44 protein-coding genes and 1 pseudogene (1 of these 45 running past the window's edge) are annotated in these 57,671 nt (G+C 58.0%); 24 read left to right on the top strand and 21 right to left on the bottom strand.

Annotated elements, in window-relative coordinates; genetic code table 11:
• Positions 1-626, top strand: the final stretch of a protein-coding gene (locus J5J10_RS00225; RefSeq protein ID WP_211931091.1) for an efflux RND transporter permease subunit. The gene continues 2,572 nt to the left of window position 1, outside the view; only the last 626 of its 3,198 coding nucleotides appear in the window; its start codon lies off the left edge, out of view; it ends in the stop codon at positions 624-626.
• 42 nt (positions 627-668) lie between these two features.
• On the opposite strand, the gene J5J10_RS00220 is transcribed toward J5J10_RS00225, so the two are convergent.
• The 5 genes from J5J10_RS00220 to J5J10_RS00200 form a co-directional block, all read right to left on the bottom strand.
• A complete protein-coding gene (locus J5J10_RS00220; RefSeq protein ID WP_249116635.1) occupies positions 669-1,832 on the bottom strand; it encodes a M20 aminoacylase family protein in 1,164 nt (387 codons plus the stop codon).
• Positions 1,833-2,648 carry an ABC transporter permease gene (locus J5J10_RS00215; protein ID WP_211928335.1) on the bottom strand — a complete coding sequence of 272 codons (816 nt, stop codon included), beginning with the start codon at positions 2,646-2,648 and terminating at the stop codon, positions 1,833-1,835. It lies immediately after the preceding gene.
• A 1-nt stretch (position 2,649) separates the two neighbouring features.
• The gene (locus J5J10_RS00210; RefSeq protein ID WP_211928334.1) at positions 2,650-3,378 is read right to left on the bottom strand and encodes an ABC transporter permease; all 729 of its coding nucleotides are present in this window, start codon (positions 3,376-3,378) and stop codon (positions 2,650-2,652) included.
• Positions 3,379-3,452: 74 nt separating this feature from the next.
• Positions 3,453-4,232, bottom strand: coding sequence for a transporter substrate-binding domain-containing protein (locus tag J5J10_RS00205; RefSeq protein ID WP_211928333.1), 780 nt, complete (start codon positions 4,230-4,232; stop codon positions 3,453-3,455).
• Positions 4,233-4,274: 42 nt separating this feature from the next.
• Positions 4,275-5,048 (bottom strand): ABC transporter ATP-binding protein, encoded by a 774-nt coding sequence (locus tag J5J10_RS00200; protein ID WP_211928332.1) that lies wholly within the window; start codon positions 5,046-5,048, stop codon positions 4,275-4,277.
• A 227-nt stretch (positions 5,049-5,275) separates the two neighbouring features.
• Between J5J10_RS00200 and J5J10_RS00195 the strand changes: the two genes are divergently transcribed.
• The 6 genes from J5J10_RS00195 (at position 5,276) to J5J10_RS00170 (ending at position 19,067) form a co-directional block, all read left to right on the top strand.
• Entirely contained in the window at positions 5,276-6,130 is an 855-nt protein-coding gene (locus J5J10_RS00195) for an arginine deiminase family protein (RefSeq protein ID WP_211931089.1), read from the top strand.
• Positions 6,127-6,762 carry a TetR family transcriptional regulator C-terminal domain-containing protein gene (locus tag J5J10_RS00190; protein ID WP_211928331.1) on the top strand — a complete coding sequence of 212 codons (636 nt, stop codon included), beginning with the start codon at positions 6,127-6,129 and terminating at the stop codon, positions 6,760-6,762. Before J5J10_RS00195 ends, J5J10_RS00190 begins: the two co-directional genes overlap by 4 nt.
• A 12-nt stretch (positions 6,763-6,774) precedes the next feature.
• Positions 6,775-7,974, top strand: a complete 1,200-nt coding sequence (locus tag J5J10_RS00185; RefSeq protein ID WP_211928330.1) for a pyridoxal phosphate-dependent aminotransferase — start codon at positions 6,775-6,777, stop codon at positions 7,972-7,974.
• Positions 7,962-9,572 (top strand): 5-guanidino-2-oxopentanoate decarboxylase, encoded by a 1,611-nt coding sequence (locus tag J5J10_RS00180; RefSeq protein WP_211928329.1) that lies wholly within the window; start codon positions 7,962-7,964, stop codon positions 9,570-9,572. The genes J5J10_RS00185 and J5J10_RS00180 overlap by 13 nt, the downstream gene beginning before the upstream one ends.
• Before the next feature lie 113 nt (positions 9,573-9,685).
• Complete coding sequence (locus tag J5J10_RS00175; protein ID WP_211928328.1) at positions 9,686-10,369, top strand: XRE family transcriptional regulator; 684 nt, start codon at positions 9,686-9,688, stop codon at positions 10,367-10,369.
• Positions 10,370-10,586: 217 nt separating this feature from the next.
• Positions 10,587-19,067 carry a glucoamylase family protein gene (locus J5J10_RS00170; protein WP_211928327.1) on the top strand — a complete coding sequence of 2,827 codons (8,481 nt, stop codon included), beginning with the start codon at positions 10,587-10,589 and terminating at the stop codon, positions 19,065-19,067.
• Positions 19,068-19,139: 72 nt separating this feature from the next.
• Here the strand turns inward: J5J10_RS00170 and pyc are convergent, their stop codons facing one another.
• On the bottom strand, positions 19,140-22,601 hold the full coding sequence (pyc, locus tag J5J10_RS00165) for a pyruvate carboxylase (RefSeq protein ID WP_211928326.1): 3,462 nt from the start codon (positions 22,599-22,601) through the stop codon (positions 19,140-19,142).
• Positions 22,602-22,760: 159 nt separating this feature from the next.
• Entirely contained in the window at positions 22,761-23,501 is a 741-nt protein-coding gene (locus tag J5J10_RS00160) for a LuxR family transcriptional regulator (RefSeq protein ID WP_208552258.1), read from the bottom strand.
• Between the two features lie 295 nt (positions 23,502-23,796).
• Between J5J10_RS00160 and J5J10_RS00155 the strand changes: the two genes are divergently transcribed.
• Complete coding sequence (locus J5J10_RS00155) at positions 23,797-25,545, top strand: glucan ABC transporter ATP-binding protein/ permease (protein WP_211928325.1); 1,749 nt, start codon at positions 23,797-23,799, stop codon at positions 25,543-25,545.
• A gap of 22 nt (positions 25,546-25,567) precedes the next feature.
• On the opposite strand, the gene J5J10_RS00150 is transcribed toward J5J10_RS00155, so the two are convergent.
• Positions 25,568-26,332: an IclR family transcriptional regulator gene (locus tag J5J10_RS00150; RefSeq protein ID WP_211928324.1), complete on the bottom strand. Its 765-nt coding sequence runs from the start codon at positions 26,330-26,332 to the stop codon at positions 25,568-25,570.
• Between the two features lie 245 nt (positions 26,333-26,577).
• On the opposite strand from J5J10_RS00150, the gene J5J10_RS00145 reads away from it, so the two are divergent.
• Positions 26,578-28,095, top strand: coding sequence for an altronate dehydratase family protein (locus J5J10_RS00145; protein ID WP_211928323.1), 1,518 nt, complete (start codon positions 26,578-26,580; stop codon positions 28,093-28,095).
• 9 nt (positions 28,096-28,104) lie between these two features.
• Here the strand turns inward: J5J10_RS00145 and J5J10_RS00140 are convergent, their stop codons facing one another.
• The gene (locus J5J10_RS00140; RefSeq protein WP_211928322.1) at positions 28,105-29,046 is read right to left on the bottom strand and encodes a LysR family transcriptional regulator; all 942 of its coding nucleotides are present in this window, start codon (positions 29,044-29,046) and stop codon (positions 28,105-28,107) included.
• A gap of 173 nt (positions 29,047-29,219) precedes the next feature.
• On the opposite strand from J5J10_RS00140, the gene chvE reads away from it, so the two are divergent.
• The 8 genes from chvE to J5J10_RS00100 all read left to right on the top strand — a co-directional run bounded on the left by chvE (position 29,220) and on the right by J5J10_RS00100 (position 38,434).
• Positions 29,220-30,290 (top strand): multiple monosaccharide ABC transporter substrate-binding protein, encoded by a 1,071-nt coding sequence (gene chvE / locus J5J10_RS00135; RefSeq protein WP_211928321.1) that lies wholly within the window; start codon positions 29,220-29,222, stop codon positions 30,288-30,290.
• Positions 30,291-30,408: 118 nt separating this feature from the next.
• Positions 30,409-31,944: a multiple monosaccharide ABC transporter ATP-binding protein gene (mmsA, locus tag J5J10_RS00130; protein ID WP_211931088.1), complete on the top strand. Its 1,536-nt coding sequence runs from the start codon at positions 30,409-30,411 to the stop codon at positions 31,942-31,944.
• Positions 31,944-33,155 carry a multiple monosaccharide ABC transporter permease gene (mmsB, locus tag J5J10_RS00125; RefSeq protein ID WP_208552273.1) on the top strand — a complete coding sequence of 404 codons (1,212 nt, stop codon included), beginning with the start codon at positions 31,944-31,946 and terminating at the stop codon, positions 33,153-33,155. Before mmsA ends, mmsB begins: the two co-directional genes overlap by 1 nt.
• A gap of 10 nt (positions 33,156-33,165) precedes the next feature.
• The gene (gene araD1 / locus J5J10_RS00120) at positions 33,166-34,131 is read left to right on the top strand and encodes an AraD1 family protein (RefSeq protein WP_211928320.1); all 966 of its coding nucleotides are present in this window, start codon (positions 33,166-33,168) and stop codon (positions 34,129-34,131) included.
• A 47-nt stretch (positions 34,132-34,178) separates the two neighbouring features.
• Entirely contained in the window at positions 34,179-35,924 is a 1,746-nt protein-coding gene (gene araD / locus J5J10_RS00115) for an L-arabinonate dehydratase (protein ID WP_208552275.1), read from the top strand.
• 11 nt (positions 35,925-35,935) lie between these two features.
• Complete coding sequence (locus J5J10_RS00110; RefSeq protein ID WP_211928319.1) at positions 35,936-36,862, top strand: Gfo/Idh/MocA family oxidoreductase; 927 nt, start codon at positions 35,936-35,938, stop codon at positions 36,860-36,862.
• Positions 36,863-36,874: 12 nt separating this feature from the next.
• The gene (locus J5J10_RS00105) at positions 36,875-37,789 is read left to right on the top strand and encodes a 2-dehydro-3-deoxygalactonokinase (protein ID WP_211928318.1); all 915 of its coding nucleotides are present in this window, start codon (positions 36,875-36,877) and stop codon (positions 37,787-37,789) included.
• 12 nt (positions 37,790-37,801) lie between these two features.
• Positions 37,802-38,434: a 2-dehydro-3-deoxy-6-phosphogalactonate aldolase gene (locus tag J5J10_RS00100; protein WP_211928317.1), complete on the top strand. Its 633-nt coding sequence runs from the start codon at positions 37,802-37,804 to the stop codon at positions 38,432-38,434.
• Positions 38,435-38,490: 56 nt separating this feature from the next.
• On the opposite strand, the gene J5J10_RS00095 is transcribed toward J5J10_RS00100, so the two are convergent.
• From J5J10_RS00095 to speB, 5 genes are all read right to left on the bottom strand, one after another.
• On the bottom strand, positions 38,491-39,291 hold the full coding sequence (locus J5J10_RS00095) for an ABC transporter permease (RefSeq protein WP_211928316.1): 801 nt from the start codon (positions 39,289-39,291) through the stop codon (positions 38,491-38,493).
• A complete protein-coding gene (locus J5J10_RS00090) occupies positions 39,288-40,142 on the bottom strand; it encodes an ABC transporter permease (protein WP_211928315.1) in 855 nt (284 codons plus the stop codon). The genes J5J10_RS00095 and J5J10_RS00090 overlap by 4 nt, the downstream gene beginning before the upstream one ends.
• Positions 40,139-41,173: an ABC transporter ATP-binding protein gene (locus tag J5J10_RS00085; RefSeq protein WP_211928314.1), complete on the bottom strand. Its 1,035-nt coding sequence runs from the start codon at positions 41,171-41,173 to the stop codon at positions 40,139-40,141. The genes J5J10_RS00090 and J5J10_RS00085 overlap by 4 nt, the downstream gene beginning before the upstream one ends.
• A 186-nt stretch (positions 41,174-41,359) precedes the next feature.
• Complete coding sequence (locus J5J10_RS00080; protein ID WP_249116779.1) at positions 41,360-42,370, bottom strand: ABC transporter substrate-binding protein; 1,011 nt, start codon at positions 42,368-42,370, stop codon at positions 41,360-41,362.
• A 159-nt stretch (positions 42,371-42,529) separates the two neighbouring features.
• Positions 42,530-43,582: an agmatinase gene (speB, locus tag J5J10_RS00075; RefSeq protein WP_211928312.1), complete on the bottom strand. Its 1,053-nt coding sequence runs from the start codon at positions 43,580-43,582 to the stop codon at positions 42,530-42,532.
• A gap of 161 nt (positions 43,583-43,743) precedes the next feature.
• On the opposite strand from speB, the gene J5J10_RS00070 reads away from it, so the two are divergent.
• Genes J5J10_RS00070 through fhuF form a run of 3 tightly spaced genes read left to right on the top strand, consistent with a single transcriptional unit; the run spans position 43,744 to position 46,817 of the window.
• A complete protein-coding gene (locus J5J10_RS00070; RefSeq protein WP_211928311.1) occupies positions 43,744-44,721 on the top strand; it encodes a LysR substrate-binding domain-containing protein in 978 nt (325 codons plus the stop codon).
• Between the two features lie 26 nt (positions 44,722-44,747).
• On the top strand, positions 44,748-45,923 hold the full coding sequence (locus J5J10_RS00065; RefSeq protein ID WP_211928310.1) for an aminotransferase: 1,176 nt from the start codon (positions 44,748-44,750) through the stop codon (positions 45,921-45,923).
• Between the two features lie 36 nt (positions 45,924-45,959).
• A complete protein-coding gene (gene fhuF / locus J5J10_RS00060) occupies positions 45,960-46,817 on the top strand; it encodes a siderophore-iron reductase FhuF (RefSeq protein ID WP_211928309.1) in 858 nt (285 codons plus the stop codon).
• A gap of 12 nt (positions 46,818-46,829) precedes the next feature.
• On the opposite strand, the gene fhuB is transcribed toward fhuF, so the two are convergent.
• The 6 genes from fhuB to J5J10_RS00030 all read right to left on the bottom strand — a co-directional run bounded on the left by fhuB (position 46,830) and on the right by J5J10_RS00030 (position 53,543).
• Complete coding sequence (gene fhuB, locus J5J10_RS00055; RefSeq protein ID WP_211928308.1) at positions 46,830-48,824, bottom strand: Fe(3+)-hydroxamate ABC transporter permease FhuB; 1,995 nt, start codon at positions 48,822-48,824, stop codon at positions 46,830-46,832.
• Positions 48,821-49,732, bottom strand: a complete 912-nt coding sequence (locus J5J10_RS00050; protein WP_211928307.1) for an ABC transporter substrate-binding protein — start codon at positions 49,730-49,732, stop codon at positions 48,821-48,823. Before J5J10_RS00050 ends, fhuB begins: the two co-directional genes overlap by 4 nt.
• Positions 49,722-50,537 carry an ATP-binding cassette domain-containing protein gene (locus J5J10_RS00045; RefSeq protein ID WP_211928306.1) on the bottom strand — a complete coding sequence of 272 codons (816 nt, stop codon included), beginning with the start codon at positions 50,535-50,537 and terminating at the stop codon, positions 49,722-49,724. Before J5J10_RS00045 ends, J5J10_RS00050 begins: the two co-directional genes overlap by 11 nt.
• Before the next feature lie 318 nt (positions 50,538-50,855).
• On the bottom strand, positions 50,856-50,999 hold the full coding sequence (locus J5J10_RS00040; protein ID WP_211928305.1) for a hypothetical protein: 144 nt from the start codon (positions 50,997-50,999) through the stop codon (positions 50,856-50,858).
• Positions 51,000-51,076: 77 nt separating this feature from the next.
• The gene (locus J5J10_RS00035) at positions 51,077-51,688 is read right to left on the bottom strand and encodes a response regulator (protein ID WP_208552307.1); all 612 of its coding nucleotides are present in this window, start codon (positions 51,686-51,688) and stop codon (positions 51,077-51,079) included.
• 1 nt (position 51,689) lies between these two features.
• Positions 51,690-53,543, bottom strand: coding sequence for an ATP-binding protein (locus J5J10_RS00030; protein WP_211928304.1), 1,854 nt, complete (start codon positions 53,541-53,543; stop codon positions 51,690-51,692).
• 290 nt (positions 53,544-53,833) lie between these two features.
• Between J5J10_RS00030 and J5J10_RS00025 the strand changes: the two genes are divergently transcribed.
• The 4 genes and pseudogenes from J5J10_RS00025 to J5J10_RS00010 form a co-directional block, all read left to right on the top strand.
• The gene (locus J5J10_RS00025; RefSeq protein WP_211928303.1) at positions 53,834-54,838 is read left to right on the top strand and encodes a TRAP transporter substrate-binding protein; all 1,005 of its coding nucleotides are present in this window, start codon (positions 53,834-53,836) and stop codon (positions 54,836-54,838) included.
• Between the two features lie 50 nt (positions 54,839-54,888).
• A complete protein-coding gene (locus J5J10_RS00020; RefSeq protein ID WP_211928302.1) occupies positions 54,889-55,521 on the top strand; it encodes a TRAP transporter small permease subunit in 633 nt (210 codons plus the stop codon).
• The gene (locus tag J5J10_RS00015) at positions 55,518-56,843 is read left to right on the top strand and encodes a TRAP transporter large permease subunit (RefSeq protein ID WP_211928301.1); all 1,326 of its coding nucleotides are present in this window, start codon (positions 55,518-55,520) and stop codon (positions 56,841-56,843) included. The genes J5J10_RS00020 and J5J10_RS00015 overlap by 4 nt, the downstream gene beginning before the upstream one ends.
• Before the next feature lie 310 nt (positions 56,844-57,153).
• A pseudogene (locus J5J10_RS00010) lies at positions 57,154-57,494 on the top strand (integrase core domain-containing protein); the annotation flags it as partial.
• On the opposite strand, the gene J5J10_RS00005 reads toward J5J10_RS00010, so the two are convergent.
• On the bottom strand, positions 57,410-57,671 hold a 262-nt coding region (locus J5J10_RS00005; protein ID WP_211931304.1), incomplete at its 5' end, for a hypothetical protein. The pseudogene J5J10_RS00010 and the gene J5J10_RS00005 sit on opposite strands and share 85 nt — an antisense overlap.

Raw genomic sequence — 57,671 nt, 5'->3', positions numbered from 1 at the left:
CGCCGCTTTACGGTATGCTTGCCGTCCAGAAGGCCATCGAGACGACGGACTGGAACGGCATTCAAAAACCCGAGATATCCCTTCACGGCCAACCGGATGACGAAAGCGCTCCCGTCCTACTCTGGGATGGCGAGTGGGAAGTCACTTGGGTAACCTTCCGGGACATGGGTGCCGCGTTCATGGTTGCCATGCTGGGAATCTACATACTGGTCGTCGCACAGTTCGGATCGTTCAAGGTTCCGCTCGTGATCCTGACACCGATCCCGCTGACCTTCATCGGCATCATGATAGGACACTGGATACTTGGCGCACCTTTCACCGCAACCTCGATGATCGGCTTCATAGCCTTGGCGGGCATCATTGTGCGCAACTCGATTCTGCTCGTCGACTTCATCCGTCATGCACCTACCGGCGATCGGCAGCTGGCGGATGTTCTTCTTGAAGCGGGAGCAATCCGCTTCAAGCCCATCCTGCTGACGGCACTTGCGGCCATGATTGGAGCGGCGGTGATACTCGCCGACCCCATATTCCAGGGACTGGCTATCTCTCTCCTGTTCGGACTTGCCTCATCTACGCTTCTCACAGTTCTCGTGATCCCGGCAATTTACCGAGTTCTGCGAACCTGAAGCATCTTCCGGCTCCGTCAAATCGATAGGCGGGGCCGGCCGTCACTTGGACGACAGGTAATCTTCTACCAATTCAACCCAAAACGCCGTGCCTGTTGGCAGAATGTCGTCGTTGAAATCGAACTTCGGATGATGCAGCGGTGGATCGTTTTCCGTCTTCGCGGTCCCGAGAAAAAAGTAAGTGCCCGGCCGCTCCTGCAGCATGAAAGCGAAATCCTCACTCCCCATGATCGGCTGCGGCATGTCGACTACATTCTCCCCGCCTGCAAACCGCATCGCCAGTTGACGGACGTAATCGGTCTCCGACTTGTGATTGATCGTCGGCGGATATCCGCGTTCGTAGTCGATTTCCACGGACACGCCGTAGCTCGCGGCTTGCGCTTCTGCAATCAGGCGGATTCGCCGTTCGAGTTCGTCTCGAACGTTATCGTCCAGCGCACGAATGGTGAGTTTCATCTCTGCCCGCTCGGGAATCACGTTGCTGGCGATACCGCTGTTAAAGGCTCCGACCGTGATGACAGCCGACTGAAGCGGATGAATATTCCGAGAGATCACAGTCTGTAGCGCCATGATAATGCTGGCGCCGGCCACGATCGGGTCGGCAGCTTCCTGCGGCTCGGCTCCGTGTCCGCCACGACCAACAACGGTGATTTTGCATTCATCGGCGGACGCCATGATTGGCCCCTCGCGAAATGCGAACTGACCGAACGGCATGCTGGGATCGTTGTGAAGCGCAAAGATCGCGTCGCAGGGAAATTTGTTGAAGAGACCGTCATCCATCATGATTCTGGCGCCGCCGAAGTTTTCCTCAGCCGGCTGAAAAATCAGATGTACAGTGCCATCGAAACTTTTGCGCTCAGCAAGAATTCGTGCAGCACCCAGCAACATTGCGGTGTGACCATCATGTCCGCAAGCATGCATCACGCCCGGATGCGTGCTGGTGTACTCTGCCCCCGTTTCCTCGAGGATCGGTAGCGCATCGAAGTCCGCCCGGATGCCGACGCTGCGGCGACTCGTGCCGTTTCTCAAGGTTGCAACGACCCCCGTCTTGCCAAGCCCGCGCGCGACCTCGTATCCCATAGCAGCGAGCTGCTCAGCCACAAAATCGGAAGTCTTGAACTCGGACAATCCAATCTCCGGTATCTGGTGAAGATAACGTCGATTTGCGACGATTTCCGGCATATGATTGGAAAACTGGATAGTCATTTACACACCACGCGTTGGAATTCGGTTTTCGAAATAGCGGAAAAATGCGACGAGTGCACCCGTAAGGCAGAGATAGATGAGCGCCAGAAGAAGAAGCGGTTCGTAGGTTAGAAACGTCTCCTGCCGCACCTTGGAAATGACAGCATAGACGTCAACAACGGTAATCGTCGCAACCAGGGGCGTCGACTTGAGTTGGAGGACTGTCTCTCCGTTGAGGGTCGGAAGGGCTCGATTGATCGCACGCGGCAGCCATATTCGCCGAAACATCGTAAACCTATTCATCCCGAAGGCTCGGGCTGCCTCCAGTTCCCCCCTCGGCACTCCGGCGAAGGCACCGCGCATGACCTCTCCTTCATACGCCGCGAAGGAGAGCATTAGCGCCGCAAAACCATAAGGCCAGGCCTGCCGCAGATAGGGCCAGAGGAACGACTGCCTGATCTCGGGATATTGTGCAAAAATGGAGCCGAGACCGTAGTAGAACAACCACAGCTGCAGCAGCAGCGGGGTGCCCCTGATCAGTGTGCAGAAACCTCTTGCTAGCCAGGCCAGCGGCCTTGGTCCAGCCACTTGGACCAATCCGATCGGCACCGCAAGAAGAAAGCCTACAAACGCGGTGGAGAAAAGCAGAACGAGCGTTTCCCAAATGCCGTAAAGGAGGCGCGTCTGGTAACGAGGCAGCCAATCCCACCTCATGAACCATATCGCGCAGAATACGACCAGGGCGAAGAAGGCCATTAATAGGATGCGATGTGGCTCGAGGAGGCGACGCGCGGGAGGCGAAACATAGGCCGGTGATGTCGTGTTCACATCCGGCATCTCAGATCGGCTCCGCAATGCCGCGGCGGGCGCGGCGTTCTATGATCGAGATCACAACGTTGGAGACAAGCGTGAGCGATAGGTAAAGCACGCCGGCCGCGCAGAAAAACAACATGTACGCCTTCGTACTGCCGGCGGCCTGACGCGTAACAAGCGTCAACTCACTAAACCCGACGACCGCCAGAAGGGCCGTGTCCTTCGTTGCGATCAGCCATAGGTTCGCCAGACCCGGAAGAGCAAATGGCAGCATTGCCGGAAGCGTGATGCGCCGCATGATCTTCCAGGGAGACATACCATAGGCCCGGGCCGCTTCGATTTGTCCGGGTGGAACAGCTTTAATGGCACCTCTCAGCACCTCTGTGGAATACGCGCCCTGGACGACGCCAATGACAAAAATCCCCGCAGCCAGGCCGCTGATATCGACCATCGGCAATCCGAAGAGGGTCAATAACGCGTTCACCGCGTCCGTTCCTGCATAATACAGGAGGAGGATCAGCACGAGCTCTGGTACGGCCCTGATCAAGGTTGTGTAAACTTCCAGGAGGTCGCGCAGGATCGGCCCACCATAGAGCTTGCCGGACGCCCCCCCGATCCCGATGACGAGACCAAGCCCATACCCACCAATTGCGAGCTGAAGTGAACTTGCAAAACCGCTCAGAAGGACGCCGCCCCAGCCAGGAGGCGACAAGGCAAGCAGATCGAGATTGAGAAAGCCGGTCTCTGCGGCCATGGGCACGGATCCACGTTGGCGGGCGAGGCCGGCCCGCATCGCGCTAGGATACGGGCCGAAGCGAGGTCGAAGGCTCAGCCGCCGTAGATATCGAAGTCAAAGTACTTCTTCGAGAATGTGTCGTATGTGCCGTTTGCGCGGATCGCCTTGATGGCCGCGTTGATCTTGTCTTTCAACTCCGCGTCGCCCTTGCGCACTCCCACGCCAACGCCTGCGCCAAGGATGGCCGGATCATCCTTCACATTCCCTTTGTGCTCGCAGCAGGTGCCCGCATCCGACTTGAGGAACGCATCGAGTGCGATGGCATCAGCCTGTACCGCATCGATGCGGCCTGCGGCCAAATCCTGGTTCGCCTCATCCTGCGTCTGATATTCCTTGATCTCGGCAGCAGTCGGACCGAAATATTTCTGGGCATAGTCGGCGTGTACGGTCGATACTTGGACGCCAATGATCTTCCCGGCAAGCCCTTCCGGCGTCGCTTCGAACGCCTCTTCCTTGGGTCCGATAATCCCCGTCGGGGTGTTGTAGTACTTGTCTGAAAAATCGATCGTCTTCAGTCGCTCCTCGGTAATCGACATCGAACCGACGATCATGTCGATTTTGTTGGACGTCAGCGCCGGGATGATGCCGTCCCAAGCTACGGGTGTGATGACGCACTCGAGTTTTGCCTCGGCGCAGATCGCTTCCATGAACTCGACCTCCCAGCCGACCCACTTGCCCGCGGCGTCTGGCGACGTGAACGGCGGGTAGGGTTCGGCAGCGAAGCCTACTTTTACCTCAGCGGCAGAGGCCTGTCCGGTCATGGACACGCCGACCATCAACGAGAAGATCGCGATCTTGAGAATGTTTTTCATGTCTTTCCCCTGTTTTTCGTTGTTTATGCCGGGCTTTGCCGGCTAGTGAATCGAACGGATGAACTTTTTCAAACGCTCGGATTGCGGATCGCCGAACACCTTTGCAGGCGGTCCCTGTTCTTCGATGATGCCGTTGTGCAAAAAGACGATATGGGTCGCGACCTCGCGGGCGAATTTCATTTCGTGTGTTACCAGGATCATAGTCCGCTTCTCGCGCGCGAGATCTCCTATGACACTTAGAACCTCTCCGACGAGTTCAGGGTCGAGTGCGGATGTTGGCTCATCGAAAAGCATGACAAGAGGTTGAACGGCGAGCGCCCGAGCAATGGCGGCACGCTGCTGCTGCCCTCCGGAAAGAAATGCCGGGTAAGCGTCACGCTTGTCGTACAGCCCGACGCGCCGCAGCAAAGTTTCGGCGATCGTCACCGCCTCGTCTCGTTTCATTCCCAAGACATGGATCGGGACTTCTATGACGTTCTGCAAAACGGTCATGTGCTGCCAGAGATTGAAGCTCTGGAAAACCATGCCAAGACGACTGCGGATTTTCTGCACTTGGCGCCGGTCGGCAGGCATCAGACCACCTCGGCCGTCCTTCTTCAGCAAAATCGTCTCGCCGTGCACCGTTACTGAACCGGCCGTAGGCAGTTCCAGCATGTTGATGCAGCGAAGAAACGTCGACTTTCCGGACCCGGAGCCTCCGATCACCGCGATGACATCGCCTTGACTGGCGGAAAGTGAAACCCCCTTCAGAACCTCTAGAGGGCCAAAACGCTTACAGAGGTCGCGCACCTCAATGGCCTGCGCCGTCGTGTCCATTCACACCGCCAATGCCCCGCAACAACGGGGAAGCTGTTGCAACTGTCCCACCGGCAGTGTCTTCCTGGACTGATGCGGCGCCGGCCGTTCGCTCGATCCTTGAAGGCAGTTTTGCACTTGTGCGGTAATTATTCAACCGTATAATAACCGAAGTTCATTGGCGCCTTGAAATCATGACGGCTTGAATTCTGGAGGGGGATAACATCATGGCGCACGGTTCCCAGGAAATGTCCGGTAGACTGAGGCGCGTCCTGATGCGGCGTCCCGGACCGAGCCTCCTGACCGCAGACCCTAAAAAGTGGCACTACGGCCCCACCTTCGACGGAGGCAAGGCAGTAGAGCAGTATCGCGCATTCGTAGCGCTCGTCGAACGTAGCGGCACGGAGATCGTGTGGCTGGAGGATAGCGGCGATGGCCTTGCGGATGCAATGTTCACACATGATCCTTCGCTTGTGACACGACATGGAGCCGTAATCCTGCGAATGGGAAAGCTGCTGCGCTCGGACGAACCCGGCCTGCACGAAAATGCCTATCGCACAGCTGGTATCCCGGTTCTGGGACGGATTGAAGCGCCGGGCACGGTTGAAGGCGGCGACTGCGTCTGGATCGATGAAGAGACACTGGCGATCGGCCGTGGTGTGCGAAGCAACCAGGCTGGAATTGAACAACTCGCGGCAATTCTTGCTCCGCACGGAATAAGCGTTGTCGGATTCGATCTGCCGCTTTGGCAGGGCGAGGAAGCATGCCTTCATCTCATGTCGGTGATAAGTCCGCTGAAGCGGGATCTTGCTCTCGTCCATGCCCCACTTCTGCCCGCAGCCTTCTACTTTCTCTTGAAGGAGCGCGGAATCGGTTTGGTTGTTGCACCGGAAGACGAGTTTGCGGCTAGCAGCGGCCTTAACCTCAATGTTCTGCCAACAGCACCGGGGGAATTGATCATGATCGACGGGTTCCCGGGAACCAAGACCGCTTTGGAAGCCGCTGGCTGCTCTGTCTCGACCTTTCCCGCCGACGCGCTGTGCGTTGCATGCGAGGGCGGCCCCACTTGCCTGACGCGGCCAATCCTCCGGGATCGGTCATGAGCAGGCGAAGCTTCCATCGAGCCGGCGAGGGAGAACGGAGACAGGAACTGATTACCGCAACGCTTGACTGCGTCGCGGAGTTAGGCCTTCAGGGAGCGACCGTACGCCAGATAGCGGCAAAGGCCGGAGTGACCGGAGGGCTCATCAGGCACTACTTTGCCGGCAAGGATGAGATGATGCAGGCCGCCTATGAAGAGCTTATGGCCGGCATGACAGGCGCGGCCATCGCTGCTGCGGACCGGGGCGGCGCAACCGCCCGCGAGCGCCTTCGAGACTTTATTGTGGCCAATCTGACGCCACCCGTAACGGATGGGCGCACCCTGTCTCTTTGGGCGTCCTTTATAAGCCATGTTCGTACTGATCCGACATTCGCCAGAATTCACCGCGAGAGCTACTTGGCTTTCCTGTCGGCGCTGGAACAATTGATTGCCGCATTTCTTCGCGAATGCGACCAGCCCGCCGATCCCGTGCACTGCCGGCAACTAGCCATTGCAATCAACGGCCTGATCGACGGGCTTTGGCTTGAGGGAACGATAGCGGGAGACTTGTTCATGGAAACACCCCTCCCCGCCATCGCCCTGAATTCCGTGGAGGCTCTCCTCGGCGGCTTGAGACTGAGCGACCTGGAGTAAAGTTGAGAAAAGATGCGCTACGCCTCAATCACTGATCGTCTTGCACATCTGGGCTCAGGTAAATGGGCGGTGCATATCAAGGCTCGCCAGATGGCGGCATCTGGACAACCGGTTATCGAGTTGACGATCGGAGAACCGGACATAGCACCCGACCCGGCGCTTCTGGGCGAGGCGAGCAGGGCAATGCACGCCGGCCGTACGCGATATTCGAATGGCCGCGGTGAACCCGCCGTTGTCGCCGCACTCACCGAGAAATATCGAAAGCGGCGACCGGATGTCAGTGAGCGGAATATTCTCTGCTTCCCCGGCACTCAAACGGCTTTGTTCGCAGTTATGCTGGGGCTGGTAGAAACCGGAGACGACGTAATTGTCGGTGATCCACTCTACGCGACGTATGAAGGCGTCATCGCTGCGACCGGAGCGAGGATGGTACCGGTACCTCTGCGGCCGGAGAACCGCTTCCATATGAAAGCCGACGATCTGAAAAAAGCAGCAACGGCAAGATCGAGAGCCGTGCTTCTCAACTCCCCTCACAACCCGACGGGAGCGGTTCTCATACGCGCTGAGATCAAGGCAATCGGCAAGGTCTGCATTGAGCACGATCTGTGGATCGTCTGCGACGAGGTTTACGAGGAGCTGATCTTCGACGCACCCTTCGCCTCACCTTTCGATGATCCCGACCTGGCGTCCCGGACGATTGTCGTCTCCTCGATTTCCAAATCACATGCTGCACCTGGTTTCCGGTCTGGCTGGGCCGCCGGTCCGGTCGAGTTTTGCGACCGCCTTCTACCGGTATCGGAAACCATGCTTTTTGGTGTGCAACCCTTCATAGCCGACATGACTGCCATGGCGGTTTCGGGCTCCTTCGACACTGCCGGCCGGATGCGGGACAACTACCAGCGGAGAGCTAAGCTGGTGGAGCATCGATTGAAGGAGCACGGAAGTCTCGTACCTTTGATGCCGGAAGGCGGAATGTTTCTTCTGATTGATGTTTCCGGGACAGGATTGACCGGTGAGGAGTTCGCTGCGCGCCTTCTCGATGAAAAGCATGTGGCTGTTATGCCGGGTGGCTCGTTTGGAGACCAAGCGCGATCGTTTATCCGAGTATCGCTGACTGTCTCGGACGATCTTCTTGAGAAGGCGTCGGCACGAATAGCGGAACTGGGCGATGAATTGGTGGGGCGGGTGCGGACGAAGACATGGGCATCGTAACAAAGACGGTAGGCGAAGCGCTCATCGATATTCTTGAGGCGAACGGGGTCGACGTCGTATTTGGCATCCCCGGCGTCCACACCGTGGAACTCTATCGCGGCCTTGCAAATTCCAGAATCCGCCATGTCACACCGCGACACGAACAGGGCGCGGGTTTCATGGCGGACGGATATGCGCGCGTCAGCCGAAAGCCGGGGGTTTGTCTCGTGATTACCGGCCCCGGCCTGACCAACACGATTACGGCAATGGCGCAGGCCTACCAGGACTCCGTACCGATGCTCGTGATTTCCGGCGTCAATCCGCGTGCATCTCTCGGCCACGGGCGTGGCCGGTTACACGAACTACCCGACCAACGTGCGATGATTGCCACACTGGCACTGATGTCGCACACCCTGCTCGAACCCGAAGATTTGCCTATCGTCATGGAGCGTGCATTCGCAATATTGCGCTCGGGGAGGCCGGGGCCCGTTCATATCGAGATTCCCACCGATGTCATGGCGAAAAAAATTTCGATTGGCAAAATCGTATCGCCGGTCGTAGCAGGACCGCGAGCAGAACTTTCCCATCTGCTTGATCTCGCGGAGCGCTGCAAGAGCGCGCGCGCCCCGGTAATTCTGTGCGGCGGAGGCGCGGTATCCGCAGCACCCGGAATCGAACTGCTTGCGCAGCGACTTGACGCTCCTGTAGTCACGACTGTCAATGCGCGCGGGATGTTCTCCGGTCATGACTTGTCGGTGCCAGCCAGCCCCAGTCTGAAAGCGGTGCGAAAGCTGATCGCAGCTTCTGATCTGGTGATCGCTCTCGGAACCCAGATGGGTCAAACAGACTATGACATGTATGATGACGCAGGCTTTCCAGTCATATCCCAACTAGTGAGGGTTGATATCGATCTTCAGCAATTGGCGAGGGGACCCGCCGCCTCGCTGTCGCTCCACTCGACCGTCAACAATCTGGTCGATGACCTTCTCTCGTTACTTGAAGGCAATCCCGTCCAGCGCGACGGACGGCGGCGTGCCGGAGAGGTTACGATCGAGGCGCGCGCTGAAATCGGCGAAAAGCTGGAGCGGCAGGTCACCATTCTGGAAACCATTCGCGACACGCTTTCCAATTGCATCATCGTCGGCGACTCTACACAGCCGGTTTATGCCGGCAACCTCTTTTACGAGGCGGGACGCATACACGGGTGGTTCAATGCCGCCACCGGGTATGGTGCACTTGGATACGGGCCTCCAGCCGCCATAGGCGCCAGCTTGGCGGAGCCCACAACGCCGATTGTCTGTCTTGTCGGCGACGGGGGATTGCAGTTTTCTCTAGCAGAGATCGGTTCGGCCAAGGACTGCGGCGCGAACGTCATCTTCCTCGTCTGGAACAATGACGGTTACGGTGAGATCAAAAACTACATGCTTGACTGCGGCATCACACCGGAAGGCGTCACGCCATCCGCACCGGATTTCCAATTGATCGCGTCCGCTTATGGTCTGGCTGCCGAAAAGTTGAGTCACATCTCGGAACTACCCGCCGCACTCTTGAGGGCCGAATCCGCCGCCGGGCCATCGCTAATAGAGATCCACGAAATTCTCACTGCCGGAGTGTCGTGACGCGATGCGGCTTACCTGCCGATCGATGGCCAAGCGCTTGCAATTACGATAAGACCGCTGACAAGTCGGTGACGTGTTCCGGCGGAGTGGGATCAGTTGGCGGGAGAGGGTGAATGGCGGACACACGCCACGGGCGTAAAGCTTCGGCGGCAAAGCCAGAGACAAAGCGCGCCCCGCTGCAGCAGGACCCGCATGCAATTCGCGATCCCAAGGAAAACAATCTCGAACTCGCGATCGGCCACGAGGTGCGCTTCTTTCGCAAGAAGCTAGGTATAACAGGTGCCGACCTCGCGAATGCCACCGGCATCTCGCTAGGGATGCTGTCCAAGATTGAAAACGGCAACACATCCCCTTCGCTGACGACACTGCAATCCCTGGCCAAGGCTCTGGGTGTGCCGCTTAGCGCCTTCTTCAGGCGCTTCGAGGAGGTAAGAAACGCGGTGTATGTGCGGTCAGGCGAAGGGCTCGAATTAGAACGTCGGGGCACCCGGGCTGGACATCAGTATAACCTTCTGGGTCATCTCGATGGTGGTCCTAGCGGGCTTCAAATGGAACCATACCTGATCACATTGACCGCCAAATCAGACGTCTTTCCCACATTTCAGCACGAAGGCATGGAGTTTCTCTACATGCTCGAAGGCGAAGTGAAATACCGTCACGCTGACCGGCTATATACCATGCGACCGGGGGATAGCCTTATGTTCGACGCCGACGCCCCGCATGGACCGGAGGTTCTGGTGAAGTTGCCGATACGTTTCCTCTCCGTGATCTGCTACCAAAGCAGACTGGAAAGCTAGGCATCGCCAAATGAGCCTCTCCGCGGACATGGCACAAAAAAGCCACTATGATAGAAAAGGCACGGACGCCACAAAAGGCGGCTCTCCGACCACTGCATCCGGTCAAGGGACTACCACAGTGTGAGTGCTTACTAGACGATAAAATGGACCGCAGGAACAACAGAACGCACGACGCGTTTCCTGCCGAATGACCAACCCTCAGGAATACTCCGCTAACATGCCCCACGACGTCATGCAGCCGGCTCCCGTGCGCGAAATCGAAACCAAACAGATCGATCACAACGACTCGATCCGCGCCACCTATCTTTCAGTTGAGGAGCTGCAAGAAAAGGCCGCTGAATTGGCAGCGGAAAGCGGAACCGAACTCCCCGGATTCTTTGCCTTCGATTTCTTCGCAAGACACAAGGAAAGCGAGCAAGAAATCCTTCGGGTTTACCGGACAACGGCGGTCGATGTGGAGTCCGGAGCGACGATCACGCCAGCTGCTGAATGGCTCCTGGACAATCACTACATTATCGAAGAAGCCATTCAGGAGGTCCGGCGGGACTTTCCGCGCCGGTTCTATCGTCAACTGCCAACAATGCGCGTCGGCACGACCGAAATTCCCCGAACGTTGGCGCTTGCCTGGCTGTATGTTGCCCACACCCATAGCACGACGTCACAGGAAAGCCTGACGGCGCTCGTCGAAGGCTTTCAATCGCGACAGGTCCTGGAAATCGGTGAACTCTGGGCGCTGCCTTCGATGGTCCGGTATGTCCTGATCGAGAATCTGCGACGGATTTCTACCCGTGTGGAGCGCTCTCGTCGTATGCGGCGCCGAGCAAACGAAGTTGCCGACGAAATCATCCGTCTGGGTGACCCAGATGCGAGTGATGAGCTACTGAAGCGAATTGAGGATCTGGCAGAAGACAACACGTTCGCCACGCAATTCGTATACCGGCTCCGAAACGGCTCGCAGAACACAAGCTTTGCGGTGACATGGCTCGAGAAGAGGCTTGAGCGAGCAGGCCGGTCCGTCGAGGAAGCCCTAACAGCGGAGCAGAACCGTCTCTCGTCCGGCAATGTAACGATGGGAAACATCGTCCGGAGCCTTCGCGAGATTGACGACACAGAGTGGTCGGTGTGGGTCGAACAGGTGTGTCACGTTGACCGTGTTCTGGGAATGCACACCGACTATCGCGAACTGGATTTTGGTTCACGCAACGCCTACCGCAACACGATCGAGAAGATGGCCCGGCGTTCGGCCCTCACCGAGGTGGAAATCGCGCAAGCGGCAATCGATTTGGCGAATGAAGCAACAGAATCGCGCGAGAGCGAAAGCCTGGCGGACGTAGGAGCATTTCTTGTCGGCAGACAGCGCCGGCAACTGGAGTCGGCAATCGGCTACCGGCCTTCCCTATTGCAACTGCTTGTCCGGCTGATCACCCGCCTGAACTGGCTCGCCATTGCGCTCCCGGTGGTGGGTATCACGCTCGGGGCCCTAGCAATCGTGGCCTGGTTCCTGTTCCAAACGGAGCTCTCAACACCGGTCATCGTACTAATGCTGATGATGATCGCGCTTCCCGCTTCTGAAGGCGCGACCGGCCTTTTCAATACCCTTGTGACGTTTGTCGTGAAGCCGGCGCGTCTCGTCGGCTTCGAATTCAAGGAAGGAATCCCGGAAGCAGCACGAACACTTGTAGCGGTTCCCTGCCTGATTGCAAACAGGGACGAAGTGGACGAACTCGTTCGCAATCTGGAGGTCCACTACCTGACGAACCCGCGCGGGGAGATATACTTCGCCCTGTTGAGCGACTGGCGTGACAGTCAGGTAGAAGAAACCCAAGCAGATATCGAGGTGCTGGAATACGCAAAGCGAGAGATCGCTGAGCTAAATCTCCGATATAACGAAGATGGTAAGACTCGGTTTTACCTTCTTCATCGCCGTCGGCAGTACAATCCCGTCGAGAATTGCTGGATGGGCTGGGAGCGGAAGCGAGGCAAACTCCACGAACTGAATCTGCTGCTACGCGGCGACCGCGACACTTCCTACATCCCGGGCGCTAATGTTGCGCCAGAAAACATACAGTATGTGATGACCCTGGATGCGGATACGCGACTGATGCGCGAAGCCGTCACCAAATTGGTCGGCAAGCTCTACCACCCGATCAACCGGCCGATTGCTGATCCCAAAACCGGCAGAGTGGTCAGCGGATACGGTATTCTACAGCCGCGTGTCACCCCTTCCCTAACGACTGGCAAGGATGCCTCCGTATTCCAGCGCGTGTTTTCAATCAACCGTGGTCTGGATCCCTATGTTTTCACAGTATCTGACGTCTATCAGGACATCACGGGTGAAGGAACGTTCACCGGCAAGGGTCTTTATCATGTCGATGCGTTCGAGGCGGCAATCAAGGGACGTGTCGATGAGAACACCGTGCTTAGCCACGATCTGCTTGAAGGGTCTTTTGCGCGGTGCGCCCTCGTTACTGACGTGGAGCTGGTTGAAGACTTTCCTACCCGCTACGAGGTGGAAATCTCCCGGCAACATCGTTGGGCACGAGGCGATTGGCAGCTACTGCCTTACATTCTCGATCCACTGCGCGGCATAACCGCGCTTGGCCGATGGAAAATGGTCGACAATCTAAGACGGTCGCTCACACCGATTGCGTGGTTTCTCGCCTCCGTGCTCGGCTGGACGACAATGACACCGCTGGCGGCCGTTCTTTGGCAGATGCTTCTCATCTTCTGCCTGTTTGTCGCACCAACGCTATCGCTTCTTTCCGGACTGATACCGCGGTCCAGCGATTTTGTGCCACGCGCGCATTTTCAGTCTGTCTGGACTGAGGCTCGTGCCGCCAATGCCCAGGTGGCGCTTCGCATTGTCTTCATCGCCGACAACGCATGGATGATGGCGGATGCGATACTTCGTTCGCTCTATCGGCTCTTCTATAGCCGAAAATTTCTGCTGGAATGGAAAACGGCTGCCAGCGTTCAATCCGTCGCACAAGGTGATATCGGGTCTTATTACCATTCGATGCGCCATGCGCCTGCGCTCGCAGTGCTGGCACTGACAATCGCGAGCGTCAACGGAACGTTCGGCGTGGTGGTGAGCCTACCATTCGTAGTGCTTTGGGTGCTCTCCCCACTGGTCGCGTGGTATGTGAGCCAATCCGCGGAGACAGAGGATCGACTCGAAGTTCCACCGCAGACACTTTTCGAGCTTAGAAAGATCGCACGTCGGACTTGGCGTTTCTACGAAACCTTCGTGACAGCGGGCGACAACTACCTGCCGCCGGACAACTTCCAGGAAAAGCCAGAACCTATCGTCGCGCACCGAACGTCGCCGACAAATATCGGCGTCTATCTGTTGTCTGTCGTGTCAGCCCGGTACTTTGGCTGGATCAGCTTCGAACAAACCGTCGAGAAGCTTGAGCAGACCCTGTCGACAGTTGACAGGATGGAGAAGCATCGCGGCCACCTATTCAATTGGTATCACACGGATACGCTCAAGACCCTTGGTCCCAGATATATATCCGCCGTCGATAGCGGTAACCTCGCAGGCCACCTCATCGCAATATCTTCGGCGTGCCGAGAATGGGCTGAAGCGCCATCCGCACATCTCCAAGGCAACCTGGACGGCATTGGTGATGTAGGCAGTATACTGGAGGAAGCTCTGAAAGACCTGCCGGACGATCGAAAGATCGTTCGCCCTCTACGACGGCGCCTTGAAGAGAGAATTTCTGGCTTCAGCTCAGCTTTGGCGGCCGTCAAGCGCGAACACGAATTCGCATCCATCCGTATAGCGAATCTTGCGGTTTTGGCACGAGACATCCAGAAGCTCGCCGCCAATCTTCACCATGAGGTACGATCCGAGCAGAGTGCCGAGGTAACGCGGTGGACGGAAGCCTTGGTCTCGACGTGTGAAGCCCATATCGCAGACTCGGCTTCCGACCTCTCCAACATAGAACCCATCCGTCAGAGATTGGTCACGCTTCGCGACAAAAGTCGTGATTTGGCGTTTTCGATGAACTTCACCTTCCTGTTTCGTCCGGAACGGCGCCTGCTGTCCATCGGATACCGTGCAGACAGCCGGGAACTGGACGAGGCTTGCTACGACCTGCTCGCATCGGAATGCCGTCTGACGAGTCTCTTCGCGATCGCCAAGGGAGACTTGCCGACGGAGCACTGGTATCGCCTCGGTCGTCAAGTCGTCCCGATCGGCGCACGCGCGGCGTTGATCTCGTGGTCGGGCTCCATGTTCGAATACTTGATGCCGCCGCTCGTGATGCAGGAAAGGCAGGGCGGAATCCTTAACCAGACGAACAACCTTGTCGTCCAGGAACAGATGAATCATGGCCGTCGGCTGAATGTTCCATGGGGCATCTCCGAGGCCGCATTCAATGCGCGCGATCACGAATTGACCTATCAGTACACCAATTTCGGCGTACCGACCTTAGGCCTCAAGCGCGGCTTGGGCCAAAACGCCGTGATTGCGCCCTACGCATCTATTCTGGCCAGCCAGTACTATCCCGAAGCAGCGCTTGAAAATCTTCAACGACTGAGAAAGCTCGGAGCTTTAGGCGCCTATGGCTTTCATGACGCTGTCGATTTCACACCCACACGCGTACCGGATGGCAAGAGGTGCGCAGTTGTCTACAATTACTACGCCCATCATCACGGCATGTCGATTGCGGCGATCGCCAACGTGGCCTTCAACGGACGTCTGCGCGAACTCTTCCATGCAGATCCGGTAATTGAGGCCGCCGAACTCCTCTTGCAGGAAAAAGCACCGCGCGAAATACCCGTAATGAGCGCGAAACACGAGTCGAGTGTGCCTGGGAAGGGCCAGGCTGATCTATTGCGTCCGGAGATCAGGACGGTCACGGATCCGGCATCGAAGGACCGGGAACTGGTCTTCCTGTCGAACGGCCACTATTCGGTTGTTCTGTCGGCAACGGGATCAGGATTCTCTCGGTGGAATGGCCAAGCCGTCACCAGATGGAAAGCAGATCCAACCGAAGACCGTTCCGGTACCTTCATCTTCTTGCGGGACACGGCAAGTGGCGACTGGTGGTCTGCGACGGCCACACCCCGCCGCGCAGAGGATGAAAAAACCAAGGTCATATTTGGCGACGACAAGGCCGAATTCTTCAAGACTGTCGGTGACATATCGAGCAGCGTCGAGTGCATCGTGGCTACAGAGCACGACGCCGAAGGTCGCCGCGTGACGCTTCTGAATACGGGGCCCGAGGATCGTTACATCGAGGTCACGTCGTACTTGGAACCGGTCCTCGCAATGGATGAAGCCGACAACGCGCATCCACTATTCTCGAAGATGTTCCTTCGCACCGAGTTCGGGAAGCGAAAGGACGTGATCCGGGTTGAGCGCAACAAGCGAAGCCCTGGCGACCCGGATATGTGTCTCGCGCACTTGGTGGTCGACAATGCGGGACCCGGTCGCCCCACGGAATTTGGAACCGACCGAATGGCGTTTATCGGACGAGGCAGGACCCTGTCCGACGCCGCTGCCTTCGATCGGGACGCCACGCTCTCCGGCACCGAAGGCTTCACGCTGGATCCGATTCTCAGCCTCCGCCGTATTGTACGAGTGCCTTCGGGCAAGAAGGTCAATGTGATTTTCTGGACCATCGCGGCGCCCAACCGCGAGGAAATCGACCAGGCTATCGACCGGTACCGTCATCCGGACGCCTTCAGCCATGAACTCATCCACGCATGGACCCGAGTTCAGGTCGAAATGCGGCACATCGGCATCACATCCCAGCAGGCTGCGGCTTTCCAGCACCTTGGGCGTTACCTGGTGTATCCGGAAACGCACCTGCGCGCCGACCCGGAAACGGTACGCAATGGCCTGGCGTCTCAACGAAGCCTTTGGCCGTTGGCCATATCCGGCGACTATCCCATCTTCGCCCTGCGCATCAACGATGACATGGACATCGACATTGCACGCGAAGCATTAAGTGCACAGGAATATCTCCGGCGTCGCGGTATCGTCGCCGATCTCGTGATCGTAAACGAGCGGGCATCGTCCTACGCGCAGGATATGCAACATGCGCTGGACGCGCTGTGCGAGAACCTTCGACACACACAAGGAGACGGCGTAAAGCCGCACGTTTTCGCGGTTCGACAGGACCTGATGGAAGAGAGCACTTGGAATGCGCTTCTGGCAGCTGCGCGTGTCGTCCTCCATGCACGGAACGGCAAGATCGTCGATCAGATAAACCGCGCGGTATCGCTCTATTCTTCGCCGCGCGGCGGAGAAGGGCGTGATGCGGAATGGTACGGCCGAATACCCGCGTCTTTGCTGCCAAAATCAGACAGGGAGCTGACTACAGCCGATCTCGATCTCTGGAACGGGTTTGGCGGATTTAGCAAGGATGGAAGCGAATATATCGTTCGTCTGCAGGCCGGTGAGACAACGCCTCACCCATGGATCAATGTCATCGCCAACGAACAGTTCGGCTTTCATGTGTCGGCTGAGGGATCGGGTTTCACCTGGAGCGAGAATTCTCGCGACTACCAACTGACCCAATGGTCAAACGATCCGGTGGTCGATCGCTCCGGTGAAGCTTTCTACATCACGGACCTGGACAGCGGCGAGGTTTATTCTCCGACAGCCTCCGCCAACCTTCGTCCTGACAGTACGTTCGAGACGCGTCATGGTCTAGGCTATTCCGTTTTTGAGGCCATTCACAAGGATGTCACAACAACGCTAACCCAAACCGTAGCAAGGACGCTCCCTGTCAAGCTGAGCCGCTTGACGATCCGAAACACATCGCTCGAAAAACGACGTCTGCGTTGCTATGCGCTGGTAGAGTGGGTTCTGGGTAATAATTCGCAGAAGACGGCGCCATTCGTGTTGTCCAACTTCGACGAGGAAACTGGCAGCCTTTTCGCCACAAATCCGTACAGCATAGACTATGCTAGCCGCCATGCCTTCTTCGGAGCGTCAGTACGACCGGACAGCTTCACCACGAGCCGGCGGGAATTCGTCGGGCGAAACGGCTGCATCAAGCTTCCGCAGGCGGTAGCGCGATCCTCTGCGCTTCAAAATACCACGGAAAGCGAAGGCGACCCCTGCGCCGCCCTGGCTTTCGATATCGAGCTAGCCCCTGGCGAGACGCGGGATTTGGTCTTCAGCCTGGGAGACGGTGGTTCGAGAGACGAGGCAGGGGACGTTTTAGACAAGGTTTCCGCGATATCCTTTGACGATGTCCTCGACAAGCAGAAGAACTTCTGGCTCGACTTCACCGGCAGAGTAAAGGTGCACACGCCGGATATCGCTCTCAACAACCTGGTGAATTTTTGGCTCCCTTACCAAACCTATGGATGCCGTATGATGGCGAGAGCAGCCTTCTACCAGGCAAGCGGTGCGTATGGTTTCCGTGACCAGTTGCAGGACTCGTTGAGTCTTCTCCTTCACGATTCGGGGATTGCGAGACGGCAGATCATCGCCGCCGCTGGGCGTCAGTTTCGCGAGGGTGATGTACAACACTGGTGGCTGCCGCAGACCGGCGCAGGCGTTCGCTCATCGATATCGGACGACGTCGTTTGGCTTTCGTATGCCATCGACCGTTACATCAAGGCGACGGGCGACGCCGGTATCCTTGACGAGCGTATACCCTTCCTTGTGGGACCGGAGCTGAAGCCCGGTATCCACGATGCATTCTTTCAGCCTGAGACTTCGGAACACGATGCCGATCTCTATGAACACGCAGCATGCGCGTTGGATCTCGCCATACAAAGAACCGGTGAACATGGCCTGCCACTGATACTGGGGGGCGACTGGAACGACGGAATGAACCGGGTCGGGGAAGCCGGGCGTGGAGAAAGCGTCTGGCTTGGCTGGTTCTTGGGTCAAGCGCTACGAGACTTCATCCCTTACGCGGAGAGCCGTGGCGATCTCGTCAGAATGACGAGATGGAGGAAGCATCTGACCGAACTTACACAGTCATTGGACGTGCAGGCGTGGGACGGAAGCTACTACAGGCGCGGCTACTTTGATGACGGATCTGCGCTCGGCGCATCGGAGTCGCTTGAGTGCCGGATCGATTCGATCGCGCAGTCCTGGAGCGCGCTTTCGGACCTCGGAACACCCGACAAACAAGCGTTGGCACTCCAGGCCGCCTACGACGAACTCGTTGATCAGGAGACCGGGATCATCCGTCTCTTCACCCCACCCTTTGTGCGGAGTGAGAAAGATCCGGGCTACATTAAGGCCTATCCGCCCGGAGTCCGGGAGAACGGGGGGCAATATACGCATGCAGCCATCTGGCTCGGAATGGCTTTTGCGCGTCACGGCGACACCGGTAAGGCGTGGCAGAGTTTCTCAATACTGAACCCGGCGAACCGCACCACCACCAGGAGTGACGCGGAGACCTATCGCGTCGAGCCCTATGTCATAGCCGCTGATGTTTACGGGGCTGAACATTATGGCGGCCGCGGCGGCTGGAGCTGGTATACCGGATCGGCCGGATGGCTCCATCACTTCGCACTTAGCGGATTGCTGGGCATCGAGCGTCGTGGCGATCGATTGCATGTCTCGCCGCTTCTGCCGGACCATTGGCAGAACTTCTCCGCGGAGCTGGCGCTGGCAGGAAAGACTTTTTCAATCACAGTGGATCGCTCAGGTCAGGGATACACTGTAAGCGTAAACGGCGAAGAGCTTCCGGAACCCAGTCGGGGCATAGATATCTGATAAGAATTCAAAATGGAAAGGGCGGCAACAGCGCCGCCCTTTCTTTGTCAGCCAACATTACGCGCGCTCAGACTAGTCCGCAAAGACAACCAGAAGATCTTTGGCATCAATCTGGTCGCCGGTACGGACGAGGATTTCGGACACGATCCCGTCGCGATCGGCATGAAGCGCCGTTTCCATCTTCATCGCTTCGATCGAAAGCAACACGTCCCCGCTCTTTACGGCTTGACCGGCCACAACTGCTACTGTCGATATCACCCCCGGCATCGGCGCGCCGATATGGGCACTATTGCCCGGCTCCATCTTGCGTCGAACTGCCGAACCGGAAGCGCCGTGCGCACGATCGGGAACTTTGACGCGACGCGGCTGACCATTGAGTTCGAAGAAGACGGTAATCATGCCCTTGTCATCGGTCGCACCCATGGCCTGATTGACGATGACAAGCGTCTTGCCCTTCTCCAAATCGACGAAAAGTTCCTCGCCGACTGGCAGACCGTAGAAATACGAAGGCGTGGGCAAGACCGAGACCGGACCGTACAAATCCGCGGCCAGCGCAAAGTCGGTAAAAACCTTCGGATACATCAGGTATGACGCGAGCTCGAAGTCATTGATCTGACGGCCTAGTTTCTCCTCAAGCGCCGTTCGCTCACGCTCAAGATCTGTCTCAGGAATGAGTGACCCGGGACGAACGACGTAAGGCTCCTCACCCTTCAACGCCTTACGCTGCAGAGCCTCCGGCCAGCCCATAGGTGGCTGACCAAGATCACCCCGCAGCATGGACACCACCGATTCAGGGAAGGACACGTCCCGCGAAGGATCAACCACGTCGTCGACGGAAAGGTCCTGGCTCACCATCATAAGGGCCATGTCACCAACCACTTTCGACGATGGTGTCACCTTGACGATGTCACCGAACATCTGGTTCGCGTCGGCATATGCCTGCGCCACCTCATGCCACCGTGTCTCCAGCCCAAGCGAGCGAGCCTGCTCCTTGAGATTGGTGAACTGTCCACCCGGCATCTCATGCAGATAAACCTCCGACGCTGGGCCCTTAAGATCGCTTTCAAAGGCGGCATACTGATTTCGAACGGCCTCCCAGTAGAAGGAGAGCTTTCGGATCCATTGAGGATCAAGACCCGGATCACGCTCGGAACCCCGAAGAGCCTCGACGATGGAACCAAGGCAAGGTTGCGACGTGTTCCCGGAAAGGGCATCCATGGCAGCGTCGACAGCGTCAACGCCGGCATCCACCGCTGCGAGCACCGTTGCCGCTGCAATCCCCGACGTGTCATGCGTATGAAAGTGGATCGGAAGATCCGTCGCCTCACGAAGTGCCTTGAAAAGGATTTTGGCAGCGGCAGGCTTCAACAGCCCCGCCATATCTTTCACGGCGATGATATGAGCACCGGCCTTCTGCAACTCCTCGGCCAGGGACACGTAGTATTTCAGGTCATACTGCGGACGAGCGGAATTGAGGATGTCACCTGTGTAGCAGATGGCAGCCTCGCACAGCTTGTTCTCCTCTGCCACCGCGTCCATCGAGACGCGCATGTTCTCCACCCAGTTAAGGCAATCGAAGACACGGAAGAGATCCACCCCACCAGCCGCCGCCTGCCGCACAAAGAATTTGACGACATTGTCGGAATAGTTCTTGTACCCGACGCCATTGGCCCCGCGCAGCAACATCTGCAGGAGGAGGTTCGGAGCACCTTCCCGAACAAGAGCAAGACGCTCCCAAGGATCCTCCGTCAGAAAACGCATGGAAACGTCGAACGTCGCGCCACCCCAGCACTCCAGGGAAAGAAGTTGCGGCAACGCTCGCGCGTAAGTCGCTGCGGCACGGGCAATGTCGTATGTTCGCATGCGCGTTGCCAGCAGTGATTGGTGACCGTCGCGCATGGTCGTGTCGGTGATCAGTACACGCGTTTCGTTGCGCATCCATTCCGCAAACTTCGCCGGCCCAAGCGTATCGAGAAGTTGCTTGGTGCCATCGGGGACAGCTACGTCGATGAAGGGGACAACCGGTTCAGCAGCATCTTCGAGAGGACGGGGACGCCCCTTTGCTTCCGGATGGCCATTCACCGTCACGTCCGCAAGATAGGTCAGCAGTTTGGTGGCACGGTCCTGTCGTTTGACCTGAGCGAACAGTTCCGGCGTCGAATCGATAAACCGTGTTGTATAGCTGTTGTCGCGGAACTTTGGATGCCCGATGATCGCTTCAAGGAATGTAAGGTTGGTTGCCACGCCCCGGATACGGAACTCGCGCAAAGCCCGGTCCATGCGTTGGATTGCTTCGTGCGGCGTCGGCGCCCACGCGGTCACTTTTTCCAGCAGCGGATCGTAGTAGCGGGTTATGACCGCGCCGGAATAGGCGGTTCCTCCATCCAGACGAATGCCGAAGCCGGTTGCACCGCGATAGGCGGTTATCCTGCCATAGTCAGGGATAAAATTGTGTTCGGGATCCTCCGTAGTGATGCGGCACTGGAGGGCGTGTCCATTGAGCCGAATGTCCTGTTGCCTCGGCACGCCGGACTCCTCGTTGCCGATAGCATGCCCGTCCAGGATATGGATCTGCGCCTTGACGATATCGATTCCGGTGACGACCTCGGTGACGGTATGCTCGACCTGAATACGCGGATTGACCTCTATGAAGTAGAACTTCCCGGTATCCGAATCCATAAGGTACTCGACCGTGCCTGCGCCGACGTAGTTGGTGGCCTGCGCAATCTTGAGCGAATAGCCTGCGAGCTCCTGGCGCTGGGCATCGGTGAGATACGGCGCAGGCGCCCGTTCCACCACTTTCTGGTTCCTCCGCTGGATGGAGCAATCGCGCTCGAAGAGATGGACGACGTTTCCGTGCGTGTCTCCGAGTATTTGGCTCTCGACGTGACGAGCGCGCTCCACCAGCTTCTCTAGATAGACTTCGTCCTTGCCAAACGCAGCTTTTGCCTCTCGCTTGGCCTCGGTCACCTCCCGGATGAGGTCTTTGGGGTCACGGATCGCACGCATCCCTCGCCCGCCACCGCCCCACGATGCTTTTAACATCACCGGGTATCCAACCTCTTCGGCCAGCCGGTGAATTTCCGTCTCGTCATCGGGCAAGGGATCAGTGGCCGGCACGACGGGCACGCCAACCGAAATCGCCAGATTGCGCGCGGCGACCTTGTTGCCCAGTTGCCGCATCGTATCCGAGCGCGGACCGATGAATGTCAGCCCTGCCGCGTTGCAAGCCTCCACGAACTCCGGGCTTTCGGAAAGAAGGCCATAGCCGGGATGAATCGCATCAGCTCCTGAGAGCTTCGCAACCCGGATCACTTCGTCGATCGACAGATAGCTCTCGATAGGTCCGAGATCTCTCGAAAGATGAGGTCCTCGTCCGACCTGATAACTCTCGTCGGCCTTGAAGCGATGCAGGGACAGCTTGTCTTCCTCGGCCCAGATGGCAACCGTTTTAAGCCCCAGTTCGTTAGCCGCCCGGAACACGCGGATCGCTATTTCAGATCGATTGGCTACGAGAATCTTGGAAATTGGCAAAACGAACTCCTCCTAAGTCGGCCGCACACAATGTTGCAGTGCGAAATTCATAACCTGTTGCAGAAGGAAGTTCAATTTCCCGTCATATTGGAATCGTCACAGGCGGCGGTCTGCGGACCACGGACATTTGCCGTAGCGATTGCAGCCGCTGAAGGTCGCTCAGGTGATCAAACCGCGACGAAAGGCGAGGGCGACGACATGTTGACGGTTCTTGGCGTTGAGCTTGTCCTGGATCCCGTTCATGTACCAATCGACAGTATGGTTCGAGATTGCCAACACCTTGCTGATCTCGTTTGAGGTCATCCCATCCGCGAGGTAACTCAAGACCTCCATCTCGCGCCTCGTGAGTTTAGCCTCGACATTGCGAACGTTTTCCAGCTCAGCGGCTTTTTTCGTGACCTCAAGATATCGCCAGAATACCCGCTTCGCGACGGCATCGAACAAGGCCATTTCCATGGGAGAGAGGTCAGCGCCCTTTCCGCCAATGGACATGTTTCCGAGCAGGCCATTGCGGCTATGAATCGGAAAGATATAGCCATCTTCCAGGCCGAAACGTGCCGCATCACTCATCATCCGTTCCATCCGCGTCCGATGGGGATCCGAACGAAATGCCGATAGCGCCTCCCTCCACCGGAACCCTCGTTGGGCAACACCCAGATATCGGACCGTGGGATCGCTGACGATGTATTTCTTTGCGACATAAGTTTCGAGCCAACGTTCAGGCCAACGGCCGGCAAGAACCAGCTGCATCTGGTCGTCGAGTGGTCTCTGTTGCCGCGTCACACCGTAGTAATCGAAGCGGTAGGCCGCTAGCAGCGTCTCTAGCGCCGATGTGATATCGCTAGCAGTCCGGCATTCAGTAACCGTGGTCAAAAATTGAGTGATCTTATCAACGTTCACGATATTCCCCGACCGGCGCTGCCGAAGAATCGCACAGGGCCTCAATAGCGTCTAAAAGCGAGCACAGTACGTTAGAGACCATTTAACGTAGAGTGCCAAATCTTGCCTTCCAACATAAAATTGCGTGTGTGAGAGACCCTGTGGAAACTGGTGGAACAAGTGCTCGCGTTCAAATTGGTCGGAAATCGCAGCAGAACCTCGGGCAGGGGATTTTCGCCTCTGCCCGTGGCATATTGACTATCGTTTGGAATATGCGACATCCCGGGTGAGATCGCAAACAGTCAGGACGCATCGATTGTCTCTACTCCAGGTCTATGTTCGAGCATTGAGTTACCTGGCCGCGTACAAGGCGAAAACGACCGTGATCGTGATCGCCAATATTGTGCTGGCGGTTATCACCATTGCAGAGCCGATCTTGTTCGGTCGCATAATTGATGCGATCTCTGAAGGCGCGGACGCAAGTGGTGTTTTGTTGATTTGGGCCGGGTTTGGTGTCTTCAACACGATCGCGTACGTGCTCGTGGCCCGTGAGGCTGACCGCTTGGCGCATGGCCGAAGGGCATCGCTGTTGACCGAAGCCTTCAGTCGCATCATTTCGATGCCGCTGGCATGGCATCACATGCGCGGAACGTCGAATGCACTGCACACCCTGTTACGGGCTAGCGAGACATTGTTTGGTCTTTGGCTGGAATTCATGCGGACACACCTGGCGACGTTTGTCGCTCTGGCCTTGCTCATTCCAACCGCATTTTCGATGGATGCCCGCCTGAGCGCTGTACTGCTGGTCCTCTCGTTTCTTTATCTGATGATAGGTAAGACCGTGATGGTCAAGACGAAGGAGGGACAAGCCTCCGTCGAGGGGCACTATCACACGGTCTTTTCGCACGTGAGCGACTCCATTTCCAATGTGTCGGTTCTGCACAGCTACAATCGCGTGGAAGCGGAAACGCGCGCATTGAAAAAATACACCGACGACCTGCTGGCGGCCCAGTATCCGGTGCTGGACTGGTGGGCAATCGCGAGTGCTCTTAATCGCGTAGCCTCAACCTTGTCGATGCTGATCATACTGGTGATTGGTACGATGCTGGTTCAGGCGGGCGAATTGAAAGTTGGAGACGTCATCGCTTTTACAGGGTTTGCGGGCCTCCTGATTGGCCGACTAGACCAGATGCGCGCCTTTGCTACTCAGATTTTTGAAGCCCGGGCGAAGCTGGAAGAGTTCTACAGACTTGAAGAGTCAGTGCAAGAGCGAGAGGAGCCGGCTGGCGTTTCCGAGTTGAAAGAGGTCATGGGAGCAGTGGAATTCCAAAACGTTTCTTTCGACTTTGCCAATACAACGCAGGGCGTCCACGATCTGAGTTTTTCCGTCGGCGCGGGACAGACGATAGCGATCGTCGGTCCGACAGGAGCAGGAAAGACGACGCTGATCAATCTGCTTCAGAGGGTTTACGATCCCCATCAGGGCAGGATTCTGATCGACGGCATAGATATTTCGACCGTTAGCCGCCGGTCGCTGCGCCACGCCATCGCGACCGTGTTCCAGGATGCTGGACTCCTCAACCGCTCGATCGTCGAGAACATCCGGCTCGGCCGAGAAGATGCAACCGAACCCGAGATCATCAGCGCCGCCGAAGCCGCCGCCGCTACCGAGTTTATCGAAAGCCGCCTCAATGGTTATGACACGCTCGTCGGTGAGCGCGGAAACCGACTATCGGGCGGGGAGCGTCAAAGGATAGCGATCGCGCGGGCGATCCTCAAGAACGCACCGATCCTTGTTCTGGATGAGGCGACCAGTGCGCTCGACGTGGAAACCGAGGGCCGCGTGAAGGAGGCCATCGATCGCCTGCGGAAGGATCGCACGACGTTTATTATCGCGCACCGGCTGTCCACCATTCGTGAAGCCGATATGGTTCTGTTTCTGGATCACGGCCGGATTGTTGAAATCGGCAGCTACGAGCAACTGAGAGATAGCGGCGGCAGATTTGCCAGTCTCTTGCAGGCAAGTGGACTGACGAGTACGGAAACGTCTCCCGCGATTGCCTAACAATTAGATCTCTCAGAGAAACTCATGCGATCGACAGTCGTTGGGCAAGATCCAGTAGTTGTTCCAGAATAGCGGTTACGCTAATCCGCTCAGCGCGGTCCATACGTTCGGTAAAGGCGCAGGTAATAACGGCGACGGCATCGCCATTAGGTTCCCTTATCGGAGCCGTGATATCGACCAGTCCTCGCAGCTGCTGGCTGTCCGCTATGCGATAGCCTTGGTGACGAACAGCGAGAAGCTCGGGCTCGACGCTTCGCAGCTTTTCCAGTTTGTCAGAGCCACGCCAAATTGCCAGCGTGTCCTCCCGCCGTTGCAGGTCCTGAAAGGCGAGCAGCGTCAGACCAGAGCCGGTCGTCAGCAGATCAAGCCTTGAACCGACATTGACCCTGAATTCCCAACTATCGACCGGGCTCGCTTGGGCCACCACCAGTCCTGCACCGTTGTATGGCACCACGAGGTGGCAAGACTGCTCCACCTCTCTTGCGAACTCGTCCATAAGGGGCATGGCTTTGGAGACAAGTCTTCTGACGGGCGGATGCCGATGGGAGAGGACGAACAGTTTCATCGTCAACTCGTATCTGTCTCCTTCGGCCGAACGCGAGACATAGTGACGAGCGACAAGGCGTTCGAGCATCCGATAAATCTCCGATGGACTGCGACCCATCGCACGAACAATTTCGGCACGCGTCAGACCCTTGGGCTGCTCGGCAAGGAGTTCCAGGATATCCAGTCCCTTGTCCAGCGCTGGTGCCCTATAGCGATCGGGGGCGGTCTTTCTCTCTTCCAAAATATGCGTCCTCCGCTTTCGCTTAACGTTCCGGTCAATTCAAATAACACCCAATGGTGATTGCAAGTCCAGTTCATTTTTGAATATAATGTGCATATGTAAACGGTCACCGGTTGGCATCCTGGTCGAATTTCGGACTATGGGTGCTTTCGAGCCGCCCGCTTCGGGCGAAGGTAATGAGTTGAAATGGCCGGCAGCCCCGCGACTGCGGGACGCTTGACGCCATCAAGTGGAGGAAGGCACCAATGTCACAAGCGAGTATTCGTCTACACCCAAGCGACAATGTCGAGATTGCTCTACGGGACCTCAAAACGGGCGACTGTCTGAGCGAAAGTGGCGTTGCTGCGGCGCAGACGATTATGCGCGGCCATAAGGTAGCTTCCACCACGATAGCCGCAGGGCAGTTCATCCTGCGTTACGGGCAGGTCATCGGTGTTGCCATGAGCGACATTGCAGCCGGCGATCATGTGCATGTCCACAATATCGGGATGTCGGATCACTCACTCGACTACGCCTTCTCCACTGATGCGCGAGTGCTGCCGGCCATCGCCGAAAGCCGAACATTCCAGGGTTATCGACGCGCGGACGGCAGGTTTGGCACCCGAAACTATGTGGCAGTCCTCACATCGGTGAACTGTTCGGGCAGCGTCGCGAAATTCATCGCAGAGGCTGCGGAGCGGTCCGAGTGGTTCAACGCGTTGGAGAATGTCGACGGCATCGTGCCGATCGTTCATGGGTCCGGCTGCGGCATGTCGGGCTCGGACGAGGGATATGCAACGCTCTTTCGCACCCTTTCTGGCTACGCGCGCAATCCCAATTTCGGCGGCATTCTGCTGGTCGGCCTTGGATGCGAGGTCATGCAAGTTCCGGAACTGGTTGGCAAGGACCGCCTTCGGCCCGACGGCAATTTTCGCTACATGACCATCCAAGCGACGGGTGGCACCCGCAAGACAGTTGAAGCAGGGGTGGCCATGGTTCGCGAACTCGCGGAGGAAGCGAACAGGATAAGCCGGCAACCGGCACCCTTGTCAGAACTGATGGTGGGTCTTCAATGCGGAGGTTCGGATAGCTATTCCGGCATCACCGCAAACCCCGCTCTCGGTTATGCCTCTGATCTTCTTGTCCGCCATGGAGGCACAACAATTCTGTCGGAAACGCCTGAGGTTTACGGGGCGGAGCATCTTCTCACCCGCCGCGCGATCAGTCCGGACGTCGGGCAAAAGCTCGTGGAAAGAATCGATTGGTGGAAGGACTATACTGCCCGAAACATGGGAGAGATGAACAACAATCCCTCGCCCGGCAACAAGCGCGGCGGGTTGACAACCATACTGGAGAAATCGCTGGGCGCCGTCGCTAAAGGCGGAACAGCACCGCTTGTTGGCGTCTACAAGTTCGCCGAGCAGATCAACACGCACGGGTTTGTCTTCATGGATAGCCCTGGCTACGACCCCTGTTCGGTGACGGGCCAGATCGCTTCCGGTGCCAACCTGATAGCATTCACAACCGGCCGAGGTTCGGTATCCGGCTACAAACCCGCACCTGGGATCAAGCTCGCCACCAATTCCGAGATGTATGAGCGCTTGTCCGAGGATATGGACATCAATTGCGGCGACATCGTTGATGCTGGGGTATCGATTGAAGAGAAAGGACGCGAGATATTCGAGCTGTTCATCGCCGTTGCCTCGGGAGCAGAGACAAAAAGCGAGGCATTGGGTTTCGGCGGAGCCGAATTTGTCCCGTGGCAAATCGGTGCGGTAATGTGAGACGGCACATCACATACGTCCCCTCTCTCGAAATTCTGTCAGTACGAAGTCCTTGAGCCGTAGGGCAATCGTCGACATTCGTTTGCCCTTCAGCGTGATGAGGTGATAGGGCTCCACTTCGATGAGTTGCCGCATGTCGAGCGTCTTTAGGCCAGCGATACGGGCATCGTGACAAAGAAGGTCGGAAACCTCGCGTGACATTGGGGCAATAGCATTCGACGATGACAGCAAAGCGATCATTACCAGCAATGACGTCGTGTTGATGATATTCGGAGGGATGGGGGCGCCGTTGGCAATGAACACATTCTCCACCGCCCGTCTGACTGGCGCGCCGGGAGCTTGCATCACCCAGGGAAAATGAACGAGGTCGAACACCGAGAGGTCGGCGGTATCAGCGAAAGGATGCGTATGGTGAACAAGCAGCTTCACCTCTTCGATCCTAAGACCGATCACGTCGAAATGACGCACATCGAAACCGGACGGCAAGCGACCAAGTATGAAGTCGTGATGCCCCGCGATCAGTCCATTCACCAGTTGGTCGCTTGGCGCGACGTCCACGTGAATATCGACCGCCTCGGCTTCCTCCTTCAATGCCTGCATGGCGGGAACGACGTAACCGACCGCGCCGCCCGTAACCGCCCCCACCCTGACCGTGCCCGCATGGCCGCGCCTGATCGCCTCGATCTCCCGCGCGGCCTCCCTTATTTCTTCAAGGAGCGTTTGGGCACGTCGGGCGATCGCATGACCGACCTCGGTCGGCTCCATTCCCTTTGGCGTGCGATGAAACACTGGCACCCCCACCAGTCGCTCGATCTCCGCGAGCATGCGCGAGGCAGCCGGCTGCGTTAGCGCCAAAGCGCTTGCGGCAAGACTCAATTGCCCTTTTTCGGCAATCTCCCTGACAAGACTGAAATGTTTCGGCAGGAGCCGAGCGCCCAAAGGTTCTGACATCAGCCATATATCAAAGTTGGTATGCACAAAGTCAAATTATTCATTTGATCGGCATATGGGGCTCGATAAGAGTCGGCCCCGGAGCTGGGGGCCGCGCTTTTTCGGCCACTCGTTCTTTTCTTAGCGAGCCCAGGAGGAGCTTGGACTCGCACGGTTTGACCAGGGAGGTTACCATGAAGAAATTTGGCACCCTGATTGCCTCGTTCGCAATCAGCATCGCATCCTTTACGCCCGCTGCCTTCGCGCAGGACAAGGGCATGGTCGGTATTTCGATGCCGACGAAGACGTCCACGCGCTGGATCTCCGATGGCGAAACCATGGAGAAGCTGTTCACGGAAGCGGGCTATACACCGGATCTGCAGTTCGCAGACGATGATATTCCGAACCAGCTCGCCCAGATCGAAAACATGGTGACCAAGGGCGCCAAGGTTCTCGTGATCGGCGCCATCGACGGCACAACCCTCTCCGACATCCTGCAGAAGGCCGCAGATGCGGGCGTAAAGGTCATCGCCTACGACCGCCTGATCCGCGACTCGGGCAATGTCGACTACTATGCCACCTTCGATAACTTCCAGGTTGGTGTTCTCCAGGCAACGAGCCTCGTGGACGGCCTGAAGGAGCGTTTCCCGGACGTCAAGCCGTGGAACGTCGAACTCTTCGGCGGCTCTCCGGACGACAACAACGCCTTCTTCTTCTACGATGGCGCTATGTCAGTCCTGCAGCCCCTGATCGACAGCGGCGACATTGTTGTGAAGTCTGGCCAGATGGGCATGGAACAGGTTGGCACTCTGCGTTGGGACGGTACGGTTGCCCAGGCCCGCATGGAGAACCTTCTCTCCTCGACCTACACGGACGATCAGCTGCACGGTGCCCTTTCGCCGTATGACGGTCTCTCCATCGGCATCCTGTCGGCTCTCAAGGGCGTCGGCTATGGCTCTGGCGATATGAAGATGCCGATCGTGACCGGCCAGGACGCGGAACTTCCGTCCGTCAAGTCGATCCTTTCGGATGAGCAGTACTCCACCGTCTTCAAGGACACTCGCGAACTCGCGAAGGTTGCCGTTTCGATGGTCGAAGCCCTGATGTCTGGCGGCACGCCGGAAATCAACGACGACAAGACCTATAACAACGGCGTCAAGGTCGTACCGTCCTACCTGCTGAAGCCGGTGGCAGTCGACAAGGCCAATGTTCGCGACGTTATGGTTTCGTCCGGCTATTACACCGCGGAGCAGATCGACAACTGATACCTGTTGTCATCAAGGGGTCCGCGGCATCGTCGCGGACCCATTTTTCATGAAGGCTGAGGGAGCTTGCGTTGGGGTCCCGATGTATAGGCATCGAGCCGGCGCTGGAATTCTGCACATGAACAATATCATTCTGGAGATGCGCGGCATCACCAAGACATTTCCGGGTGTGAAGGCCTTGGACAATGTCAGCTTCAAGGTGAAGGAAGGCGAGATACACGCTCTTGTGGGCGAGAATGGCGCTGGCAAGTCCACGCTCATGAAGGTCCTCAGCGGCGTTTATCCGGCTGGAACTTACGACGGCGAGATTCACTACGACGGTAAAGTTCGTAACTTCCACAACATCGCCGACAGCGAAGAAATCGGCATTATCATTATTCACCAGGAGTTGGCGCTGGTTCCTCTGCTGTCCATCGCCGAGAACATCTTCCTTGGAAACGAGGTAGCGACCAAAGGAGTTATCCAATGGCCGCAAACCTTCGCAAAAACCAAGGAACTGCTGGCGAAGGTCGGATTGAGGGACGCCCCCACCACACGCATCACCGACATCGGCGTCGGCAAGCAACAACTGGTCGAGATCGCCAAGGCATTGTCGAAGAAGGTCAGGCTTCTGATCCTGGATGAACCGACTGCGTCGCTGAACGAGACGGATTCCGATGCGCTGCTCACACTCCTGATGGAGTTCCGCAAGCAGGGGCTCACCTCGATCATCATCTCGCACAAGCTCAACGAAATCCGGAAGGTGGCCGACCAGATAACGATTCTCAGGGACGGCGGAACAGTAGAAACGCTGGACTGTCACACGCAGGAGATAACCGAGGATCGCATTATCAAGGGAATGGTCGGTCGCGACATGGAAGATCGCTATCCGCCGCGTGACCCGAAGATCGGCGATATGCTGCTCGAGGTGAAAAACTGGAACGTGTTCCATCAAAACCATCGAGATCGGCAGTTCCTCCACGACGTGTCCTTCAACGTGCGGGCAGGAGAAGTTGTCGGCATCGCCGGGCTGATGGGCGCTGGTCGTACCGAGACCGCCATGAGCATCTTCGGCAAGTCCTGGGGTCATAAGATTACCGGCGAAGTCAAAATGCACGGTAAGCCCGTGGATGTGAGCACAATCCGAAAGGCGATTGACGCAGGCCTCGCCTATGTCACTGAGGATCGGAAGCATCTCGGGCTCGTCCTGATGAATAACATCAAGGAAAACACCACACTGGCGAACCTCAACGGTGTCTCTGCAGGCGGCATAATCGATGACCGGGCAGAGGCGCGGGTTGCTTCCGACTACCGGCAGAAACTCCGTATCCGGTCCCACTCGATCTACCAGGAGGCCGTGAACCTTTCAGGTGGCAATCAGCAGAAGGTCGTTCTGTCGAAGTGGCTCTTCACCAATCCTGAAGTTCTTATTCTCGACGAGCCGACCCGCGGTATCGACGTCGGCGCAAAGTTCGAGATCTACACCATCATCAACCAGCTTGCAGCGGAAGGTAAGGGCATCCTGATGATTTCATCGGAAATGCCTGAACTGCTCGGCACCTGCGATCGCGTCTACGTTATGAACGAGGGACGGATTGTGGCCGAACTCTCGAAACAAGAGGCAAGTCAAGAGTCCATCATGCGTGCCATCATGCGCTCTGGGGAGAAAAACTAATGGCGATCGACACAAGAACCGAAGCCCCCAAGGTATCCATCGGCGACTACCTTCGCCGAAACATTCGAGAATACGGCCTGTTGCTGGCGCTTGTCGTCATCATGGTTCTGTTTCAGGTGCTGACCGGCGGCGTGCTGTTCCGCCCAGTCAATATTACCAACCTGGTCCTCCAGAACTCGTTCATCATCATCATGGCGCTCGGCATGTTGTTGATCATCGTGGCCGGTCACATCGATCTTTCTGTGGGGTCGATCGTTGCTTTTATCGGCGGGATATCCGCCATCATGCTGGTCAAATGGGGCTGGCATCCGGCGATCGTCGTGCCATTGTGCCTGATCATCGGCGCCGCCATGGGCGCGGCTCAGGGCTACTGGGTAGCGTACCAGAAGATACCTTCCTTCATCGTCACGCTCGCCGGCATGCTGGTATTCCGCGGTATGACATACGTTGTGCTAGAAGGCCGACCTATTGGCCCCTTCCCGAAGGAATTCCAACTCCTGTCAACTGGCTTCGTCCCGGATTTCCTTGCTTTCGGAGATGCCGCAGACGGCTTGATCAAGAACTACTTTGCGTTGGTCGTCGTCATTGCACTGGTGGCTTACGCCATCTACGCTGGCATGAAGAACCGCCGCATCAATGATGCGCACGGCACCGAAAATGAGCCGTTCGCATTCTTCGTCGTCCAAATGGCGATCATAAGCGCAGTCGCACTTTTCCTCGGCTTTCAGCTGGCAACCTATCGCGGTTTCCCGAACGTCCTGGTCGTCATGGCGGTATTGATCGCTCTCTACTCTTTCGTCACAACACGGACGACGATAGGCCGCCGCATCTATGCTCTTGGAGGCAATGAAAAGGCCGCAAAACTGTCCGGCATCAACACCGAACGACTCACCTTCCTGGCCTTCGTCAACATGGGTGCGCTTGCAGCTCTGGCAGGCATGATTATTGCGGCACGACTGAACTCCGCGACCCCGAAGGCAGGTGTCGGCTTTGAGCTCGACGTGATCGCGGCATGCTTTATCGGAGGCGCATCGGCTTCAGGGGGCGTCGGCAAGATCACCGGCGCGGTGATCGGCGCTTTCATCATGGGCGTCATGAATAACGGCATGTCGATCATGGGCATTGGCATCGACTACCAGCAGTTGATCAAGGGCCTCGTGCTTCTCGCGGCTGTCTACTTCGATGTCTACAACAAGAACAAGGCAGTTTGAGGAATATCGGATGTTTCTGTCTCAATTGAAGGCCGGTGGCGTCATTTGCCGCCATGGCGAAGTGGCGACGATCGTGCCAGGCGTTTCCTCGACCTATGAACTCGCTCTGGCTGCTATCAAGGCCAACTCTTCGCTGAAAGTCGTGATCGAACAGCGCGGCAAAGGGGAAACAGTCAACCTCCCCGACCTCGCTGCGGCTGGCAAACTCGACTGCCCCGTCCGGCATCCGGACGCGGCTCACATGTACCTGACAGGCACCGGGCTCACCCATACCGGCTCTGCATCGGCTCGTGACAGCATGCATGCGGATACGACCGGTATGAGCGATTCCATGAAGATGTTCCGCATGGGCATCGAAGGGGGGAAGCCGAAAGCTGGCGAGACCGGCGTACAGCCGGAATGGTTCTACAAGGGCAACGGTGTGATGGCCGTCGCACCTGGCGACGATCTCGTGTCTCCGCCTTTTGCGCTGGATGGCGGCGAGGAGCCTGAGCTCGCGGGCTTCTATGTCATTGGCGAGGACGGGACGCCTTTCCGACTCGGTTTTTCGGTCGCCAACGAGTTTTCCGACCACGTGACGGAGAAGATCAACTATCTCTATCTGGCGCACTCGAAACTGCGGCAGGCCGCGTTCGGCCCCGAGCTATTGGTCGCTCCTCTCCCGGATCACGTCGAAGGCACATCGCGTATCCTTAGGGATGGCAAGGTCCTTTGGGAAAAGCCTTTCCTTTCAGGCGAGGATAACATGTCCCACACCATCGCCAACCTGGAGTATCACCACTTCAAATACGCGCTGTTCTGCCAGCCGGGCGACCTGCATGTGCACATGTACGGTACCGCGACGCTTTCGTTTGCCGACGGCATAAGGACCCAGGAAGGCGACGTCTTCGAAATCGACGCTCCGCAATTCGGTTTGCCACTGCGCAATCGCCTCTCGCGAGCAGCCGAGAAGCCGCTGACCGTCAAGATGCTGTGACGCCTGGCCGCTTTGGGCGGCTCTGAAACTGGACAGAGAAGAACATCATGAGTGCTTTCAAACCGGCCCCCTGGCCCCGCAAACTTAGATCTCAGCACTGGTATGGCGGAAATTCGCGCGACACGATCTACCACCGCGGCTGGCTGAAGAACCAAGGCCATCCTCACGACCTTTTCGATGGACGGCCGGTGATCGGCATCCTCAACACCTGGTCCGACCTGACACCCTGCAACGGGCATCTGCGAGAACTGGCGGAGAAGGTGAAGGCCGGTGTGTGGGAAGCAGGCGGATTTCCCGTTGAAATTCCGGTGTTCTCCGCGTCGGAAAATACGTTCCGTCCGACAGCCATGATGTACCGCAACTTGGCCGCCCTTTCGGTCGAGGAGGCCATGCGCGGCCAGCCCATTGATGGCGCCGTCCTTCTGGTTGGCTGCGATAAGACCACGCCGTCACTCGTGATGGCCGCCGCGTCCACGGACCTGCCGTCAATCGTCGTCACCGGCGGCCCGATGTTGAACGGCTACTTCCGTGGCGAGCGCGTTGGGTCGGGAACCCATCTCTGGAAGTTCTCTGAGGCCGTGAAGGCGGGCGAGATGTCTCAGGATGAGTTCCTGGAAGCGGAAGCTTCGATGTCTCGCTCCAGCGGCACCTGCAACACCATGGGCACCGCATCCACGATGGCTTCGATGGTGGAAGCGTTGGGCATGGCCCTTTCCGGTAATGCTGCCATTCCAGCCGTCGACAGCCGGCGCAAGGTAATGGCGCAACTCTCCGGCCGCAGGATTGTGCAAATGGTGAAGGACGACCTCAAGCCGTCCGACATCATGACGAAGCAGGCTTTCGAAAACGCCATTCGCGTAAACGGTGCCATTGGCGGTTCGACCAACGCAGTCGTCCATCTGCTCGCTATGGCAGGCCGTGTCGGCATAGACCTGACGTTGGACGATTGGGACCGGTTGGGTCGAGACATTCCGACTATCGTCAACCTCATGCCTTCAGGTGAATACCTGATGGAAGAGTTCTTCTATGCCGGCGGTCTACCCGTTGTCATCAAGATGCTTGGCGAGTCCGGAAAGTTGCACAAGGACGCGCTGACCGTCTCCGGCACCAGCATATGGGAAGAGGTCAAGGACGTCCGGAACTGGAACGAGGATGTCATCCGCCCGGTCGAGCGTGCGCTTACTCAGCAGGGCGGCATCGTCGTCCTGCGGGGTAACCTCGCGCCGAAGGGGTGTGTCCTGAAACCGTCGGCGGCCTCGCCACACCTGATGAAGCATCGCGGTCGCGCTGTGGTGTTCGAGGACATCGATGACTACAAGGCCAAGATCAACGACGAAACCCTCGACATCGATGAGACCTGCGTCATGGTCATGAAGAACTGCGGTCCCCGCGGTTATCCTGGTATGGCAGAGGTCGGGAACATGGGTCTCCCACCGAAGGTGCTCCGCAAAGGCATCACCGACATGGTTCGCATCTCCGACGCACGCATGTCCGGAACTGCATATGGCACGGTTCTGCTGCACACATCGCCGGAAGCAGCGCGCGGCGGTCCGCTCGCGATCGTGGCAAATGGCGACTTCATCGAAATCGACGTCGAGGCGCGGAAGGTACATCTCGATATCTCCGACGAGGAAATGCAGCGCCGCCTCGCCAACTGGCGTCCGCCGGTGGAACCGCCGGCAAGCGGTTATGCGCGCCTGTATCACGATCACGTCGAAGGCGCTGATACTGGTGCGGACTTCGATTTCCTCAAGGGATGTCGCGGCTCGGAAGTCGGCAGGGACTCTCACTAAGGAATATGACGATGAAGCCCGTTTCCCTGGCCCTGGTTGGCGTCGGCAAGATTGCGCGCGACCAGCATATTCCCTCGATCGCCGGAAATACGGCGTTCAAGCTCGATGCCGCAGTCTCGCGTCATGGACGGATCGAGGGGGTTGAGAACTTCACCGACTTCGACGAATTCCTCAAGTCTCGTCCCGACGTTACGGCGGTTTCGCTATGCACGCCGCCTGAAGTTCGCTTCGACATGGCCGCCAAGGCTATTTCCGCGGGTCGCCATGTCATGCTCGAAAAGCCTCCCGCTGCCACCATCGGCGAGGCCGAGGCGTTGTCGGAAATGGCACGGAAGTCGGGCGTCACACTGTTCGCAACGTGGCACTCCCGCTTCGCCACGGCGGTGGCACCCGCCAAGGCCTGGCTATCCGGAAAGGACATCACGGGGATCAAGATAATCTGGAAGGAAGATGTCCGCCGCTGGCATCCGGGTCAGGCGTGGATCTGGGAACCCGCCGGCTTCGGCGTCTTTGACCCCGGCATCAATGCTCTCTCCATCTTGACCGCCCTTCTTTCCGATCCGGTAATTGTGGAAAAAGCCAGGCTCGAAGTTCCGTCCAACAAGCGGCAACCCATAGGCGCAACACTGCGGATGCGCAGCGCCGCCGGAGTTCCAATCTCCGCCGATTTCGATTGGCGTCAGGAGGGCCCGCAAACCTGGGACATCGAGGTCACCACCCGCGAAGGCGTGCTCCGGCTCTCCAAGGGCGGCAGCGAAATGTATGTCGATGACAAACTGACGGGAACCGGGCCGGATCGGGAATATGCTGGAATCTACGCGCGTTTCGCCGAGCTTCTGCAAAACGGAGAGTCCGACGTTGACTTCCAGCCTCTTCGTATTGTCGCTGACGCCTTCCTTTGCGGGGAAAACGTGCTGACCGATGAGTTCTTCGATTAAGGCGTGGCCAAAATGAGTGAGCCATTTGTAGCGGCCGTCGATTGGGGAACCAGCAACTTTCGTGTCTGGCTCCTCGACGGCGATGGTATTGTGCTGGCGGAACGGCAGTCGGCCGAAGGCATGCAAGGGCTGGCGAAAGACGAGTTCGCTGGAGTCCTTGATCAACATCTCGCGGAACTCAAAGCTGGCGCCGATCTCCCCGTCGTAATCGCGGGCATGGCCGGTGCGCGCACAGGATGGATCGAGGCAGCCTATCTCGCCGTCCCTGCAAATCTAGATGCGCTCGCGCATGGGGCGGTGAGGGCGCCACACTCCGCACGGCGGGTCTACATCCTTCCCGGAGTGTGCCAAAGAGCCCCCCGTGCATACGACGTAATGCGCGGCGAGGAAACGCAATTGGCGGGCGCTTTGGCGGAGGGCCACCAGAACGGCATTTTTTGTCTGCCGGGCACACACAGTAAATGGGCGTGCCTTGAGGACGGAGTGCTCACTGGTTTCACCACTATGATGACGGGAGAACTGTTCGATCTGATCAGCCGACAGTCGATCTTGCGGCTCTCCGTCGACACCTCGTCAAACACTGGGCTCGACATGTCGGCCTTTTCCGACGCGGTAAGAGAAACGTTTGCGCAGGGATTTTCGCTGATGTCTGCGCTTTTCTCGATCCGCGCGGGTGGTCTTTTAGCTAACGTGCCACCTCCTGCAGCGACCGCGCGTTTGTCTGGTCTTCTGATCGGCAGTGAGATATCTGCGGCGCTTAAGATGTTTCCCGACAAGAACACTGTTTATCTCGTAGGCTCGGAACGCTTGAACGGGCTTTATGGTGAAGCGTTGCGGATCGCAGCGCGGCCCTCAGTGGTGTTGGATGGTGCAAAGCTGGTTCGCAGAGGACTGTTTGCGGCCGCCGAAACCCTTTTCTCCAGGTAATGAAGGTCCTCCATGTCTCAGGTAAAATGGCCAAATCTCAAGCGAAATCTTGTCGCGATCCTTCGAGGAATAAAGCCTGAAGAGACGGAAGCTGTTGTCGGCACGCTGCTGGAAGCAGGCTTTGAGGCCATAGAGATACCGCTAAATTCACCGACACCTTTCGTTTCGATCGAGAAGGCGAGGAAAATGGCGCCAGCCGAAAGATTGATTGGCGCAGGGACAGTCCTGAAGATTGAGCAGGTTCAGCAGTTGCGGGATTGCGGCGGCGACCTTGTTGTCACTCCGAACACAAATCCGGAAGTTATCCGTGCGGCATCGGCCTTCGGTATGGTCACGATGCCCGGGGCCTTCACCGCGACTGAAGCCCTTCAAGCCGCGGAGGCCGGAGCCTCGGCACTGAAGTTCTTCCCAGCGAGCGTGCTTGGTCCGGAAGGTATAAACGCGATCAAGGCAATTCTTCCGCCGGATGTTGCGCTGGGTGCGGTAGGCGGCGTGTCGGAAGTTGATTTCACCCGGTACCTGAAAGTCGGCGTGACGTGTTTCGGACTCGGATCAAGCCTCTACAGACCGGGAGACGATGCCACAATCGTCGGTCAGCGCGCTCGCAACGTGATCGCTGCCTATGATGAGGCTCTGTCAGCCTAAGCATACCAGTTCTGGCTACCGCCCGCAGAAGCCGCTGGCGACGGCGGGTGCGTTCCTCAGCGGTCCCCGTTGCTCATTGCGCCAAGCAGTTTGGGCAAGTCACCAAATCTCGCCACTAGGCCAAAGATGACAGCGGCGACCACGACGAAGAAAATCGACACCGAAGCCATCACCGGCGTGTAGCCATAGCGCAGTGCGTTGAAGATCTTGATCGGCAAAGTCTCCATCGTGAAGCCGACTGTCATGTAGGCGACAATGTATTCATTGAGCGACAATACGAAAGCAAAGGCATAGCCGGAAACAAGGTAGGGCGTGATTAAGGGCAGTATCACCGTCCGAAAGATCGTTCGATCGTCAGCACCCATGACGGATGCCGCTTCCACGAGTGAGCGATCAATCGCCGAAAAACCCAATGACAGCGTCACGAGCGGCAGCGTCACGAAGAAGATTGCGTGACTGATGACCGCCGTCCAGGGCTGACCGTAAGCTCCGGTCGCAGCCCAGAAAGTGAGCAAGCCAAGCGCAGTTATCACCGGCGGCAGCGTGAAAGGAGCGATGCCGAGCAGCTGGAATATCTGTGCCCAAGGAGCAATTCGACGCCAAAGAAACCAGGAAAGCGGCAACGCGATCGCGACCGCAAGCGCGGCCGACAGAAGCGCCAGCGTCAACGATGAAAGCAATGCGGACCGCCAACCAGAATCGGTGAAGATCGCGCCGTACCAAGACAGCGAAAAGCCCTGCGGCGGAAAGTTCAGGCTTTGCTTGGCATTTACCGACACCCCAGCGACGACAATGATGGGCGCTGCGAGGAAGATGCCGATCAGAGTGAAATAGAGGCGTGTCAGGACCGTATTCATGCTGCCTCTCCCTTGCGACCGATGAGTAGCGTCAGTGCGACCATGCCAAGCGTGACCAGCACGAGGAACAGGGCCATGGCGGCGGCGAACGGCATGTTGGACTGGTAGACCGCCTGATCGGTGATGAGCACCGACAGCGTCCAGTGCGAGGGGCGACCGAGGATCTGCGGCAGCAGATAAGAGCCGAGCGCGAAGATGAAGACCATGATCAGCGTCGCGATCAGCGTATCGCGCAGCGCCGGCACAACCACCGTAAAGAAGGCGCGGAGCGGCGAGGCTCCGAGCGTTCGCGCGGCTTCAGTGAGCGTCGGGTCGAGCCGGACGATGGCGGGATAGAGCACCAGCACCGTATAGGGCAGCGCCTGATAGGTCATGCCCGTCAGCACCGCGCCGAAATTCGGCATCAGCGCCACCGGGCTTTCCATCAAGCCGATCATGACCAGGAGGTTGGTGATGCCGGCGGTGCGCGAAAACAGCGTTGACCAGGCGAAGCCGATAATGACTTCCGACAGAGACAGGACAGAGAGCAAGACCACCAGCCAGATCACCTGCGCCTTGCGGGACATGCGTGCGAGCAGATAGGTGAAAGGCAGCGCCAGCGTCACGCAAACCACGGCAACGGCGATCGCCAGGGCCAGCGAAAAGCTGAGCACACCCCCAAAGAAGAAGGACAGGAAGCGGGCATAATTGTCGAAGACGAAATCCGGCGAGTAGAAGCCGGTCGGATCGCGCTTGAAGAAGGAAACAGCGATCATGGTCGCAAAGGGCACGACGAAAAACAAGATCAGCATGCCCGCGGGAAAGGCGAGCGGCGCATAGTCAAGCGCGGTTTTCGGAGGCTCGCGTCTCATGCCGATAACACCACCGCTGCTTCGGGGTCGATGACGATGCCGACATCCTGACCGACAGTGACGACCGGCCGTTCGCGGGGGGTCGAGACCGCGACGACTTCGGTGCCGGACACATCAAGGAAAGTTTCAATGGTGCCGCCGAGGTCGCGGATGAAGGTGACCTTGCCGGTGATGCGGCCTTCGCCTGGGGCTGCTAGCTTCACGTCTTCTGGCCGAACAGAGAGGCTCGTCGGCCCCGAACTTGATGGAGCTGAAATTCCCGCGACGCTATGGCCGAGGACAAGCGCCGTTCCGCCCTGTGCGGTCAGCGGCAGGAGATTGGTCGAGCCGATGAAGTCGGCAACGAAGCGATCGGCCGGCTTGCGGTAAATCTCGATCGGGCTCGCCGCCTGGCGGATCTTACCGCCGCTCATGACGACAACCGTATCGGCCATGGTCATCGCCTCGCGCTGGTCATGGGTGACGACGATGGTGGTGATGCCGAGCTGCTGCTGCAGCTTGCGCAGTTCCACCTGCATCGCCTCGCGCAGCTTGGCGTCGAGCGCCGACAGCGGCTCGTCGAGCAGGAGGAGTTTTGGCGAGATGGCAAGCGCCCGGGCAATCGCAACGCGCTGCCGCTGGCCGCCGGAGAGCTTGTGCACCGGTCGGTCTACATAGCCACTCAGGTGGATCAACGCCAGCAGGTCGTCGACGCGCTTCACCTGCTCCTCACGACCGACACCACGGATGCGCAGGGGATAGGCGATGTTCTCGCCGACGGTCAGATGGGGAAAGAGCGCCAGCGACTGGAAGACCATGCCCAAGTCCCGCTTGTGCGTCGGAACCTGCGTGATGTCACGGTCGTCGAGCACCACCGCACCCTCAGTCGGACTTTCGAGACCGGCAATCATCCGGAGCAGCGTGGTCTTCCCGCAGCCGGAGGGGCCAAGCAAGCAAACGAAAGTACCGTGCGGCACCGAGAGCTGCACATGGTCAACCGCCGTGAAAGGACCGAACTGTTTGGTTACGGAATTGAGGACGAGGCCAAACATCATGTCTCCGAAGTCAAGTGGTCAGGGCCCGATGCCCTTTTGGCGCGGCGATAGCATCTCACGCTCGTATTGTATTGCAAACGCCACGGTCCCGGATGGAGCATCACGCGTTGGTGGTTGGGTTTTCCCTCACCCTGCCCTCTCCCCGGCAGCGGGGAGAGGAGACGTTGGCGCTGTCTGGTCCAATCAACCGACGATCAGTTCCGTCCACTTCTGATTCAACCAGTCCGACTTGGTCTGATAGAGGTCGTAGCGGGGCGTGATCGGCTCGATGTCAGAGGAAACGGCGGCAAATTCGTCCGCCGTCAGGTCGAGCAGTTCACGCTTGACCGTCGGGGCCGTGCCGACCTTGCGCGACAGCGTCGCCTGAATGGACGGCTGGCACATGTAGTCGATGAAGATGTGTGCTTCTTCGGTTTTGGCGGACGCGCGCGACAGAGCCCAGCAACCCGAATCCTGGATGCCGCCTTCCTGCGGGAAGGTCGAGCGAACCGGCTGGCCGTCGGCAGCAGCAAGACCTGTGACGTCGTGATAGTACTGGCCCATCGGGATTTCGCCCGACTTCAGCGCCTGTTCGAACTGAGCTTCGTCACGATACCATAGGCGCACATTCGGCTTCACCTCGGCAAGCTTTTCGAAGACCTTCAGGATGCCTTCCTCGGTGTCGAGCGCATTGGTGCCGCCGAAATGGGTCTTGGCGGTCACTTCCAGAAGGAACGAGTTGGACACCAGAGCCAGCAGCCCGAGCTTGTCGGCATTGGCCGGATCCCAGAGCGCGTTCCAAGAGGTGGGCGCTTCCTTGTAGACATCGGTATTGGTGACGAGGGTGATGTACCAAGCAACGGCACCAACACCTGCGACACGACCGTCCGGGTACTTGTTGACGAAACGATCGATCAGGCCCGAGGCATTCTTGATCTTGGCCATATCGATAGGAGCCCAGAGCTCGGTAGCCTGCCCCTTCAGCATGGCGACCTGCGACATCATCGAGAGGTCGGCCGGCGCCTGGCCGGCCTTTGCGGCCTGCTCAAGCTGGACAAGCCAAGCTTCACCGGTCGGCTCGGCGATCGAATCGACGGAGATGCCGGTCTCCTTGGTGAAATCCGGAAAGATATTCGTGTCGAACGAATCCTTAAAGTAACCCCCATAGACGCCGACCTTGATCGAACGGTCTTGCGCGCGAAGGATCGATGGCATCGAGAGCGCCCCAACGGCCGCAAGCGAACCGGCGAGCAAGCCACGGCGGCTAGTGGAAATGGAAAGAATGTCTTTCATGATGATGTTCCCTCTGTTGTCCAAGGCACTTTGGCGCATTGATTTTTTTTGCCGGCACTCCGGCAATTGTGGTGGTGTCTCTCACCGTTCGGTGATTGCGGGACTGAACACCATCAAACTCAGGATCTCGAAAAGAACCTGAGCTCCCGCATGCGCTGTATTGTTCGTCGCATCATATTGCGGCGCGACCTCGACCACGTCGCCACCGACAACATTCACCCCCTTCAGTCCACGCAGCAACTCAAGCACTTCTCGCGTGGTGAGGCCACCAACCTCAGGCGTTCCGGTCCCAGGAGCAAAACTTGGGTCGAGGCTGTCGATATCAAACGAAATGTATGTAGGACCGTCGGCGACGATCGCCTTGGCTCTCTCGATGACCGCAGGCATGCCTAGGCCGCTGATGTCTTCCGCGTGGATAACGGTCATGCCGGAATCATATGTAAACTCCCAGAGATATTCCGCCGACCCTCTTATACCGATCTGGATCGTGCGGGTTGGGTCGAGGACCCCATCAAGGACGGCCTGACGGAAGGGGCCGCCATGGTGAAACTTCGTATCCTCGAAAGGTGCGCTGGTATCGCAGTGCGCATCGATATGGATAAGCCCTACCGGACCTCTCTTGCCGACCGCTTTTAGAATGGACGACGAAATCGAATGGTCGCCCCCCACGGCAAGTGGTAGCACACCGGCATCGACGATCTGATTGAAGCGGCGTTCTATATCCTCGTGGGCCGTTTCAAGCCGGTAGCGACTACGAAGGGGCACATCGCCAATGTCGGCGACCCGCAATTCGTGAACTGGCGCACAACCCAGAACATGGTTGTAGGGGCCAATGCGATCGATGGCTCGCAGGGCCCGTGGTCCGAAACGCGATCCCGGCCGATTGGTCACACCCAAATCCATCGGCACCCCGGTAATGGCCACCTGAATATCACCGAAGTCCGGGTTGTCCGCCGCGATGTCCCGGTAGGGCGCCGAGAGGAAAGTCGGCACACCGGCGAACGGCGCCGCGCGTGTCCCTTTCGAAAAAATCTTGTCTCCGACTTTTTTGAACTCCGGATCGAAAATCTCGCCGTTGCGACTCTCACCGTATTTCGCCCGGAGTGCCGCAAGCTTCGCTGCATCAAATGCCATGGCCGATTTTCCTGATTATGACGATGATCGTTTCATCTGTCTGTTTTTGCGGCAGCAACACGCGCTGCATCCATTGTAAGCAATAATCGCCGAGCTACTTGGAAAATCAATTCACGATGTTATAGCGTTGCATGTGAGAAAAATTCACGGACCGCAACCCTGTGTCAAACCGCTTGCCACCGCTGAATCCCCTACGCGCTTTTGAAGCAGCGGCGCGACGCGGTTCAATTTCCGCTGCTGCGCGGGAGCTGAACGTTACCCACGGCGCCGTTTCCCACCAGATTCGCAGCCTCGAAGAGACTTTGAAAACCAGCCTCTTCGAGCGGGGAGGAAAAAGATTGAAGCTAACGCCGCAGGCCGCACTCCTTCTGCCGGCGGTGACGCAAGCGTTCGACGGCATAGCAGCAGCGACCGCACTTATGAGCCGGCCGTCAACAAGTGGCAACCTGCGCGTCTCTTGCGTTCCGGCACTCCTGTCTCTGTGGCTCGTTCCGCGTATCGGCTCCTTTTCCGATCGGTATCCGGAAATAAGCCTGACACTGACGTCGAGCAACGACGCCAACCTTCTCCAGTCCCCAGAGATCGATGTCGCAATCCTCTATGGTCAGGGAGATTGGCGTGACTGCTGGACGCGTCTTCTCAGCAATTTTGACCTTTTTCCGGTAGCCAGTCCGACGCTTCTGAACAACAGGGCCCTTCGGTCTTTCCGTGACCTGCGTGATCATGTGCTTCTCCATGGGGACGACGGACGAGAATGGCACAGCTGGCTGGCCGCTGCCGACGAACTCGACATGCCCAAGCCGCGTCAGCATTTCATGGGTGATGCACGTTTGGCGATAGAGGCGGCGCGGTACGGTCATGGCGTGGCACTGGGAGACAGCATTACGGCTTTAAGCTTGATTACGGCGGGAGAGCTGGTGATTCCATTCGATCTCACCGTTCCGGCACCCGACGCTTTCTACGTTGCATCACGCAACGATGTCCGCTCCGCTCCAATTGCCAAAGTGTTCATCGACTGGGTGTTCGAGACGATAGAATCTGAACACAGCGGCCGCCCAAGACCAACCCAAAACAGCGGCAGAACTGGCTCCTCGCCAAGACGCCGTACTGCCAAAACGACAACAGAGCGCCCGGAATAGGACGCCTGATCCATCAAGGACCCCGCATGTCACATGCCGCTTTCAACCCTCTGGTCTCGAAACTCTCGCCTCCGCCTGTTCCTTCTGTCTTCGCGTGGGGACGCGCGTACGACGAAGCGAAGGGACCGCTCATTGATCTCAGCCAGGCTGTCCCTGGTTATCCGCCCCATCCCGATATGCTCGCTTGGCTCGCTCAGACATCTGGCTCTCGCACCTATGCGGGCTACGGACCGATTGAGGGAGAAGATTCTCTGCGAGAGGCCTACGCCGCCGAAATGAGAAAGCTATACAAGGCGCCGGTGGGATTTGAGAATATTCATATAACCTCGGGCTGTAACCAGGCCTTCATGGCGGCTGCCATGGCGATCGCCGGTAGTGGTGACGCTATCGCTTTGACCGACCCCTACTACTTCAACCAGGAAACAACTCTCGCAATGCTCGGCATACGACGCGAGCTGATTTCGTTGGAACCGAAGACGGGTTTCATCCCGAAGCTTTCGGAAATCACGCGGGTCTTGCAGACGGGCGTTCGCGCCGTCGCATTGGTATCGCCCAACAATCCGACGGGTGCAATATACCCCCCCGCGCTGCTATCAGACATCTTAGCAGCATGCCGTGATGCCGGCGCGTTCCTGATCCTCGACGAGACATACCGGGACTTTCTTCCCGGCGGAGCGCAACCGCACCAGCTGCTGTCCACTCCGGACTGGGCCGAAAACCTTATCCTTTTGTATTCCTTTTCCAAATCCTTCTGCATTCCTGGCCACCGGCTGGGCGCCGTCACGGCGGGACCCCAAGCCGTCGCGGAAATTGCCAAGGTGATGGACAACCTGCAGATATGTGCTCCTCGCGCACCACAGGCCGCAGTGGCCATGGCCATACCCAGGCTTTTTGATTGGAGAGAAGAAAACCGGAGGGAAATCCTGAACCGCGCCGATGCATTGAAGGCCGTCATGGCCCGGCTTCCCCGGTGGAAGATGGATTCCCTCGGCGCCTACTTCGCGTTCATCCGTCACCCATTCGCCAACACCTCGTCGGCTGTCGTTGCGGAAAGACTGGCCAAAAATGCGGGCGTCCTCTGCATTCCGGGAGGCTACTTCGGGGTTGGCCAAGATTCATACCTGCGTTTTGCCTTTGCAAATGCGGACAGCACCACCATAGCTGGACTAGCCGATCGGCTTGACCAGTTTGAAATAGACTAGCGCGCCCTATCGGCGCTCTGGGATCGACGAATTAAGTTGACTATAAAGGTGAACTTTATATGGTCCATCGCCAAGATCCATGCCATCCGAAATCGGACGATAGTGAAGCAAAACAAGAGATACGCCGGGCCCCGCGGCAACGCGGGGTATATCGATGTACAGGACATCCTGGATCGGCTGTTACAGCAATCGACCGGCGGGAAATACGCCTACTGTAAAGGTAAATTCGTTCTCGATGACCCTGCAAACGTGGAGCGCATCGAATGCCGGGAACTCTGCGACGCCTCACGCTTTGCCGGGATTATCGACCGCTATGCGAGCCGTTTTGGCGAAGCTGATCGAAGGGCCGTGGTTTCCATGTGGACCATGTATTACTTCAGCACTCTCGCGATCAGTGCCACCATATTCTGGTTGGAGATGCGACGATCCTTGCCTCTAGCTCTCGAGGAGGTGGCGGTCTGTTTGGACCCGGAGACGGCAGAACCCCGATGCTTCGTCCTGCAGAACGCGGGAGAAGAGGCACATCATTTGCAAATCGGCAGCGCCCTACAGCCGCTTCTGCTACGGCACGCCACGCCATTGATAGCGGCGATATCGGAAAACACCGGGGTGGCTCGGCGGCTTGTCTGGTCCAATCTCGTGGCCTACTTCGCCTGGATCGTGACCGAGATCGGAAGATTGACCGACTCTGCTCTGGAAGCGGAAGGACTGGAGCTTCTCCAGACTGCACTTTGGTCGGAGGACATACCGAACCCGATGCTAGGGCTCGTGCAAGAAATTTCAGGTAGCGGCGGCGTGACGATCAATAGACGACGTGTCTGCTGCCTGCGATATTTGCTTCCCGGTATAGCGGGATGCGGTGAGGTATGCCCATTGCCGGGCGGGCGCTGCTGACTGCGGCCATCTTTAAATGCTCTCACGTCTGCGCCGCAGCAGCAATATGAGGAACGGCGCACCGACAAGCGCCGAAACAATGCCTGCAGGCAGTTGGTAGGGGAAGACGATGTTCCGTCCGATCCAATCCGCTGCCACCATGAGTAGTCCGCCGAGCACCGCCGATACCAAGAGCTGCTCTACCGCTTTCCTCAACCCGAGCTCTCGCGCGATGTGCGGAGCCATGAGGCCCACGAAACTCAAGGGACCAACAGCAAGGGTCGCTGCCGCGCTCAGCACACCCGCGAGAACAAACAGAACGAATCTACTGGTACGCAACGGTACGCCCAGTGCTCCAGCAGCAGTGGGCCCAAGAGGCAATAGTTCAAGCCAGCGGTGGAGCCGCAGCGCCACTGCGCCGAACACGACCAGGAACCCCGTAACCGAGACAGCAGTCATCAGATCGACGTTATAGGTAGACCCGCTCATCCACCGCAGCAGGAACATGGAGCGCGGATCCCCGGTCGCCGAAAGCACGCCAACAACCGCATCAGCCATAGCACTGAGCGCGATCCCGGCAAGAAGAACCCGTTCTGGGGCAAAGCTGCCACGCGAACCATTCAGAAGTATGACGGCAAGTACAATCATCGCCCCAAGGCCAGCGAGCGCCAGTTGTCCGCCGAGGCCCGGAATCCCGATGACAAAGAGGCCGGCGGTCAATCCGAGGGTTGCCCCAGCGCTGATACCGAGCACCTCAGGGCTGGCCATTTCGTTTCCAGTAAGCCGCTGGAGAATGGTGCCTGCGATTGCAAGCATTGCACCGGCGGACATTGCTGCGAGAACGCGCGGCAACCTCAGAGCAAGGAGTTCAAAAAAATAATTCAGGTCGATGAAGGCCCAGTCTCCAACCCCTATCCGCCCGATAAAAAGTGATACGAGCACGGCAAGGACAAGCGTTGTCACGGCAAGAGCGACCACGGCAAAACGGGAAACGCGGCCGCTTCCATGCACTCCAATTGCATCCTGTGCGGCAGCCCGATGGCGGACTTTTAACCGTGGAAGTAGAAAGAGCAGAAGAGGCGATCCCAGTACAGCCGTGACCGCGCCAGTCGGCAGAAAATCCGACATCGCACCAGCCACCAATTGGACGGCGCCGTCGGCGAGCCAAAGCAACCCGCCCCCGGTGATCGCGGACCAGAGCAGAATTTCGGCGGGACGGCGAGCCCCGGCGAGCCGGATGATGATTGGGGCAACGAGACCAATGAATCCGATGACACCGACCGCGGATGTCACAAATGCAGCAAGCGCGACGGCGATCGCCACTGCGGCGATCCGAAGAGACTTAACAGGAACCCCAAGAGCTGTCGCATTGCCTTCGCCCAATTCCAGAAGACCGAGTGGGCGAACGAGGAGGCCCGCCAAAACGGCAACGATCCCCAACTTGTATGACAGGGAAACAGGGATATCCCAGCTTTGTTGCGACAGGGAACCCGATCCCCAGATGAAAAGGCTCACGAGATACCGCTCATTCAACAGCATCAAAACCGCCGATAGCGCACCGCACCAAAGGCTGATGACGAGCCCCGAAAGAACGAGCGAGAAAGGTGAGAACCCGCGTCTCGCTCCGAGCGCAAAGACGATCAGGGCGACCGCGACACTGCCGGCAAGAGCGACCAGATCGCGCCCGTAGCCGAGAAGGTCGGGCACGAAAAGGGTAACAGCCACGAGTGCGAGATTGGCCCCCGCCGAGATACCGAGGGTCGTTGGCGAGGCCAGCGGATTTCGAAGCACTTGCTGAAAGAGAGCGCCTGAGAGCCCAAGACATGCTCCGGCGAGAAGCGCTGTCGCCATCCGTGGCAACAGCGAGTGGTAGAGCAACATCGTCGGCAAATCGTAGGAAGCCGTTTGCGGCCGCATCGTCTGAAGGAGCGGAGCCATTTGCAGAACGGCGACCATGACAGCCGCGATCAGCGTGCCGATGGCGATGGAGGGCGGCGCAATCGCTGCGCGTCTGATAACACCGATCATGCCACCGTCTCCAGATGATCGGTCAGCAACCGAGCGAAGCGCATCCCATCGTTGACCATGCCGAACATCAGCGACCCCGGCATGACGGAGAAGTTGTCCGCCCGGACGAAGGGGAGCGCGTTCCACAGCGGGCTCGTGCTGAGCTTCGGTAGAACGTCGCCGGGTATCGGCTCCAGCGCAATCAGCAGCGCTGTCGGATCGCTGATCCTGGAAAGCTGCTCGATCCCGATCGTATCGAAGCCCCAGTAAGTCGATTGTCCCGTCCAGGCGTTTTGAAGACCGAGCCTTTGGAGGACGTTGTCATAAAGACCCGGAGAGCCATAGACACGAGCATGTCTTGCATCGAGAAACGAAACCAGGGCAACCGACGATATGTTCAGGGCAGCGATCCGCTCACAGCATTCATCGAAGAATAATTCCGCGCTTTGAAGGAAAGCTTCGGCTTCCTGTTCGCGTCCAACCGCCGTGCCTAGCTGTCGTGTCGCCGCAATGGCCTTCGGCAGAATGTCGCCTCCTTCATCTGAGTAGACATCTAGACGCAGAACACGTCCGAGAGCATCAAGACGGGGCTTCAGCGCATCGAGATAAGGGGTGGTCAATATAAGGTCAGGCTGCAAAGTCGTGAGGATCTCGAAATTGACTTCCCAGGAATTCCCCAGATCCATGACCGATGGTGGCATCTCTGGCTCGACGACCCAGATGTCCCAGTCCGCAAGCGAAGCAACTGCGGCCGGGACGATACCGAGAGCCATCAGCGTGGAAGCCACACCGTAGTCGAGGCTGACCACAACGCCGGGGTCAGCAGGCTGCGCCCAGGAGGAGGTTGCAGAGAACGCAGCTGTACCGGCGACAGAGAGAAGGAGATCGCGGCGGGAAATCTGGAAGGGCATAAGTTGATCAGCTGACATAGGCGAGCGGTATTTCGAGGACGGGATGTTGGGTTACGTCCATCTGCACGGCATAGATTTGCCGCAGCTTGTCACTGTTCATCAGATCCGCGGGACGGCCGCTGGCGATAAACCGTCCGTCCTTGAGCGCATGTATGCGATCACAGAACCGGGCCGCCATGTTGATGTCGTGCAGGACCACGACAACGCTAAGCCCGCGTTCGCGCGAAAGACGCCGCACAAGCGAAAGCACCTCCAGCTGATGGGCAATATCCAAAGCAGATGTTGGTTCATCGAGAAGCAGGCATTCGCTATCTTGGGCCATCATCATCGCGATCCACGCGCGCTGGCGTTCCCCTCCCGAAAGCGTTTCGACGGCTCGGTTGGCCAGCCCTTCGAGATGGGTGAGGCCTATGGCTTCGTCAACCTTCTGCCGGTCATTGTCGGTGAAGCGTCCCAGTGCGCCATGCCATGGATAGCGCCCGCACGCCACAAGCTCGCGAACAGTCATACCCGGCGCGGACGCTACGTCTTGGGAAAGATAGGCGACTTTGCGCGAAAACGCGCGCCCCTGCAGCTCGTTGAGATCCTGGCCCGCGTAGCGGATTGCCCCGCTTTCCGGATGGATCTGACGCGCGAGCAACTTCAGCAGCGTCGATTTTCCAGAACCGTTATGGCCGATCAAAGCGGTGATCTCCCCAGTGGGAAACATCATATCGATCGCATGCAGAAGCTGGCGGCCCGCTACGCTATAGTTCACACCTTCGACGGAGAAGGCGGGAACTGGCGCGCGCTCGTCAGGTGCGATGGCCAAATCACGAGTCATGGGCGGACTTCCTAAACTGTATAAAGCGGATCGAACCTGCGGCTTCAAATATGATATTTTTTATCAACTATACTCTTGAAGGTCTGGGGACAAGACCGTCGATACGTTGAGACCAAGCGGCCTCTTGACTTTTCAACCGCGGATGAACAATCGCATCGACGATTTCTCTGGCGCTCAAGGAATTGAGCCGAAATCATTGGCCTGTCGAAATGATACTTGAGCCGTGCCCTAAAGGTCTCGACTAGGACGCCACCGCAGTCTTGGCAGATTGCTGCGCGCCTGGGACGCGTCAAAGAGCACATCCTGCACTCGGACATGTCATTCACCTCCCGTGCACAAGAAGCCGGCTTCACCGAAGCCGCTGATTTCAACAGGAAGGGTGGACATATCGAATATGGCGAAGGTGCCGGATGTTTGCCTGTCTATGTAGTGCTTCGCTACAAGCGCGGTGATCACATACAAGTCAGCCTTCCTAAGGGGACGGCCCTTTGTATTGCGGATGCGTTTGCAGGATAAGTGACAGAGGGAAGGTTAAGCTATCAGTTAGGCTGATGACGCTCCTCAGCCAAGAGATTTGCTAGTTCTATCGCGTTTCTGACACCCATCTTGCTGAGGACCCGCCCGCGATGAACCTCGACCGTCCGCATCGCTATACCGAGCGTTTCGGCAATCTGCTTGTTGAGGGCGCCGGTCAGCATCAAGTGCATCACTTCCTTTTCCCGCTGCGACAGGTTCTGTCTTCGAGCCTCCACGTCACGTCGCATCGCGGCATCCGCTTCATGCACGGCGTGCGCCTCGATTGCCTTCACGACGAGATCGACAATCTGGTTGTCGCTGAACGGCTTCTCGACAAAGTCGAAGGCGCCGGCCTTCAGGGCGCGAACAGCCACCGGCACGTCGGCATGACCGGTCAGGAAAATGACCGGAGCCATGTTTGGCACGGACCGAATTCGTTCGAATACGTCCGGTCCACTGAGACCGCCCATGCGAACATCAAGGATGACGCAAGCACAGTCCTCCAGGGGCTGTGCCGCCAGGAAATCTTCTCCTGAAGGCCAGCCCCGCGTCGTCAAACCCCTTGACCCTAGAAGAAATGCGAGTGCATCGCGGATGACATCCTCATCGTCAACGATGTGGATCACTCCCGTCATGTCACCGTACCTCCCCCATCGCCCGCTTCTCACGCTGGGCGAGTGGCAACTGCACAACGAACACAGTCCCACGATTCTCACCATACCGAAACGAAAGGTGGCCACCATGCAGTTCGACGATCGATCGGCAAATGGCAAGACCCATTCCGAGACCCTGTGCCTTTGTGCTGGCGAACGCCTCGAACAGCCTGTTTTCCACGTCCGGATCAATTCCCGCGCCTTGATCGGCTATTTCAATGATTGCGTTGTCCCCACGCTCCAGAAGCTTGATCGTCAGAGTGTCACCCGTGCGCCTGTCCGCCATGGCCTCCATGCCGTTACGGATCAGGTTTATCAGCAACTGTTCCAGCAAAATGGTATCAGCGGCAACTGATCGCGCAGGCTCCATATCCGCCACGATTTTTACCCGATGCTCACGTGCGTCCGCCGCGAGAAGAGCAATCGTTTCCCTGATGACCTGGTCGATCTGGATCTCCGAGAAATGAGGTTCCCTTTTCCTCGCGAGATCCTGGACGCGCTGGATGACGAAACCCGCGCGGGCCGCCTGTTGCGCGAGCTTCTCGGTCACGCCACGGAAAAGCCCGGCATCGAAGTCATCACGATCCAGAAGATTGAGCATGCCGGTCGCATAGGACGATATCGCGGAAAGCGGCTGGTTGAGTTCGTGTGCCAGGGTTGAGGCCATTTCGCCCAAGGTTACCAGCCGTCCCGTCCGAGCCATGGCCTCGTCTTGAGCACGCGCGCGTCGGGTCGCGTTTTTAGCCTCTGTAATGTCGATGACCGACCCCATCCATCCGCGGTGAACGCCGGAGGCGTCGATCAACGGTGCCTCATAGACCTGCACGTCTATTTCACGCCCGCTCCGGTGGCGAAATCTCGTCTCAAAACTGGGGCTGAAAGCGCCGTTGGCTGTCAGCCGCTTCTGTCTTTCTTCAGCTTCACCGACCCGAGATGGATCCCAGTAAGGCATTGGCGGCAACCGGCCAACGATCTCCTCCGCCTTCCATCCGACGAGGTTGCAGAATGCCGAATTGACATACAGGATACGGCCCTCGTTGTCCTTCGCACGAAGGCCGACCGTGAGGCTCTCCTCCATGGCCTGGCGAAACGCCGTTTCTCCCCTTAGGCGCAATTCCGCGCGCCGGCGCCGCCTGGCGTTTGTATAAACGACAAGGAGGGAAAGAATCGCAAAAGTCGCTAGAGCGGCGATCGTCCCAAGCAGCAAGGCCGAACGAAAGGCCGCCGGTGTATCGTAGGCGGTGATCTGCAGGAGCATTCCGCGAAGCGGTGGGTCGAAACTGATGGCGTGCTGCGGGTTGCCCACAGCAGGCTCAAGTTTTTGACGGGCCGCGACAGTGTCTTCTGCTGCGGTGACGACCCGTACGCCGTATTGTTCGGCGATCCACCAAGGGACATGTCGCTCCAGCAGTATCGGTATGGAGATCGTCGCCGAAACAACACCTTCGGAGCCCGTCAGAGGCAAAGCGATGACAACCAGACCGTCTTCGGTAACGTCACCGTAGACTGGACGGGTCGCGCGTGCGCCTCCCTCGCGCAGCAATTCCACCAACCGGTGATCCTGCGGGGACCCGTTACCCGGCAATGCGTGGGCGATCCGACCACCGCCATCGTACCAGATGACGGACTGAACTTCAGGGTTTGTCGCAATATGAAGTTTAACACGCGGATCCACCACCGTGCGCACATCGTCACCCGGTGGTTCCAGCGCCAAACGGACGAGCAAATCCTCGTGGATCGACAGCTGGAATCGAAGTGTCTGTTCGACCCACAGAGCATCGGTCGCGATCTTAACCCTAGCCTGCTCGGACTCTCCGCGATCAACGATCCAGACCATAGCAGCGACGCCAAGGGCGAGAGCCAGGATCGCCATCAGCGGCACGAGGGAAAGGAAGTCGAGCCTCTTCCAATCTTGCGCCGGAGAGACCTGCTCCCAAGGCGCTGCTATTCCCGATTCATTGGCAGCGTCTCGGATGGTCCTGTCTTTGCGGCTCCACCTCTTCAGGAACCCCTCCTTCCACGATTTCGGGACGATCCATTGTGGTTTCCCACAATAGCGCCGCACTCTTCAAAATGGCAAGAAGATGGCTCTCGCCTGGAGGGGCGACGAAATCAGGAGGACATTTCATGCTAACTCGTCGAAACCTCGCTCGCATTGCGGGTGCAGCTGTCATCGCGTTCTGTGCGACGCTGCCTGCGCTTGCCGAGCCTCTCGTCATCAAGTTCAGCCACGTGGTGGCGCCCGACACCCCCAAGGGCAAGGGTGCGGATAAATTCAAGGAACTGGCTGAATCCTATACAAATGGCGCTGTCAAGATCGAAGTCTACCCGAACTCGCAGCTCTACAAGGACAAGGAAGAACTCGAGGCACTGCAATTGGGCGCCGTCCAGATGCTCGCTCCTTCTTTGGCCAAGTTCGGCCCTCTAGGGGTCCAGCAGTTCGAGCTCTTCGACCTGCCCTATCTGATGGGGAGCTACGATGATCTTAGGAAGATCACCGATGGCGAGGTGGGACAATCGCTTCTCGCCAAGCTTGAAGACAAGGGTATCAAGGGCCTGGCCTACTGGGATAACGGCTTCAAGATCATGTCGGCCAACTCGCCGCTGCGAACGCCCGACGATTTCCTTGGCCTGAAGATGCGGATCCAGTCGTCAAAGATCCTCGAGGCGGAAATGCAGGCCCTCGGCGCTGTGCCGCAGGTACTTGCTTTCTCGGAAGTCTACCAGGCTCTGCAAACGGGCGTCGTCGATGGAACGGAAAACCCGCCATCGAATATGTACACGCAAAAAATGCATGAGGTTCAGAAGCATGCCACGCTCTCCAACCACGGCTATCTCGGCTACGCGGTGATTGTGAACAAGGCATTCTGGGAAGGCCTCGATCCGGAGATCCGTGCAAACCTTGAAAAGGCGATGAAGGAAGCGACCGAGTACGCCAACTCGATCGCAAAACAGGAAAACGACAATGCCCTCGAGGCGATGAAGGCTGCCGGGACGACCGAGTTCCATGAACTTTCCGAGGACGAACGGGCCGAATGGGTCGAAGCACTTCGTCCGGTTCATGAGGAAATGTCGGACCGTATCGGCCCCGATCTCATCAAGCAGGCGTATGCCGCGCTCGGCATGGAATGAGTTCGCCGGGGGCGCTGTAAAGCGCCCCCTTCGCATGTTGGGGGTTTGTCATGCTGCTACGCATCCTCGACCGCTTCGAAGAAATTCTCATCTCGGTATTGATGGCCGCCGCCGTCGTATTGATCTTCGTTGCCGTCGCTCACCGTTTTTCGATCGGCCTCGCCGCCGACCTCGTCGCCGTTGGAAGGGCCAACGAGATTGCCTGGCTGCAGTCCGCTGCCCGGTCCGCCTTCAAGGCCATCAATTCCTTGCGGCTGACATGGGCGCAGGAAGCCTGCATCTACCTGTTCGTTTGGATGGCCAAGTTCGGCGCAGCCTATGGTGTGCGGGTTGGCGTTCACGTTGGCGTAGACATTCTGGTGGAGGCCCTGAATGAAAGGAACCGACGCATCTTGACGATCGTCGCAATGTCCGGCGGCATCGTCTTCACCGCGATCATTGCCTGGATCGGTGCCGATTTCGTCTATCATGTAAGGCAGGGAGGTCAGACGTCACCCGACCTCGAAATGCCGATGTGGCTCGTCTATCTCGCTGTTCCGCTCGGCTCCGCCCTCATGTGCTTCCGGTTCGCGCAGGCTCTGTATCTCTACCTGACGACGGGCTTCATCGCCCATCACGACCACGGCGCTGTCGACGGACTCGAAGAAGAGGCCGCGGATTTGAAGAAGGGAGCACGGGGATGACTGCCCTCATCATCTTCGCGATTCTCGCGGCGCTACTCGTAACCGGCATGCCCGTATCCATCGCCCTCGGGCTGACGGTATTCGTGTTTCTCTTCGCGTTCACCTCAATTCCGATGGATTCCATCGCTTTGAAGCTGTTCACGGGCATCGAGAAGTTCGAGATCATGGCAATCCCGTTCTTCATCCTGGCCGGAAACTTTCTGACACATGGTGGCGTCGCGCGGCGCATGATCCATTTTGCCACCACCATGGTCGGCCACTGGTATGGCGGCATGGGCCTGGCGGCCGTGCTGTCCTGCGCGCTGTTCGCGGCGATCTCCGGATCCAGCCCGGCGACTGTCATGGCAGTCGGCTCCATCCTTATCCCGGCGATGGTTCGCCAGGGCTATCCCGCGCAGTTCGGCGTGGGCACAGTCGCCACCGCCGGCGGCCTCGGCATCCTGATCCCGCCGTCGATCGTGATGGTCATGTATGCGGTCGCAACATCAGGCATGGTTGTCACCGGTCCGGAAGGTCAGCCCGTGATGTCCGCGTCGATCGGCACGCTCTTCATGGCCGGGGTCATCCCTGGACTGATGCTTGCCTCAATGCTCGGCGGAACGACGATCTGGCGGGCCTGGAAGAACGGGTATCCGCGCATGCGGCGCGCCTCGTGGGGAGAACGCTTCCAGGCGTTCCGCGAGAGCGTCTGGGGCCTAATGCTGATCGTCATCATCATGGGTGGCATCTATGGCGGTATCTTCACGCCGACCGAAGCTGCCGCCGTGAGCGCCGTCTACGCCTTCGTGGTCGCCGTCTGGGTCTACAAGGACATCACTCTGCGCGAAGTGCCGAAGGTGCTTTTGAGCTCAGCCGCCATGTCGGCAATGTTGCTCTACATCATCACCAATGCCGTGATGTTCGCCTTCATCCTGACGTCCGAACAGATCCCGCAGGCGCTCTCGGACTGGATCGTTAGCCTTGGTTTCGGCAAGATCGGCTTTCTCTTGATGGTGAACGTCATTCTGCTGTTCATCGGCATGGTCATGGAGCCATCGGCGATCGTGCTGATCATGGCGCCGATCCTCTACCCGGTCGCCGTCAAACTCGGCGTCGATCCGGTACATTTCGGCATTATGCTGGTAGTGAACATGGAGATCGGACTGTGCACTCCGCCGGTCGGCTTGAACCTGTACGTAGGTTCGGCCATTTCCAGACTCGGCCTGACGGAGGTGACCAAGGCAGCCACGCCCTGGCTCCTCACGGCTCTCGTCTTCCTCGGGCTGATAACCTACATCCCGGACATCACTCTGTTCGTGCCGCGCTTGCTCGGTTTGAACTGACTGACGGTAGCGCACTCGATGGCCGGGTCTCGCTCGGCCATCGTCATCTTAACGACGCATACGTCAACAACAGGGCGATCGGACATGTACGAAGCACGTCGCCTTTCACAGACTGAGTTTCCGCAGCCTTCCATCCAACAATGGCAAATGACGACATCGGAACTCGGCTGCGGTAAAGCCGGTTCACCGCATCATGGGCCACCAAGAATTTTTTCGGGAGAAGCAGACGACCAACCGCCAGCGCCACATTCACGACGGGAAGGTGATGCGCGACGCTGCGCCGGTGCGCTGTTAGCGCGCGGGAGTTGCCTGCTGGAATGGCGAGGTTATTCGTATTGCCTTCATCATCGGCGCCTTAAACGCCTTAACCGGGACGTGATTGTCTGGACTGCGGTCGCCAATGCGGGCATCTCCGGTTCTGACGCCCTGCCGCACGCCGATAGCCAGTCCCCAGTCGAACCGCATGTCAGAAGCCTTCGTCAAAAACCCTGAAACGGGATTATATCCGCATATCGGCTTTGACCGACACCTAACGGCGCTCCGGCTCATCTCCGGATGGATCGAGACTATAACGAAACCCATCCCCATTCCGCGCTCAAGATGGCTTCCCCGCAGCAGTTAATCAGGGCTAAATCAACCTGTCCGGAATAGGACGGATTGCCGCCTCTGCTGGCGACCACGGGTAAGCGTCTTGTTGGACTGGTCTCATTATTACAGATATTATCGATGTCCGACCTGAGAGATAGGTGACGTTTTGTACCGAAGACATGGGTAACACTTTTTGCCTTTTGGCGGGAGGTGTTGATGCCGTGGAGAGAGATTTCGGTC

The sequence above is a fragment of the Ciceribacter sp. L1K23 genome (assembly GCF_018122705.1).
GTDB lineage: Bacteria > Pseudomonadota > Alphaproteobacteria > Rhizobiales > Rhizobiaceae > Allorhizobium.
Note: the sequence above shows the minus strand (reverse complement) of the source record. Positions and strands in the feature narration are given on the sequence as shown.

Coding starts and splice junctions, on each gene's coding strand:
- J5J10_RS00215 (WP_211928335.1), bottom strand. CDS start 2,648: ATGCCGGATGTGAACACGACATCACCGGCCTATGTTTCGCCTCCCGCG.
- J5J10_RS00220 (WP_249116635.1), bottom strand. CDS start 1,832: ATGACTATCCAGTTTTCCAATCATATGCCGGAAATCGTCGCAAATCGA.
- J5J10_RS00170 (WP_211928327.1), top strand. CDS start 10,587: ATGCCCCACGACGTCATGCAGCCGGCTCCCGTGCGCGAAATCGAAACC.
- J5J10_RS00195 (WP_211931089.1), top strand. CDS start 5,276: ATGTCCGGTAGACTGAGGCGCGTCCTGATGCGGCGTCCCGGACCGAGC.
- J5J10_RS00140 (WP_211928322.1), bottom strand. CDS start 29,046: ATGTCAGAACCTTTGGGCGCTCGGCTCCTGCCGAAACATTTCAGTCTT.
- J5J10_RS00025 (WP_211928303.1), top strand. CDS start 53,834: ATGCTAACTCGTCGAAACCTCGCTCGCATTGCGGGTGCAGCTGTCATC.
- J5J10_RS00100 (WP_211928317.1), top strand. CDS start 37,802: ATGTCTCAGGTAAAATGGCCAAATCTCAAGCGAAATCTTGTCGCGATC.
- fhuB (WP_211928308.1), bottom strand. CDS start 48,824: ATGATCGGTGTTATCAGACGCGCAGCGATTGCGCCGCCCTCCATCGCC.
- J5J10_RS00185 (WP_211928330.1), top strand. CDS start 6,775: ATGCGCTACGCCTCAATCACTGATCGTCTTGCACATCTGGGCTCAGGT.
- J5J10_RS00095 (WP_211928316.1), bottom strand. CDS start 39,291: ATGAATACGGTCCTGACACGCCTCTATTTCACTCTGATCGGCATCTTC.
- J5J10_RS00065 (WP_211928310.1), top strand. CDS start 44,748: ATGTCACATGCCGCTTTCAACCCTCTGGTCTCGAAACTCTCGCCTCCG.
- J5J10_RS00205 (WP_211928333.1), bottom strand. CDS start 4,232: ATGAAAAACATTCTCAAGATCGCGATCTTCTCGTTGATGGTCGGCGTG.
- speB (WP_211928312.1), bottom strand. CDS start 43,582: ATGGCATTTGATGCAGCGAAGCTTGCGGCACTCCGGGCGAAATACGGT.
- J5J10_RS00080 (WP_249116779.1), bottom strand. CDS start 42,370: ATGCCATCGATCCTTCGCGCGCAAGACCGTTCGATCAAGGTCGGCGTC.
- araD1 (WP_211928320.1), top strand. CDS start 33,166: ATGTTTCTGTCTCAATTGAAGGCCGGTGGCGTCATTTGCCGCCATGGC.
- J5J10_RS00050 (WP_211928307.1), bottom strand. CDS start 49,732: ATGTCAGCTGATCAACTTATGCCCTTCCAGATTTCCCGCCGCGATCTC.
- J5J10_RS00090 (WP_211928315.1), bottom strand. CDS start 40,142: ATGAGACGCGAGCCTCCGAAAACCGCGCTTGACTATGCGCCGCTCGCC.
- J5J10_RS00190 (WP_211928331.1), top strand. CDS start 6,127: ATGAGCAGGCGAAGCTTCCATCGAGCCGGCGAGGGAGAACGGAGACAG.
- J5J10_RS00030 (WP_211928304.1), bottom strand. CDS start 53,543: ATGGTCTGGATCGTTGATCGCGGAGAGTCCGAGCAGGCTAGGGTTAAG.
- J5J10_RS00015 (WP_211928301.1), top strand. CDS start 55,518: ATGACTGCCCTCATCATCTTCGCGATTCTCGCGGCGCTACTCGTAACC.
- J5J10_RS00105 (WP_211928318.1), top strand. CDS start 36,875: ATGAGTGAGCCATTTGTAGCGGCCGTCGATTGGGGAACCAGCAACTTT.
- J5J10_RS00085 (WP_211928314.1), bottom strand. CDS start 41,173: ATGTTTGGCCTCGTCCTCAATTCCGTAACCAAACAGTTCGGTCCTTTC.
- mmsA (WP_211931088.1), top strand. CDS start 30,409: ATGAACAATATCATTCTGGAGATGCGCGGCATCACCAAGACATTTCCG.
- J5J10_RS00200 (WP_211928332.1), bottom strand. CDS start 5,048: ATGGACACGACGGCGCAGGCCATTGAGGTGCGCGACCTCTGTAAGCGT.
- araD (WP_208552275.1), top strand. CDS start 34,179: ATGAGTGCTTTCAAACCGGCCCCCTGGCCCCGCAAACTTAGATCTCAG.
- J5J10_RS00210 (WP_211928334.1), bottom strand. CDS start 3,378: ATGGCCGCAGAGACCGGCTTTCTCAATCTCGATCTGCTTGCCTTGTCG.
- J5J10_RS00045 (WP_211928306.1), bottom strand. CDS start 50,537: ATGACTCGTGATTTGGCCATCGCACCTGACGAGCGCGCGCCAGTTCCC.
- J5J10_RS00145 (WP_211928323.1), top strand. CDS start 26,578: ATGTCACAAGCGAGTATTCGTCTACACCCAAGCGACAATGTCGAGATT.
- J5J10_RS00175 (WP_211928328.1), top strand. CDS start 9,686: ATGGCGGACACACGCCACGGGCGTAAAGCTTCGGCGGCAAAGCCAGAG.
- J5J10_RS00020 (WP_211928302.1), top strand. CDS start 54,889: ATGCTGCTACGCATCCTCGACCGCTTCGAAGAAATTCTCATCTCGGTA.
- mmsB (WP_208552273.1), top strand. CDS start 31,944: ATGGCGATCGACACAAGAACCGAAGCCCCCAAGGTATCCATCGGCGAC.
- chvE (WP_211928321.1), top strand. CDS start 29,220: ATGAAGAAATTTGGCACCCTGATTGCCTCGTTCGCAATCAGCATCGCA.
- J5J10_RS00110 (WP_211928319.1), top strand. CDS start 35,936: ATGAAGCCCGTTTCCCTGGCCCTGGTTGGCGTCGGCAAGATTGCGCGC.
- J5J10_RS00180 (WP_211928329.1), top strand. CDS start 7,962: ATGGGCATCGTAACAAAGACGGTAGGCGAAGCGCTCATCGATATTCTT.
- J5J10_RS00035 (WP_208552307.1), bottom strand. CDS start 51,688: ATGACGGGAGTGATCCACATCGTTGACGATGAGGATGTCATCCGCGAT.